At 49.4% G+C, this 57536-nt stretch carries 53 protein-coding genes and 1 pseudogene (2 of these 54 running past the window's edge); 25 read left to right on the top strand and 29 right to left on the bottom strand.

From position 1 onward, the window contains the following. The 4 genes from lpxA to QVE43_RS02310 form a co-directional block, all read right to left on the bottom strand. Positions 1-675: the 5' portion of an acyl-ACP--UDP-N-acetylglucosamine O-acyltransferase gene (gene lpxA / locus QVE43_RS02325; RefSeq protein WP_288004805.1), read on the bottom strand. Its footprint begins 129 nt before the window's first position; only the first 675 of its 804 coding nucleotides appear in the window; its start codon is at positions 673-675; the stop codon falls past the left edge of the window. Then, complete coding sequence (locus tag QVE43_RS02320) at positions 668-2077, bottom strand: bifunctional UDP-3-O-[3-hydroxymyristoyl] N-acetylglucosamine deacetylase/3-hydroxyacyl-ACP dehydratase (RefSeq protein WP_288004102.1); 1410 nt, start codon at positions 2075-2077, stop codon at positions 668-670. Before QVE43_RS02320 ends, lpxA begins: the two co-directional genes overlap by 8 nt. A 62-nt stretch (positions 2078-2139) precedes the next feature. Next, a complete protein-coding gene (gene lpxD, locus QVE43_RS02315; RefSeq protein ID WP_288004101.1) occupies positions 2140-3156 on the bottom strand; it encodes a UDP-3-O-(3-hydroxymyristoyl)glucosamine N-acyltransferase in 1017 nt (338 codons plus the stop codon). A 15-nt stretch (positions 3157-3171) separates the two neighbouring features. Beyond that, a complete protein-coding gene (locus QVE43_RS02310; protein ID WP_038029338.1) occupies positions 3172-4398 on the bottom strand; it encodes an HD domain-containing protein in 1227 nt (408 codons plus the stop codon). Positions 4399-4458: 60 nt separating this feature from the next. Here QVE43_RS02310 and QVE43_RS02305 point away from each other — a divergent pair, with 60 nt between their 5' ends. Together QVE43_RS02305 and QVE43_RS02300 are read left to right on the top strand one after the other, a co-directional pair. Further along, entirely contained in the window at positions 4459-6027 is a 1569-nt protein-coding gene (locus QVE43_RS02305) for a PglZ domain-containing protein (protein ID WP_288004100.1), read from the top strand. Positions 6028-6171: 144 nt separating this feature from the next. Next, positions 6172-6933, top strand: a complete 762-nt coding sequence (locus tag QVE43_RS02300; protein ID WP_288004099.1) for a 1-acyl-sn-glycerol-3-phosphate acyltransferase — start codon at positions 6172-6174, stop codon at positions 6931-6933. A gap of 13 nt (positions 6934-6946) precedes the next feature. Here QVE43_RS02300 and QVE43_RS02295 read toward each other — a convergent pair whose 3' ends face one another. The 6 genes from QVE43_RS02295 to QVE43_RS02270 all read right to left on the bottom strand — a co-directional run bounded on the left by QVE43_RS02295 (position 6947) and on the right by QVE43_RS02270 (position 15666). After that, positions 6947-7336 carry a hypothetical protein gene (locus tag QVE43_RS02295; protein WP_288004098.1) on the bottom strand — a complete coding sequence of 130 codons (390 nt, stop codon included), beginning with the start codon at positions 7334-7336 and terminating at the stop codon, positions 6947-6949. A 72-nt stretch (positions 7337-7408) separates the two neighbouring features. Beyond that, positions 7409-10273 (bottom strand): CHAT domain-containing protein, encoded by a 2865-nt coding sequence (locus QVE43_RS02290; RefSeq protein WP_288004097.1) that lies wholly within the window; start codon positions 10271-10273, stop codon positions 7409-7411. Positions 10274-10389: 116 nt separating this feature from the next. After that, complete coding sequence (locus tag QVE43_RS02285; protein WP_288004096.1) at positions 10390-11985, bottom strand: glycoside hydrolase family 10 protein; 1596 nt, start codon at positions 11983-11985, stop codon at positions 10390-10392. A 117-nt stretch (positions 11986-12102) separates the two neighbouring features. Further along, complete coding sequence (locus QVE43_RS02280; RefSeq protein ID WP_288004095.1) at positions 12103-13314, bottom strand: acyl-CoA dehydrogenase family protein; 1212 nt, start codon at positions 13312-13314, stop codon at positions 12103-12105. Between the two features lie 74 nt (positions 13315-13388). Beyond that, the gene (chrA, locus tag QVE43_RS02275) at positions 13389-14591 is read right to left on the bottom strand and encodes a chromate efflux transporter (protein ID WP_288004094.1); all 1203 of its coding nucleotides are present in this window, start codon (positions 14589-14591) and stop codon (positions 13389-13391) included. An 85-nt stretch (positions 14592-14676) separates the two neighbouring features. Beyond that, positions 14677-15666 (bottom strand): isopenicillin N synthase family oxygenase, encoded by a 990-nt coding sequence (locus QVE43_RS02270; RefSeq protein ID WP_288004093.1) that lies wholly within the window; start codon positions 15664-15666, stop codon positions 14677-14679. Between the two features lie 201 nt (positions 15667-15867). Between QVE43_RS02270 and QVE43_RS02265 the strand changes: the two genes are divergently transcribed. Next, positions 15868-18561, top strand: a complete 2694-nt coding sequence (locus QVE43_RS02265; protein WP_288004092.1) for a T9SS-dependent choice-of-anchor J family protein — start codon at positions 15868-15870, stop codon at positions 18559-18561. Between the two features lie 440 nt (positions 18562-19001). Here the strand turns inward: QVE43_RS02265 and QVE43_RS02260 are convergent, their stop codons facing one another. Beyond that, positions 19002-19439, bottom strand: coding sequence for a thioesterase family protein (locus QVE43_RS02260; RefSeq protein ID WP_288004091.1), 438 nt, complete (start codon positions 19437-19439; stop codon positions 19002-19004). 110 nt (positions 19440-19549) lie between these two features. Between QVE43_RS02260 and tilS the strand changes: the two genes are divergently transcribed. Genes tilS through QVE43_RS02240 form a run of 4 tightly spaced genes read left to right on the top strand, consistent with a single transcriptional unit; the run spans position 19550 to position 23648 of the window. Then, on the top strand, positions 19550-20812 hold the full coding sequence (tilS, locus tag QVE43_RS02255) for a tRNA lysidine(34) synthetase TilS (RefSeq protein ID WP_288004090.1): 1263 nt from the start codon (positions 19550-19552) through the stop codon (positions 20810-20812). A gap of 8 nt (positions 20813-20820) precedes the next feature. Next, positions 20821-21390, top strand: coding sequence for a Crp/Fnr family transcriptional regulator (locus QVE43_RS02250; RefSeq protein ID WP_051633081.1), 570 nt, complete (start codon positions 20821-20823; stop codon positions 21388-21390). Beyond that, positions 21368-22996, top strand: coding sequence for a bacillithiol biosynthesis cysteine-adding enzyme BshC (bshC, locus tag QVE43_RS02245; RefSeq protein WP_288004089.1), 1629 nt, complete (start codon positions 21368-21370; stop codon positions 22994-22996). Before QVE43_RS02250 ends, bshC begins: the two co-directional genes overlap by 23 nt. A gap of 4 nt (positions 22997-23000) precedes the next feature. Next, a complete protein-coding gene (locus QVE43_RS02240; protein WP_288004088.1) occupies positions 23001-23648 on the top strand; it encodes a 5-formyltetrahydrofolate cyclo-ligase in 648 nt (215 codons plus the stop codon). Here QVE43_RS02240 and QVE43_RS02235 read toward each other — a convergent pair. The 9 genes from QVE43_RS02235 to QVE43_RS02195 form a co-directional block, all read right to left on the bottom strand. Further along, positions 23584-24003 (bottom strand): hypothetical protein, encoded by a 420-nt coding sequence (locus tag QVE43_RS02235; RefSeq protein WP_288004087.1) that lies wholly within the window; start codon positions 24001-24003, stop codon positions 23584-23586. The genes QVE43_RS02240 and QVE43_RS02235 overlap by 65 nt on opposite strands. A gap of 103 nt (positions 24004-24106) precedes the next feature. After that, positions 24107-24655 (bottom strand): EF-hand domain-containing protein, encoded by a 549-nt coding sequence (locus QVE43_RS02230; RefSeq protein WP_288004086.1) that lies wholly within the window; start codon positions 24653-24655, stop codon positions 24107-24109. A 166-nt stretch (positions 24656-24821) separates the two neighbouring features. Continuing rightward, positions 24822-25265 carry a 50S ribosomal protein L9 gene (gene rplI, locus QVE43_RS02225; protein WP_038029360.1) on the bottom strand — a complete coding sequence of 148 codons (444 nt, stop codon included), beginning with the start codon at positions 25263-25265 and terminating at the stop codon, positions 24822-24824. A 17-nt stretch (positions 25266-25282) separates the two neighbouring features. Then, entirely contained in the window at positions 25283-25540 is a 258-nt protein-coding gene (gene rpsR / locus QVE43_RS02220; protein WP_038029361.1) for a 30S ribosomal protein S18, read from the bottom strand. 3 nt (positions 25541-25543) lie between these two features. Then, positions 25544-25912 (bottom strand): 30S ribosomal protein S6, encoded by a 369-nt coding sequence (gene rpsF, locus QVE43_RS02215; RefSeq protein ID WP_038029363.1) that lies wholly within the window; start codon positions 25910-25912, stop codon positions 25544-25546. A gap of 117 nt (positions 25913-26029) precedes the next feature. After that, the gene (locus QVE43_RS02210; RefSeq protein WP_288004085.1) at positions 26030-26944 is read right to left on the bottom strand and encodes a hypothetical protein; all 915 of its coding nucleotides are present in this window, start codon (positions 26942-26944) and stop codon (positions 26030-26032) included. Between the two features lie 136 nt (positions 26945-27080). Next, on the bottom strand, positions 27081-27485 hold the full coding sequence (locus tag QVE43_RS02205) for a hypothetical protein (RefSeq protein WP_038029364.1): 405 nt from the start codon (positions 27483-27485) through the stop codon (positions 27081-27083). Between the two features lie 54 nt (positions 27486-27539). Next, entirely contained in the window at positions 27540-28277 is a 738-nt protein-coding gene (gene lipB / locus QVE43_RS02200) for a lipoyl(octanoyl) transferase LipB (protein WP_288004084.1), read from the bottom strand. After that, positions 28258-29265, bottom strand: coding sequence for a bifunctional phosphoglucose/phosphomannose isomerase (locus QVE43_RS02195; RefSeq protein ID WP_288004083.1), 1008 nt, complete (start codon positions 29263-29265; stop codon positions 28258-28260). Before QVE43_RS02195 ends, lipB begins: the two co-directional genes overlap by 20 nt. Before the next feature lie 63 nt (positions 29266-29328). On the opposite strand from QVE43_RS02195, the gene QVE43_RS02190 reads away from it, so the two are divergent. The 13 genes and pseudogenes from QVE43_RS02190 (at position 29329) to QVE43_RS02130 (ending at position 41309) form a co-directional block, all read left to right on the top strand. Beyond that, positions 29329-29688 carry a YraN family protein gene (locus tag QVE43_RS02190; protein ID WP_288004082.1) on the top strand — a complete coding sequence of 120 codons (360 nt, stop codon included), beginning with the start codon at positions 29329-29331 and terminating at the stop codon, positions 29686-29688. Continuing rightward, positions 29689-30273: a phosphatase PAP2 family protein gene (locus QVE43_RS02185; protein ID WP_288004081.1), complete on the top strand. Its 585-nt coding sequence runs from the start codon at positions 29689-29691 to the stop codon at positions 30271-30273. It abuts the gene before it with no gap. After that, entirely contained in the window at positions 30263-31213 is a 951-nt protein-coding gene (locus QVE43_RS02180; protein WP_288004080.1) for a GNAT family N-acetyltransferase, read from the top strand. The genes QVE43_RS02185 and QVE43_RS02180 overlap by 11 nt, the downstream gene beginning before the upstream one ends. Before the next feature lie 353 nt (positions 31214-31566). Continuing rightward, positions 31567-33009, top strand: a complete 1443-nt coding sequence (locus tag QVE43_RS02175; RefSeq protein ID WP_288004079.1) for an anthranilate synthase component I family protein — start codon at positions 31567-31569, stop codon at positions 33007-33009. A gap of 6 nt (positions 33010-33015) precedes the next feature. Beyond that, positions 33016-33639 carry an aminodeoxychorismate/anthranilate synthase component II gene (locus tag QVE43_RS02170; protein ID WP_288004078.1) on the top strand — a complete coding sequence of 208 codons (624 nt, stop codon included), beginning with the start codon at positions 33016-33018 and terminating at the stop codon, positions 33637-33639. A 65-nt stretch (positions 33640-33704) separates the two neighbouring features. Beyond that, positions 33705-34724, top strand: a complete 1020-nt coding sequence (gene trpD, locus QVE43_RS02165; RefSeq protein ID WP_288004077.1) for an anthranilate phosphoribosyltransferase — start codon at positions 33705-33707, stop codon at positions 34722-34724. Further along, a complete protein-coding gene (gene trpC, locus QVE43_RS02160; RefSeq protein ID WP_051633086.1) occupies positions 34721-35536 on the top strand; it encodes an indole-3-glycerol phosphate synthase TrpC in 816 nt (271 codons plus the stop codon). Before trpD ends, trpC begins: the two co-directional genes overlap by 4 nt. Further along, positions 35533-36183, top strand: coding sequence for a phosphoribosylanthranilate isomerase (locus QVE43_RS02155; protein ID WP_288004076.1), 651 nt, complete (start codon positions 35533-35535; stop codon positions 36181-36183). The genes trpC and QVE43_RS02155 overlap by 4 nt, the downstream gene beginning before the upstream one ends. Then, positions 36180-37388, top strand: a pseudogene (gene trpB, locus QVE43_RS02150) (tryptophan synthase subunit beta). Before QVE43_RS02155 ends, trpB begins: the two are co-directional and overlap by 4 nt. A 140-nt stretch (positions 37389-37528) precedes the next feature. Further along, on the top strand, positions 37529-38785 hold the full coding sequence (locus tag QVE43_RS02145; protein WP_288004075.1) for a hypothetical protein: 1257 nt from the start codon (positions 37529-37531) through the stop codon (positions 38783-38785). Positions 38786-39164: 379 nt separating this feature from the next. Further along, positions 39165-39329, top strand: a complete 165-nt coding sequence (locus QVE43_RS02140) for a DUF2256 domain-containing protein (RefSeq protein ID WP_071837427.1) — start codon at positions 39165-39167, stop codon at positions 39327-39329. Then, on the top strand, positions 39275-40591 hold the full coding sequence (locus QVE43_RS02135) for a DASH family cryptochrome (RefSeq protein WP_288004074.1): 1317 nt from the start codon (positions 39275-39277) through the stop codon (positions 40589-40591). The genes QVE43_RS02140 and QVE43_RS02135 overlap by 55 nt, the downstream gene beginning before the upstream one ends. Continuing rightward, positions 40584-41309, top strand: a complete 726-nt coding sequence (locus QVE43_RS02130; protein ID WP_288004073.1) for a DUF429 domain-containing protein — start codon at positions 40584-40586, stop codon at positions 41307-41309. The genes QVE43_RS02135 and QVE43_RS02130 overlap by 8 nt, the downstream gene beginning before the upstream one ends. Here the strand turns inward: QVE43_RS02130 and QVE43_RS02125 are convergent. Then, positions 41306-41743, bottom strand: coding sequence for a BLUF domain-containing protein (locus tag QVE43_RS02125; protein ID WP_288004072.1), 438 nt, complete (start codon positions 41741-41743; stop codon positions 41306-41308). The genes QVE43_RS02130 and QVE43_RS02125 overlap by 4 nt on opposite strands. Positions 41744-41968: 225 nt before the next feature. On the opposite strand from QVE43_RS02125, the gene QVE43_RS02120 reads away from it, so the two are divergent. Together QVE43_RS02120 and QVE43_RS02115 are read left to right on the top strand one after the other, a co-directional pair. After that, positions 41969-42667: an SDR family NAD(P)-dependent oxidoreductase gene (locus QVE43_RS02120; protein WP_288004071.1), complete on the top strand. Its 699-nt coding sequence runs from the start codon at positions 41969-41971 to the stop codon at positions 42665-42667. A gap of 9 nt (positions 42668-42676) precedes the next feature. Further along, positions 42677-44092, top strand: coding sequence for an SDR family oxidoreductase (locus QVE43_RS02115; RefSeq protein ID WP_288004070.1), 1416 nt, complete (start codon positions 42677-42679; stop codon positions 44090-44092). Positions 44093-44188: 96 nt separating this feature from the next. Here the strand turns inward: QVE43_RS02115 and QVE43_RS02110 are convergent, their stop codons facing one another. Genes QVE43_RS02110 through QVE43_RS02095 form a run of 4 tightly spaced genes read right to left on the bottom strand, consistent with a single transcriptional unit; the run spans position 44189 to position 49721 of the window. Beyond that, positions 44189-45370, bottom strand: coding sequence for a hypothetical protein (locus QVE43_RS02110; protein WP_288004069.1), 1182 nt, complete (start codon positions 45368-45370; stop codon positions 44189-44191). A 25-nt stretch (positions 45371-45395) separates the two neighbouring features. Further along, positions 45396-46226 carry an outer membrane beta-barrel protein gene (locus QVE43_RS02105; RefSeq protein WP_288004068.1) on the bottom strand — a complete coding sequence of 277 codons (831 nt, stop codon included), beginning with the start codon at positions 46224-46226 and terminating at the stop codon, positions 45396-45398. Positions 46227-46238: 12 nt separating this feature from the next. Further along, positions 46239-47963, bottom strand: a complete 1725-nt coding sequence (locus QVE43_RS02100) for a DUF1501 domain-containing protein (RefSeq protein ID WP_288004067.1) — start codon at positions 47961-47963, stop codon at positions 46239-46241. Between the two features lie 18 nt (positions 47964-47981). Beyond that, complete coding sequence (locus tag QVE43_RS02095; protein WP_288004066.1) at positions 47982-49721, bottom strand: DUF1800 family protein; 1740 nt, start codon at positions 49719-49721, stop codon at positions 47982-47984. Between the two features lie 95 nt (positions 49722-49816). On the opposite strand from QVE43_RS02095, the gene QVE43_RS02090 reads away from it, so the two are divergent. Beyond that, positions 49817-50620, top strand: coding sequence for an MBL fold metallo-hydrolase (locus tag QVE43_RS02090; protein ID WP_288004803.1), 804 nt, complete (start codon positions 49817-49819; stop codon positions 50618-50620). Here the strand turns inward: QVE43_RS02090 and QVE43_RS02085 are convergent. The 4 genes from QVE43_RS02085 to QVE43_RS02070 form a co-directional block, all read right to left on the bottom strand. After that, entirely contained in the window at positions 50570-51280 is a 711-nt protein-coding gene (locus QVE43_RS02085; RefSeq protein ID WP_288004065.1) for a DUF92 domain-containing protein, read from the bottom strand. The two genes, QVE43_RS02090 and QVE43_RS02085, sit on opposite strands and share 51 nt — an antisense overlap. A 204-nt stretch (positions 51281-51484) precedes the next feature. Next, positions 51485-52297, bottom strand: a complete 813-nt coding sequence (locus QVE43_RS02080) for a crotonase/enoyl-CoA hydratase family protein (RefSeq protein ID WP_038029397.1) — start codon at positions 52295-52297, stop codon at positions 51485-51487. A gap of 113 nt (positions 52298-52410) precedes the next feature. Next, complete coding sequence (locus QVE43_RS02075; protein ID WP_288004064.1) at positions 52411-54675, bottom strand: OmpA family protein; 2265 nt, start codon at positions 54673-54675, stop codon at positions 52411-52413. 71 nt (positions 54676-54746) lie between these two features. Next, complete coding sequence (locus tag QVE43_RS02070; protein WP_288004063.1) at positions 54747-55472, bottom strand: biotin--[acetyl-CoA-carboxylase] ligase; 726 nt, start codon at positions 55470-55472, stop codon at positions 54747-54749. Positions 55473-55570: 98 nt separating this feature from the next. Between QVE43_RS02070 and rsfS the strand changes: the two genes are divergently transcribed. Continuing rightward, positions 55571-55942 carry a ribosome silencing factor gene (rsfS, locus tag QVE43_RS02065; RefSeq protein WP_288004062.1) on the top strand — a complete coding sequence of 124 codons (372 nt, stop codon included), beginning with the start codon at positions 55571-55573 and terminating at the stop codon, positions 55940-55942. A 68-nt stretch (positions 55943-56010) separates the two neighbouring features. Continuing rightward, on the top strand, positions 56011-57536 hold the 5' portion of the coding sequence (ftsH, locus tag QVE43_RS02060) for an ATP-dependent zinc metalloprotease FtsH (protein ID WP_288004061.1). Its footprint extends 544 nt past the window's final position; only the first 1526 of its 2070 coding nucleotides appear in the window; it begins with the start codon at positions 56011-56013; the stop codon falls past the right edge of the window.

Below are 57536 nucleotides of genomic sequence, written 5' to 3'. Positions count from 1 at the left end.
CGCCTCGGTGGTGTTGTAGCCTTTCAGGTAAAGGGTGCGATAAATTTCATGTATTTGGTAAATCTGTTCGTTGGTAAAGCCACGACGGCGCAGGCCCACCCGGTTCACGCCCAGGTAAACGACCGGCTCGCGGCCGGCTTTCACATAGGGTGGTATGTCTTTGCGCACCAGTGACCCACCGGCAATGATGGCATGGGCGCCAATACGCGAAAACTGATGAATGGCAGAAGTGCCCCCTATGATAGCGTAATCACCTACTTCTACATGCCCGGCCATCTGCACGGCATTCACTATCACGCAGTTGTTGCCTACCATGCAATCGTGGGCTATATGGGCATAAGCCATCAGTAAGCAATTGTTGCCTACTACGGTTTTTCCACTGGCCGACGTGCCGCGATTCACCGTGACGCACTCGCGAATGGTGGTATTGTCGCCAATGATGGCGTAGGTCATCTCACCACCGAACTTCAGGTCTTGGGGGATGGCCGAAATAACAGCACCGGGGAATATGCGGCAGTTTTTACCAATGCGGGCACCGTCTAAGATAGTAACATGAGGACCAATCCAGGTATTGTCGCCAATCTCCACGTCGCCATGAATGACCGTGAAGGGCTCAATGGTTACGTTTTTACCTATTTTGGCGTCGGGGTGTATCCAAACTAAGTCTTTATTCATCATTTTTTTCTCCGTCTTTCCTTACAATACTTGCAGTCATATCTGCTTCGCAAACAAGCTCATTGTTTACGTAAGCATCTGAGTGCATTTTAATGATGCCACGCTTGATGGGGGCTGTGATGCGGCAATGATAAATGATGGTATCGCCCGGGTGCACCATTTTCCGGAAACGGCAGTTATCGACTCGCAGCAGGTAAGTCCAGTAGTTCGAAGGGTCGGGTACTGTATTGAGCACCAAAATACCGCCGGTTTGCGCCATTCCTTCTATTTGAAAAACACCGGGCATGACAGGGTTGCCGGGGAAATGGCCTTGAAAGTAAGGCTCACCTATGCTCACGTTTTTTACACCTACTACCTGCTCGTCGTCCAAATAAATGATCTTATCGACGAGGCAGAAGGGATAGCGATGGGGGAGCATCTCGTACATCTGCGTGGCAGTGAGTACGGCAGGCATCCCCGGATGAAATTGCTTAATGTCGTTTGATGGATTTTTTTCCATATATGCTTTTATTTTCTTGGCAAACTGCACGTTGGCATGATGACCGGGGCGGGTTGCTATCACATGGGCTTTGAGTGGGCGCCCAAGCAAAGCCAAATCGCCTATGAGGTCGAGCAATTTGTGGCGTGCCGGCTCGTTGTGGAAGCGCAGCTCCAGGTTGTTCAATATGCCGTTGCTTTGTACGGCTACTTCTTCCTTGTCAAAGAGGGCTGCCAAGCGTTCCAGTTGGGCAGCTTCTACGGGCTTTTCCACAATGACAATGGCATTTTGCAAGCTGCCGCCCTGTATGAGCCCTTTGCTGTAGAGGTATTCTACTTCGTGTAAAAAGCAAAAGGTGCGGCAAGGCGCTATTTGCTTGGGGTAGTCGTTCCAGTCGAAGAGCATGGCGTGCTGACTGCCCATGACCGACGAGTTGTAATCCACCATGACCGTGAGGCGGTACTCATCGGCCGGCAGCGCCACTATTTCTATTTGGCGGTCTTCATCGCGGTAGTAAATGGGCTCATCGATGCAAATATATTGACGGAGCGCATTTTGCTCTTCTTTGCCTGCTTGCTGCAAGAGCTCTACAAAAGGCGCCGAGCTGCCGTCGGCAATGGGGGGCTCAGGTCCGCTCAATTCAATGCGCACATTGTCTATTTGCATACCCATGAGCGCAGAAAGCACATGCTCGACGGTGTGCACCTGTGCGCCGTTTTCTGCTAAGACAGTACCGCGCTCCGTGGCCACTACGTTGTCCACATGGGCACGCACTTCGGGCTTGCCTTCGAGGTCGGTACGTATGAAGCGGATGCCGTAGTGAGGAGGTGCGGGATGAAAGGTCATCACTGCTGTTTTGCCGGTGTGAAGACCTACCCCCTCGAAGCTGATGCTTTGTTTTATGGTATGTTGCTTTAAATTCATGCTGTTGTCTTCTTGAAACCAAAATGGCACTGCCCGCAAATTTACTACTTTTTTCTACTTCTTCAACTTAATTGGTTAAGCTTGCGCCACAATTCGGGCAGTTTTCGCAAGACGGCTTGCACTCTGTAATATTTCGACATGGGCATGGCCGGTGAGCCTTGCCACTTGCCGCCCTCTTCGCTGATGGTGTCCAGAATACCGGACTGCGCCCCAATAATGGTTTTGTCGGCTACTTTGATGTGTCCTACAAATCCTACCTGGCCGCCAATCATACAATGATTGCCTATTTCGGTAGAGCCGGCAATGCCTGTTTGAGCAGCAATGACGGTGTGCTTGCCGATGATTACATTGTGTGCTACCTGTATGAGGTTGTCGAGTTTGGCACCTTGCTTCACCAGGGTTTTGCCGAGGGTGGCACGGTCGATGGTGGTGTTGGCACCTACACGCACGTAGTCTTCCAGTTTCACGATGCCTACCTGCGGAATGGGGCGGTAGCTGCCGTCTTCTTGGGGGGCAAAGCCGAAACCTTCGCTTCCGATGACAGCCCCGGCATGAATCACACAGTGCTTGCCTATGACACAGCCTTCGTAAATCTTTACACCGGCATGAATTACTGTATGGTCATCGATGCTTACGTTGTCGCCAATAAAGGTGTGGGGGTATATCTTTACGTGTTTACCAATGCGCACATTTTTACCTATGTACACGAATGGGGCAACATAAACACCTTCACCTAACCGGCTTCCTTCCTCTATGTGTGCGTTGGCGGCAATGCCCTGTTGGGCGTCTTGTTTCAGCTGTTGGTATTGTTCGAGCAGGCGGGTAAATGCCAGATAAGCATCTTTGACACGGATGAGATTTGTATGAAGCGCCTGCTTGGGCTCGAAGTCCTGATTCACGATGACGGCCGTCGCTTGGGTAGTATAAATGAAGGGCTCATACTTGGGGTTGGCTAAAAAAGCAATGCTTCCTTCCTGCGCTTCTTGTATTTTGGCTATGGTAAATACTTCAGCATGGGGGTTGCCTTCTACAGTACCGCCCAACATTTGGGCAACTTGTTCCAAGGTGAATTTTAGCATGATACGGCTGATTTCTTAGTTGTATTTTGCCCAACAAACATAATACTTTTTTACCATTTTTTTGAGTGCTTTTATATTGGGCAGGTCCGAGGCTTCGGCTATATCAATAAGTTTGCCGTCTTTGCGAAGCACCTGTATAGAGCTGCCTTTGGTCTGATAGGCAGTGTTTTCGGTGGACCCTTGTATGAGGAAATAAGGCAGGTAGCCGGCGGCAGGCAGCTTTGCCAATATTTCTTGCTTCCTTTCTTCTATCCAGGCAGCAGGCAAAGGGGCAGGGCTGAGCCTTACTTTAAATAGCCGGCGCTCGAGCAGCCGGCGGCTGAGTTCCGACAGCACGTAGTCCGGGTGGTCTGTCCATTGTTTGATGGCAGCCCAAATGTCGTAATCGTCCAGCGAGGTGAATGCTTTGAGGGTTTCTTCGCTTTCATGGAAGTTGTTTTGCCGGATACGGTTAAGCAAGAAAAAGCTGAGGGCCGGGGTGGCCGGCAGCGAAACACCTGCCTGTGCCAATTCTTTGGCGCGCCGCATGATTTGAACAATCATTTGCTCGGTGGCGATGGTGGTTTTGTGAAGATATACTTGCCAGTACATGACACGCCGTGCAGTCAGGAAGTTTTCAATGCTGTAAATGCCTTTTTCTTCTATCACCAATTCATCATTGACCACGTCAATCATTTTCAGCAGGCGGGCAGCCCCGATGGTGCCTTCTTGCACACCTGTGAAGTAACAGTCACGTTGGAGGTAATCGAGGCGGTCCATATCCAGCTGGCTACTTACCAGTTGGTGAAAGAAGGGACGTTCGTATTCGTTGCAAAAAATACGAATAGCCAGGTGGAGGGCGTTATTAAATTGCTCGTTGAGTTTTTGCATGATGAGCAAGGACAGTTGCTCGTGATGAACACCTTCCAGAATGGTGTATTCAAGGGCATGCGAAAAGGGACCATGTCCTACGTCGTGCAGGAGTATGGCTATTTGGCAGGCAAGTGCTTCTTCGTCGCTAATGTCAATGCCTTTTGAGCGGAGGGTGTCCAAAGCGATGCCCATCAAATGATAGGCGCCCAAGGCATGATGAAAGCGGGTATGCAATGCGCCCGGATAAACATATTCGGTCAAGCCCAGTTGCTTGATGCGCCTGAGCCGTTGAAAATAAGGGTGTTCTATGATGCTGAAGACCAAGGGGTGGCTGATGCGTATAAAACCATGTACCGGGTCGTTGATAATTTTGTATGACTTTTGTGGCATAAAAACGGTCGTTTTTTGCAGTTGAATGTTAAATTAAGGAAAATAAAACAAGCAAAGCTTATGCAACAATACAGAATTCTATGGGCAGACGATGAAATTGACTTGCTGAAACCACACATATTGTTTTTAAAACAAAAAGGCTATGAGGTAGTAGCCGTGAACAGTGGCACGGATGCGCTGGAACGTATTCGTGAAGAGCCTTTCGACATTGTGTTTTTGGATGAAAACATGCCCGGCTTAACAGGCTTGGAAACCTTGGTAGAGATAAAAGAACATAAGCCTGATTTGCCGGTGGTGATGATTACCAAAGCCGAAGAAGAGTCTATTATGGAAGAAGCCATAGGCGCCAAAATAGCCGATTACTTGATTAAGCCTTTGAATTCCAGCCAAATCCTTTTGTCGGTAAAAAAAATACTCGAAAACCGCCGCATTGTCAGCGAAAAGGTCAACCTGGCATATCAGCAGGATTTCCGGAACATCAGCATGGCATATATGGACCGCTTGAGCCACGATGAATGGGCAGAAATCTACAAAAAACTGGTGTACTGGGAGATAGAAATAGAAAATACCGAGGAGCAAAGCATGGAGGAGGTGCTCGAAAGCCAAAAGTCAGAAGCCAATACCAATTTTGTGAAGTTTATCAAGGAGAATTATGAAGACTGGCTCAACGAGCCCAATATTGACCGCCCCATTCTGTCGCATCAGCTTATGCAGAAAAAAGTATTTCCCCTGCTAAAAAAGATGGGGGAAAACGATACGCTCTTTTTTATATTGATAGACAACCTGCGCTATGACCAATGGCGTGTGCTGGCACAAGAGATTAGCCGCTATTTTTACATAGTGGAGGAAAGTACCTACTATTCCATTTTGCCAACTACTACGGCTTATGCCCGCAATGCCATTTTTTCGGGTATGCTGCCCGATGACATGGCAAAATTTTACACAAAATGGTGGGTAGAAGATACCGAAGAGGAAGGAAAGAACTTGCACGAAGAGGAGTTTTTACGCAACCAGCTGGATAAGTTTGGCTTCCGTCATATACGCATGGCTTACCATAAGATACTGACCAATGCGCAGGGGCGCACGGTGAATGAGCAGTTTGCTCAATTGAAGAACAATCATTTGAATGCTATTGTGTATAATTTCGTGGATATGCTTTCGCATGCACGCACCGATGTGGAGATGATTCGCGAGTTGGCCCCTGATGAAGCGGCTTATCGTGCGCTCACACATACCTGGTTTATCCATTCGCCACTTTTCGACTTGCTCAAAAAAATTGCCGAACATAAGCTGCCTTGCATCATTACTACCGATCATGGCACCATACGGGTGCGGCGCCCTTTCCGTATTGTAGGCGACCGGGAAGTAAATACCAACTTACGGTATAAACACGGAAAAAACCTCAGTTTTAAAGATGACGGAAAGGTATTGGAAGCCCGCAAGCCCGAGCGTTTCCACTTGCCCAAGCAGCACGTATCTACCAGTTATGTGTTTGCTACAGAAGATTACTTCTTCGTTTATCCTAACAACTACAACTATTACGTCAATTTCTTTAAAGATACCTTCCAACACGGCGGTATTTCCTTGGAGGAAATGATTGTGCCTTTTGTGTATTTGGAGCCTAAGTAACAGGAACTTACCTGTAAAAAGGTCCGGCAGGAAAGGTAAAAATATTGTATTGCTAAGGTAAAATATTACTATCTTGAGACAAGGTGCTGTTTGATGACCGTTGAAAAGCGTGTATTTTTGCGGTTCAATCATTTCAAAATATCTATGAAAAAAACACCTTTGAACTTGATTGCCGGCTTGATTTATGCGCCATTGATGGGTTTGATATTGGTGCTTTTTCATCCCATCAATATGCTGGCAACCTACATGGGCTACCGCATGCAGATGCGTGCCATTCATGCCATGATGTGGAGTTTGATGAACTCGTTGCTCATACTGGGCATTCGCTTCAAAGTGGAAGGCAAGGAGCTGCTTGACCGCTTACCTGATGACCGTCCGCTGATTTTGGTGAGCAACCATCAGAGTGTTTTCGATATTCCGGCTATCGGGTGGGTCTTTCGCAAGAAGCACCATCCAAAGTTTATTTCCAAAAAAAGCTTGATGTACAACATACCGAGCGTATCATGGCATTTGCGCCATGGCAAGCATGTGTGCATCGACAGAAAAGACAAAGAGGGCGCACTAAAAGCCATCAAAGCATTTGCGGAAGTCATACGCCGCGAAAAGCTTGCGGCTTGTATTTTTGCAGAAGGTACGCGCGCGCGCGATGGCAAGCTGAAGCCTTTCAAAACGGCCGGATTTGAGCAGTTGGTGACTTGCATGCCCGAAGCCGTGGTGGTGCCTATTGCTTTGGAAAACTTCTGGAGGCTCACGTATCATAAGCTGCTTTACATGCCTATAGGCATTACCGTGCGTTTGCATTCGTTGGGAAAATACGAAATCGGTGATTTTGAATCGCCCCAGGCTTTGCTGCGGCGTTGCGAAGAAGACATCCGGCGTTGCCTGGGGCAGCCGGCAGCCGCATAAGACGCCGTTGCTGCTATTTGATACCGCAATTTTCCAGTTGGGCGATGAGCTGTTTTTCTTGTGCACGCAATAAATGAATCAAAAGCCGCTCGTCGCCCGGCTTGAGTTGGCGTATCCGTTTGGCTTTTGGACAATAGGCTTTGCAATCGGTATTTTCAATTGCCAGAAAGATGCTCCGGTCCCCCTTGGGCAACACCACTTTTACAAAGCTCTTGGTAAACTCTACTCTTATCTTCCGGCTCGCTTGTCCTATTTCATAAGCTTTTCCGCGCATATAGCGGTCCGGTGCCACTTCAATGTTGATATAGCAATCGTTGAATACCTGCGCCCGGGCTGTTTGTGTGCCATTTGCCCCGAGCCATAGACCAAGACCAAGCATGAGAGCTACAGAGATTCGTTTCATATTTCTTCCGGTTTTTATGATTGTGTGTAAATATTGCATTTGTTTTGAAACTGCCGGGTCATCTTTCTGACATCAGCGCCCAATGAGCACAAAAGCAGCCCAGTAATAAGGATGGGGGTGCTGTTTTCGTATGACACCTTGTGCCTTACGGAAGGCAACATGGGGATTTAGCCCTTGCAGCAGGAAATTGTAAAATTGAATAAACAGCTCTTTGGTTGCTTCATCATCCACTTTCCACAGGCTCATGGCAACGCTTTCGGCGCCGGCTTCCCGGAAAGCCCGCTGGAAGCCATACACACCTTCGCCGGCTTGCACTTCGCCCAGCGCTGTTTCGCAGGCGCTGAGTGCCACCAGGCGCGTATTATGCAAAGGAAGCGTGGTTACTTCATAAGCAGTCAAGATGCCATTTTCTTCGCCCCGTGCCGAGAGTGCAAGACTGTCTTGTTCAAAAGCTTGTGCGCAGTGGCTGAGCAGCAGGCCCGCACGCAGCAAGGGGTTGCGTCCTGCCTTTTCGCTCTGTATGCCCAATACCTGCCCACTCGCTTCATCGATATCTTTCAAAAGATAACCATGGGTAGCTATATGAAGGATTTGCGGTTGCTGTTCTTTTAACAGCTGTTTTAATTTGCCTTCGGTGGCGCTTTCTTTGCTAAGCAGGGTCGTTTTTATTCCCTTTTGTTTTAACAATTGATTAAGCGAAAGCACTTCCTGCAGGGTGCCGGGCAGCAGGCTTACGGCTTGGGTGCCATAAATAGGGTAGCCCACCAGCAGGGCTTGGCGTAATGGGGGCGCATTGCCGGCTTCTTTTACTATTATTTCTGTGGGATGAGACAGGTAGGTGAGATCGTACAAGTCTATGAAGTACTTCTCTTTGTCGGCTGCCCAAAGACTTGCCAAGCTAAGTTGATGATATACGCCGTCAGCGCTAATGTATAGCTGCCGGACACCGTGGCTTTGCAAGGTCTTTTCCAGTGGGGCAAAGAAAGTATCGTATGAGCGGACATCCGTACGCTTGAGCCGTATGTTGCTTCGGTAATAGCCGATTCCTCTTCTTTCAAGTAAGCTGCTTTCACCAATGGAAACGAGTACGGGGGCTTGCGATGAAGGCATAACCACAAAAGCGTAGTATTGCGCTTCGTTTGTAAGTTGCCGGGTGAAGCGGGGTAAGCGCACAAACTCAATCAAAGCACTGCCTGCGGGCAGGGCAGCTGCTATTTGCTCATATTGATACTGCTTTTCTTGCACATCATCAAAGGCTTGTGAACGGGCAGATAACTCTCTTTCAATGGTATTTACTTCTTTTTCCAGTGCGTCTAAATCTATTTTCTGCTCTTCCAGTTCGGCTTTGCTGAGCGTATAGTAATAAGCAAGCCGCTCTTTCTTTTGTGTCCACTTGTCAAACAGGCTTAAAAGTGCCGGGTCTTGAGCTTGGGCAATGCGCATGCGTATGTTTTCATCGGTCCGTAGTAGAATACCCTTGGTGGCGATCCATGCTTCGTAGGCTTTGCGTAGCAGGACAGGTGTTTGCTGTTCGAAGGCAAAGTTGAAGAAACGCAAGTAAGCCGGGCGCATTTGCTGCCAATAGTGTTCCCGCTCGTTGGTGCTCATAGAAACAAAGAACGAGCGGATGAATTCGTCGTTTTGTTTTATCACTTCTTCATAGAGGGCGGCGGCATCTGCTACCATGCCATTCTTCCAATAGGCAATTGCCAGCCACTCTTTGGTTTGGTTGTAGGCAGGGTGGCGGGTGCCCTGCGTTTGCGCCCTGATGTCCAACACTTCCTTTAAAGAAGCAATGGCTTGCCGCTTATCGCCGTAAAATAGCCGGAAACGCCCCAGTTGTTCGAGCGCAGAAGCATAGGCAGGGTGTTGCTTGTCGAACTTTTTTTCATAGATTTCAAGTGCTTCTTGAAGCAACGCTTCGACGTTTTCGGTCTTGCCGCTTTGCAGCTGAAGGGCAGCATACAAAGTGAGCAGGTGGGCGTAATCGGGATGGCGCTTCTTGCCTTGCTTCTTTTTTATTTCTATAGCCTTTTGGTAAAGGGCATCTGCTTCATCCAAGCGGTTGTTTTCTTGATAAAGCATTGCCAAATTGATAAGTATTCGTTGATAGTTGGTGTTTTTTTCCCGTATGTTCTCATCGGCTATACGCAACGCCTTTTGGTAAAGCAATTCGGCTTCTTCATAGAGCCCCAAGGTGTAAAGCATGTAAGCATGATTGTTGAGGACAATGGCTTGCGGCATGCCTTGCTTTTGGCTTTGTAATAGTTTGTTTTCTATGTTTTCGATGAGCTGTATCGCTTCGGGGTAATAGGCTTGATGAAAGCGCAAGATGGCATAGTTGTTTTGGGTGGCATAATACAGGTAATGGTCTTCGCCCAGCTCTTGTGATATGACAGTGAGGGCTTTGTCGAAATAGCTTTCGGCAGTCTTATAGTTGCCCAGGGTGGTATAGAGTAAGCCCAGATCATTGTAAAGACGGGCTTTGTTTGCAGGCTTGGCATTCAGTGGCATCTTTTGCTCTGCATAAAGAAACTCATCTTCCGCCCACTTGTATTTATTCGATGCGAAAAGTATTTCTGCCAAGTTTAAGCTTTCTTCAAACTCTTCTCCGGGGGTGTATTCGCCGGAATCGATTTCGTGGCCCAAGAGTGTGCTTACTGCCAGCTTGTCTATGCCTAAGTCGTAAAACAGATTTTTTTCTTCGTAAAAACCTGTTTGGTCGGCAACGGCAATGGCAAAGCTGAAATTGAGTGAATCGTATTGGGCGCGTTTTTTCCCGAACAAACCTTCTGCCAGCGCCCCTTCTATGCCCTTGTCTGTTACCTGCTCTACGCCTTTCTTTACCTTCTCTTTCGCTTTCCGCCAGTCTATTTGGGCAGGCGATAACCAAGGAAGCAACAAAGCAAGGAAGAAGGCAGTTAGTTTGGCTTTCATAACACATGTATGATTTGTTGATATATTGAAAGTTAACAAAAAAGAAAGCAGATGCCAAAGATAGCATCTGCTTCAAGCCACTTTTTGTGTCTTATATGGCTTGCCGGGCACTTAGCTTAATACTTGCGGTAAGGAATGGGCAGCTGTTCGGGGCGAGGGCTGCCATAGATGGTGAGCGGCTCGGCTATTGCCGAAGCATAACGACGGCTTTCGTTGTGCAGGCGGTCACAGGCGGTCACAACATATACGGCAGGCAAATGCCGGGTGTCCGTATCGGTAAAATGTTCTTCTTTCCCTATATATACGATGCGGTCCGGGCGGCTCAGATCAACGGTTTCTGTAAGCGGAAAACGATACAACACATAGTAAGCGGCCGGGTCGCCGTCGGGTGCAAGCGGGGGCGTTTGCCACTGCAGTTTCACACCTTGCGAGGTCATGTGCACATTCAGCTTTGGCGGCGGCAGGGCAGGAATGCTGTCTTTCCAAGGCATGGGAGGAGGCAGAGCGGGATAACGGTAGTAATATTGTGCCAGGGAATCCAAAATATGGAAGGGGTTGCGGTAAAGGTGTTTGGCAGAAAAGAAAATACTGCCTTTGATGGCATCGTAAGCCATTTTTTTGCGCAATTGGCGTGGCAGCTCTTGCGGGTCGTGCCAGGTGCTATCGCCTCCGTCTTCGCCATCTACCTTATAGAGCGCATGCCCTATGTAAACGTGTCTGCCAAAAGAATTTTTGTGCCACCAAGGCACCAATACGTTATAATTGCCGTAGCGCGAACGGGTGCTCCAGTAAAGCTGTGGCGCTATGTAGTCAATCCAGCCTTCGCGAAGCCATTTCCGGCTGTCGGCATAGAGAGCATCATAAGAGGCGTACCATATCTTGGTAGCAGAGCCGAGGCTGTCTTGCGAGGCATTGCGCCACACGCCGATAGGACTGATGCCAAATTTAACATGTGGCTTTTTGCGCTGCAGGCTGTCGTGAATGGCTTGAATCAGCAAATCGACATTGTGGCGGCGCCAGTCGTGAATGCTGTTGAACTGCTTCTTGCCATAGCGCAGATAAGTGGCATAATCATCTATTTTCTCTTTGGGGACCTGATAGGGATAGAAGTAGTCATCGAAATGAACGCCGTCGATATCGTAGTTTTCGACTACTTCCTGAATAAGGCGTACGATGTAGTCGCGCACGGCAGGAATGCCCGGGTTGAAGTATTTCTTTCCGTTGTAGTCGAAAAACCAGGCGGGACGCTTGTTTGATATGTGCTCGTCGTGGACTTGGGCGGCTTGCAGGTTCGACACGGCACGATAGGGATTGAACCAGGCGTGGAACTCTATGTTGCGTTTGTGGGCTTCTTCTACCATGAAGGCCAAAGGATCATAGTAGGGATAAGGGGCTTCGCCTTGGGTGCCTGTCAGGTAAGCAGACCAAGGTTCGTATTGACTCGGATAAAAAGCATCGGCCGTGGGGCGTACTTGCACTATCACCGCATTGAAATGATACTTCTGCAGTGTATCGAGCAAGGCTATAAATTCTTTTCGCTGCTCTTCGGGCGGAAGCCCCCGCCGCGAGGGCCAGTCGATGTTGTTGAGGGTAGCTACCCACACTGCCCGGAACTCGTATTTCTGCGGGAAGTAGTGTTGTGCTTTGCCGGCACTGAAAAAGGCGCCCGTAAACCATAAAAAAAGCCAAAAAGTAAACCTCTCAATAAGCATAGGCAGCAATTGTTTGCATTTTCTTTTTTAAAGAAAAGCATTTTGTCCGAAAAAAAGAAGCACCTGCCAAAAGTATGGACAGGTGCCCCCACAACAATAAAGAAAAGGAAAAGCCTGTTATTTGAAAGCCGGAATACCTGTGATGGCGGCGCCCAGTATCAGCAGGTGGATATCGTGGGTGCCTTCATAGGTTACTACCGATTCGAGGTTCATCATATGGCGCATGATGGGGTATTCGTTGGTAATGCCCATACCGCCCAATATCTGACGTGCTTCGCGGGCTACACGCAGGGCAATTTCAACATTGTTACGCTTGGCAAGCGATATTTGCGCCGAAGTGGCTTTGCCTTCGTTCATCAGCTGTCCGAGACGCAGGCAAACGAGCTGTGCTTTGGTAATTTCGGTAAGCATCTCGGCCAGTTTCTTTTGTGTAAGCTGGAAGGCGGCAATAGGCTTGTCAAATTGAATGCGCTCTTTGGCATAACGCAGGGCGGTGTCGTAGCAGTCCATGGCAGCGCCCAAGGCACCCCAAGAGATACCGTAACGGGCTGAATCGAGGCATTGCAAGGGACCCGACAAGCCATCGGCACCGGGCAACAGGTTCTCTTTGGGTACTTTCACGTTGTCGAAGACCAGTTCGCCGGTGGTGCTGGCACGCAACGACCATTTACCATGGATTTCCGGGGCGCTGAAGCCTTCCATTCCTTTTTCCACAATCAAACCTTTGATGCGTCCGGCTTCGTTCTTAGCCCATACTACCGCCACGTCAGCCATGGGGGCATTCGAAATCCACATCTTTGAACCGTTGAGCAGATAATAATCGCCCATGTCTTTGAAGTGTGACTTCATGCCACCGGGGTTCGAGCCGAAGTCGGGTTCTGTCAAGCCAAAGCAACCGAGCCACTCACCCGATGCCAGCTTGGGCAAGTATTTTCGGCGTTGCTCTTCTGAACCAAACTTATAAATAGGGTACATTACCAATGATCCTTGCACCGAGGCAGTGGAGCGCATACCTGAGTCGCCGCGTTCGATTTCCTGCATCATCAAACCATAGGCGATGTAATCAAGCCCGCCGCCGCCGTATTCCTGCGGAATGGTGGGACCAAACACCCCCAGCTCGCCAAATTTGCGCACGATTTCATAGGGGAAATGCGCCTTTTCATACCAATCTTCGATATAAGGCGAGATTTCCCGCTTTACGAAGTCACGCACCGCCTGGCGTATCATTTTATGCTCTTCGGTGAGCAGGTCGTCTATGTTGTAAAAGTCCGGCGACTCGAAGAGGTCCGCTTTTACCTTTTTTTGAAATTGCATGGTTTCTTGTGCCATAATTTTTGTGTTTATGATTCAAACTGAAAGGGATAGGGCTATGTTTGGGCAAAGGTACAAAAAAAGCGGGCATCTTACACGCCCGAACTCTTGATGATGAAGCCCAAAATAACCCCCAGCACCACAATCAGCGGGGCGGGAATGCGGGTGTATTGCAAGAGCAGAAAAGTGCCTGCCACAAAGAATATATTCCAAAAAAGGCGCAGGTTCGGGCTTTCTATAAGGGGGAAGAAGAGCAGAATGGCCGCTGCAATCACCAATCCGGCACTGGTGGCATTGATACCCTCGAGCGAAGCCCGCACGGGACGGTATTTTTTCAATTCATCCCAAAACTGTATGACAAAAAAGATAAGAAAGGTGCCGGGCAGAAAAACACCGGTTGCCGCCAAGATTCCGCCCCAGATACTGCCCGTAGGTCCGTAGTTGCGCATAGCCAGCGCCCCTACATACGAGGCGAAGGAGAAAGTGGGCCCGGGCATGGCTTGGGCAATGGCATAGCCCGTAAGAAATTCATTGCCGTTAAGCAAGTGTTTGAATTTTACAAACTCACCGTACATCATAGGCACCAGCACCTGCCCACCACCAAAAATGAGCGAGCCCAAGCGATAGAAGTTCGTCAATATGCGCAGGCTGAAAGAGTTGCTGATGTCGGCAGCCAGTGCCAAGCCTGCAAAAAGCCCGGCATAGAGCGTAAAGTAACGCCAGCGGATACGCAGCGGGCGATGCGCTTCTTGGGGTTGTTTTTCGAATTTGAAAGCCGTAACCACCCCTCCGGCAAGGATAATGAGCGGAAAGACCCACGGCTGGTATGCCCAAGTAGAGATGGCTGCCGAAGCCACCATCAAAAAAAGAGCCGTTTTGGTTTTGATAATTTTCTTGCTGATGCGCAAAGCGGCATGAGCTATGAAGCCCACAGCCATGGGCTGAATAAAACGGGTAAAACTCAGGGAAATATTTTGTTCTTGCAGACGATTGAGCAAAAGTGCTGCTGCTATCATCATAGACACGGTGGGCACTGTCCATACAAAAAGCGTAAGCAGTGCCAGAGGCAGTCCCCCAATGCGGTAGCCAATAGCCGTAATGGTTTGCGTGGAAGTAGGGCCGGGCAGTATTTGACACAAGGCGTTCAGCTCTATGAGCTCTTCTTCGCTGATATAGCGGCGTTTGTCAACAAACTGGGTGAAAAAAAGTGAGATATGCGCTTGTGGGCCTCCGAAGGAGGTAAGGGCTATCCATAGGGTGTCGCGTAAAAAGATGAAGTAGCGTAGGTGGCGCATGACTCTTGAACGGGCAAACTAAGCAAGTAGCAAAAAAAGCGGGAGGCGCTTCTGCACGAGAAAACGCCCCCGCGCAAGATGAACACTATTTCTTCAGCAGGCCGATTTCAATCAGACGCTGACGCAAAAACTCACCGGCGGTGATGTCAGGATATTGCTTGGGATTTTGCTCATCGATGCAGCTCTCCAAGCAAGCGAGGCTCATTTCGGAGCGCGGATGCAAGAAGAAAGGTATCGAATAGCGGGGTTCATGCATCTTTTCACGCGGCGGGTTCACCACCTGGTGAATGGTCGATTTCAATTTGTTATTGGTCAGGCGCGAAAGCATGTCGCCTACGTTTATCACCACTTCGTCTTCTTTGGGAATGGCAGGAATCCACTTGCCATCGTGGCGGAGCACCTCCAAGCCTTCGGCACTGGCGCCCATCAACAGGGTAATCAGGTTGATATCGCCATGAGCAGCTGCACGCACCGAGTCGGGGGGCAGGGCATCCGGGTTTTCAATGGGGTAGTAGTGAATGGTACGCAAAATACTGTTGCCCTTTTCCACTTTGTCTTCGAAGTAGTCTTCTTCCAAGCCCAAGTAAAGGGCAATGGCACGCAGCAGTTGGCGCCCGGCTTTCTCGAGCGTACGGAAGGCATGCAAGGTCTCTTCTTTGAATTCCGGCAGCTCTTCGGGCCATATGTTGGGCGGGTAGTCCTCGGCCGGGAGGTTGTCTTCCGGCCGGATGTCTTCTTGCCCGATTTGATAAAACTCTTTTAAGTCCGGCACGGGGTGGTCTTTGGCGTGCTCTTGGTTGCGAGGGGTGTAACCACGTTGCCCGGCCAATTCCGGCTTGTGGTACTTCATTTTCACTTCGTCAGGCAGGGCAAAGAAGCGTTTTACGGCTTCGTAAAGGCGCTCGCGACGGTCGGCAGTAAAGCCATGATTTTTCACCGCCACGAATCCGATATTTTGAAAAGCCTTGCCCAGCTCTTCTACAAACTTGGCTTTTCGGGCGGCATCACCTGAGGTGAAATCTGCCAAGTCCACCACAGGGATTGCATCATAAAGTATGTCAGCTTTGTGTGCCATAGGTTTTTATGGTTTTATGGGTGAATAGCATGGCAATTTACAAAAAGACAACCAAGCAGACAAAGAACGCCCGTCATGTGTATTGCAGTGAAAAAATATTACATTTTAAAGCAGATAATTATCTTGTCCGTAGCACAAAATTTGATTACCTTTTCATAAGAAGACTGTATTTATCGGTAACTAAACTAAAAATGAAAAGTTATGAAACGAACGAAAGCTTTAGGAAACCACGCCTTGCCTCCACTGCTGTGGAGTGTGTTTTTGTGCTTTTTTGTGGCTTGGGGCGCCCGGGCACAAGGAGGGTTTGATTATACCAATGCAGTGGATATTACAGGACCGGGTGTTTATTTCTCCGGCGATTTTACGGATGCCAATTGTCAAACACCACCGGATGATAATGGTACAGGCTATTCGACCAATGGTGCAACTTGTGGCCGCTGGTTCAAATATACGCCTACTTCTACTGTAGAGGTGGAGATATCTGACAAGAAAAAGGATGGGACACCCGTGAATACCAACAATCCCGAATATAGCATATTTTATGTCTATCAGGGCACACCTTCTGCCGGAAATTTTATACAAAATCCGGATGGAGAAGGGTTTACCACCTATGAAAGTTCGAAACCTCGTGCTTACTTAAAGTTCACCGCTCAAGCCGGTAATACTTATTATATTGTATGGACCAATGAATTAGATGAATATAATTCCGCCTCCGGTGTGGGTGTATATTTTCGTGTAACCATCCCCTTCAAAATCTCTGCCTCCAACATCACCCACAACAGCGTGGACATCGCATGGAACGATGCTGCCGGAGCGGCTACTTACAAAGTGTACCGTGCCACTTCCATAAATGACGGCGGCACCCCCGGTGACCCCTCGGATGACCTGCTGGGCAGCGACTCGACAGAAGTGCACAACGCCACGGCTGCCGGCAGCTATACCGACAACAACCTGCAGGAAGCCACCGAATATTACTACCGGGTCATTGCCTATGACGGAAGCAACAACGAAGTGGACAGAAGCGAAATAATACGGGTGTTGACGGATGTATATAACAACGGGCAGCCTTTCGTCTTTCGTGAGAGCTTCGAGGCATATTACAACCAAACCGGGGCATTAAGTATTACAAATTGGGGTAATATAGACAACAATACTACTGACACAGACAATACCCCCTGGGAAGTTTATCGTGGCGTTTATAAGGTTAATACAATAGAAGGTAGTAAAATTAATTGGCGCGATACCATTACTATTGTAGGGGTAACAGAAAGCGGGGCGGCAGTAAGTGATAACTGGCTCATTACACCTCAAATCCCCATTCCTTCTACGGGCGCTGAACTGCTATTCTGGGGAATGCCCGTAGGTATAGGCATTTCAGATAATGATATTAGAGTGTACGTTTCCACTACGGGCAATACGGTGGCAGACTTTAGCTCTGCTCCCTTGCTTGATTCGACAAATATCACCGGTACCGGCAAGTTTCAAAAATTTTCCGTTGACTTGGCAGCTTATGCCGGGCAAAATATTTATATAGCCATCCGGCACGAAGGGGTAGGAGGCGGCTCTAACTTTACCATCGACGATATCGTAGTGCGGGCACTGCCTGAACCACAGTTTGCAGCCGGCTATCCGAACATCTCCAATATTAGCACGACCTCCTTCCGTATCAATGTGAAAGCCGATACCGATGGTACTGCCTATGCCGTGGTAGTGCCTGACGGAGCAGCAGCGCCTACTTCACAAGAAGTGATAAATGGACAAGCAAGCGGGGGCGGAACACCTGCAGCTTCAGGAAATGTCTCGATTACTGCCAATACGGAGGCGTTCATAGACATTACCGGATTGAGCAACTCCACAGCTTATGATGTGTATGTGGTCATACAGGCTACCGGCGGTGGGCTGCAAAGTGCTCCTACCAAGCTGGATGTAACCACCCTGTCGCCTGACACCCCCAACTGGGCAACCGGCTATCCCAAAATGGGAACAATTGGCGATGAAGCAGCTACTTTGTTGGTTAAAATAGATCGTGACGGCAAAGCCTTTGCCGTGGTAGTGCCCGATGGTGCCACTGCCCCGACGGCGGCAGAAGTGAAGTCCGGAAAAGCAGCCGGGGGAGCTGCACCTGTAGCAGCAGGAAGCAACACTTCCTTAACGCAAAATGTAGAAGGGAGCATCGCCTTCAGCGGTCTTAGCAACAGCACTGCCTATGATGTGTATGTGGTGGCAGAGAGCAGCAGTGGTACTTTGCAAGCGTCTCCGGTGAAAGTGGACTTTACCACGCTGGCACCACAACCGCCCGCCTTTGCCAATGGCTATCCCGTCATTACCAATGTGACTTATGAAGCATTTGATGGCGTGGTAAAAGCCGACAAGTCAGGTACTGCTTATTTGGTGGTTTTGGAAGCGGGAGCAACTGCCCCTTCGGCGGCAGAGGTGAAAGCCGGACAAGGGGCCGGAGGAAGTGCAGCCCTGAAAGCAGCTTCCGTAGCCATGACTGCCAACCAGGATGCCGTGATGAGCGTGAGCGGATTGAGCCCCGGCACTACCTACGATGTTTATTTTGTAGCCGAAAGTGATGCCAATGTTCTGCAAGCGTCTCCGGTGAAAAAAAGCTTTACCACCATAGCCGAAGTAACCGCTCTGGAGTCGCCTCTTTCGGCAGAGGTGAAGCTCTACCCGAACCCGTCGCAAGGAGCTTTTATGCTGGATATGACCACGCTCAAAGCCGACGTGTACCGCGTGCGTGTGCTGGATGTAAGTGGCAAGACGCTTACTTCCATTCCGGTGAAAGCCAAAAAGATGAGTATCGACCTGTCTGCCTATGGCAGTGGCTTGTATTGGATTCAGCTGGAAAGCAGTGAGGGTGTTATTCCGCAGCGGGTAGTGATAGAGTAGAGCCAAAAGTGACAATAAAGAAAAAGGGGCTTTAAAGCCCCTTTTTTGCTTGTGTGGTTACTTTGAGAGTGCTACTCATAGATGCCGGGTAAAAATAACATCAATACCGGCTGTTATTTTGGGATTGTTACTCAAAGATAGCTTTCTTGCCCAAATTATATCGATTCTGTTCTTTCAGTTCTCGAGGGAGTGAAAGTTGGCTTGTCATTTTCGAGCGAAGCGTAAGTATAACATGTTTCTTCGAACCTCACGTAGCTTGCCATCTCGAACGAGTAATGCGAGTGAGAAGATCTCATCAAAGCAAGCTGTAAGAAACAAAGCGATTTCTTGCTTGCGCTCGAAATGACATAAAGGGACATTCAAAATGACAAAAGAGCTTAATGGCAGAGAAGAAAAGCCTGCAAGGATAAAGATTGCTCTGTTTTTAGTACGTACGCCCGTTATATTTTATTTCCTATGCCGACTTGGTTTTGAAAATAGGGCAGGAGTAACTCTTGCAGCACAGAGGGGCAACGTACCGGGCGTCCATTTTCTTTTTTGGCAAAGACCAACACCGTATAGCCTTCATTAATCAGTTCGCCCTGCTCGTTGAATACCTCGTAATCGAAACGGAAACGGCTCGCCGGCATTTCTTTGATGTGTGTACGTATGGTCAGCATTTCATCGTAAAAAGCAGGCTTGCGGTAGCGCACATGTGCTTCCAATACCGGCATCATAATGCCCTCTTCTTCTTCCAAATGGCGGTACCGATAGCCCAAGGCACGCAGCGTTTCCACACGTGCTACTTCGTAATATTCAAGATAATTGCCATAGTAGGCGTAGCCCATCCGGTCTGTTTCAGCATAACGAACCCGCAACTTTGTATTGTGAGTGAACATATTTTTTACCTTTGGTGTTAAAAAAACCGTATCCTTTTTATTGCGCTATGCTGCTTGACAATTTTTTGCGCTTCATCGACAAAAATAAACTCTTCACACCAAAGGATAAAATGCTGCTTGCCGTAAGCGGGGGCGTGGATTCGGTTGTGATGAGTCATCTGTTTGCAGAAGCAGGCTTTACCTTTGCCATCGCGCATGTAAACTACCGGCTGCGTGGCGAAGAATCGGACCAAGATGCAGCTTGGGTAGCCCGCTGGGCAGAACAGCTGGCAGTGCCTTTTTTCTTGTATGAAGCAAACGAGGTGGCGGAGGGAAACATACAACTCTGGGCACGCGAGCTGCGCTATGCCTGGTTTGAAAAGCTGTTAAAAGAAGAGGGCTATGATTACATAGCTACTGCCCACCATGCCGGTGACGTGCTGGAGACCGTTTTGTTTCGTTTAAGCCGCGGAGGAGGAATTGCAGCCGTGCACGGTATTCTGCCCAAGCAAGCACCTTTGGTGCGGCCGCTGCTGTTTGCCGGGCGGGCGCAAATCATCGATTATGCCAAACGCCGGGGACTCACTTGGCGGGAAGACAGCTCCAATGCTACAGACAAGTACCGGCGTAATTATATACGTCATCATGTGGTGCCGCACCTGCGGAAGCTGAATCCCAAGGTGGAAGAGGCTGTATGGGCAACTACCTGCCGCATTCAGGAAATAGAAGAAGTGTGGGAGACCTATGTAGCCCGGTGGCGCCGGCAGGCAATTTATGAAAAAGACGATGGCACCATTCGCTTCTGCTATGAAGAGGTACCACGAAAAGTGGCTTTGTGGCAGGCATTGCTGGCGTCTTATGGCGTTTCTTTCGACCTGGTGGAGCAACTGCTTTCCGTTTGCAATGAGGGACAGAGCGGGGCGGTCTTTTACACGGCTACGCATGAACTGCTGCTTAACCGCAAGGAAGTGCTCATACGCCCCCGCAAGGCGCAGGTGCATGCTGACGGCTTGCTTATCGAAGCGCTACGCGGCAGCATCACGGCTGCCTTTGGGGTGCTAAGATGGGAGCCTTTGCCGGCGCTGCCCGCAACCATTCCTCATGACCCACATACTGCCCATGTAGATATGGATGCTTTATCCTTCCCTTTAAAGCTGCGTTTATGGCAGCCGGGCGACCGCTTTTGCCCTTTGGGAATGAAGGGAAAAAAACAAAAAGTAAGCGACTTTTTGATAAATAAAAAACTTTCGCTCTTTGAAAAAGAACGTCAGTATGTGATAGAAGATGCCCAAGGACGCATCGTCTGGTTGGTAGGGCAGCGTCTCGATGAGCGTTTTGCCTTGAAACCATCTACACAAAATGTATTATTTTTAAGCTGGACACCCAAAGCATAAAAGATACTATGAAGCTCCGCAACCCCTTCAAAAAGACTTATTCGCCTGCACAGCGTGCCATGTTTCGTTTTTTAAGCCGCTCGCAGTTGTTCGCCTGCTTGGATGAGCACGAGTTGGCGGAGTTTTATCCTTATTTCTACCCCCGTAGTTTTAAAAAAAATGAAGTGATTTTTTTCCGGGAAGACCCCGCACAAGCCGTGTACCTCATCAGAGAAGGGCGTGTAGAGTTAAATATAGACATACAGGATACTTTTGAAGTATTGGCTTATGCAGAAGAGGGCGTTACGCTGGGCAGTGAGGCTTTCTTACCGGGAAAGCGCCGCCTTTATAATGCCATTGTGTCGTCGGAACAGGCTGATATATTGGTGCTGCCCCAGGTGAATATTATGGATGTGTTTAAAAAAGAAACCGCTATCAAAGCCAAGCTGATGGAGGCGCTCGCTTCCATGTATGCCGATAACACGGCCCATATATTCAAAGCCTACCGCAATGTGTTTGGCTTTTTCGATTTAGGAAAAGCCTATATGTATTCATTTCAGAAAAGAACGCAAAAAGATGACGAAGATTATGGATATTAGTCAAGAAGAGACACAACTTTATGATTGTCAATACTTGCCGGCAAGGCAGGCTGCTTTATATAGCGACTGGGTGTTGCGATATATTGAAAAAGATGCCACTTTGCGGCCCCTCTATGAGCATGAATATTCCATCGAAGGCGTAAAGGCGTTTATAGAAAATAGTCATTTTTCCGACCAACGACGGCAAATCCTTCGCCGGGCTATAGAGCGGCAGTATGGCACCATGCCGCTGCCCGCTAAGGTGAAGCAAAATATAGAAAAATTAAGCCAAGCGAATACTTTCACTGTGACTACCGGGCACCAACCGGGCTTGATGGGTGGTCCTTTGTTTGTGGCATATAAAATTTTATCAGTGGTGCGAATGGCTGAATTCTTGACCACTACTTTGCCGCAATATGAGTTTGTGCCGCTTTTTTGGATGGCCAGCGAGGACCACGATTGGGATGAAGTCAACCATTTTTATTTTCACGCAAAGCGTTACGAATGGCAAACTGACTACAGCGGTGCGGTAGGGCGCTATATACTGCCCGATATGGGACATTTTATAGAGCAACTGCCCCAAGAGTTGCAAAGCTGGGCGCAGGTGTACCGGGCAGGAGACAGTTGGGCAACGGCTACGCGCCGCCTCATACACCGCTTATTTGGCGATTTGGGCGTGGTTGTTGTGGATGGCGACGATCGGGACTTGAAGTCGTTATGGAAAGATATTGTCTGGCAGGAGCTCACGCAGGCGCCTACCAAGGAGGCTGTTGCCCGGCAAAACGAGCTGATTGAGCGCTTAGGGGGAACCATACAAGCCCATGTGCGCGACATCAATTTGTTTTATATGACCGGCCGGGAGCGCTTGCGGGTAAAACGCACCGGCGATGGACATTGGCAAACGGTAGGGGGGCAATATGCTTGGTCGCTCGAAGCGCTGCGGAAGTCCGTGACGCAAGAGCCTGAAGCATGGAGCCCGAATGTGATGCTGCGGCCGGTTTATCAGCAGGCCATATTACCGAATGCAGTTTATATGGGTGGTCCCGGTGAGCTTGCCTATTGGCTTCAATTACGCAAGGTGTTTTCTTATTGGCGCCAAGTGGATGCCCACATACAAATGCCTGTGGTGGGGTTGCGGCACTCTTTGTTTGTACTTACGCCCTCTGATTGGCGTAAAATAGAAAAAAATGCTCTGCAGCCGCAGGATTTCTTCCGGCCGGTAGATGCCCTGATAAAAGAATGGCTGGCAGCACATGTCCATGAAACAGATGTGTTCGACAGCGCCAGAGCCAAAATAACGGAAGCGCATGCTTTGTTGTTGCCGGAAATTGATGCAGTTGATGCCTCGCTTCACAAAAAAGTAAAGGCATATGAAGTGCAAGCCTTGAAGCAAATAGACGACTTGGAGAAACGCTTTTATAAAGCAGTGAAGCAACGTGAAGAAACGGCCGTGCGCCAAATACAGTCGGTGCATGAACGTTTGTTTCCCGGTGGTGTACCACAGGAACGCCATGATTCCTTGTTTACTTTTTTCATTTACCACCGGGAAAAAGAATATTGGAAGCAGTTATTGCAAAAGCTCATTCCTTTCCGGACTGATGTATTGCTTCTCAAAGAAAACAGTTGACAGGATGAATGAAGCACTTTCGAAGCAAGAAGCGCGGGCATGGGCAAAACAGCAGCGGCAAGCATTGCCTGAAGCAGAGTACCGGCGCCTCAATGCAGCCTTGATTGAGCACTTGCAAGCGCTTATCCATTGGCAGGCAGTGCGCTATTTGCATACCTTCCTGCCTATTGAACGGCAACGTGAGCCCGACATGCGGCCGCTCTTGCACTTTTTGGAGCAGACGTTTCCCAATGTGCAAATAGCAGTGCCTAAGGTGAAGGGGGGGCGTTTGGAGCATTACCGTTTGTTGCCTCACGCACAATTGCAGCTGAGCAGTTGGGGGGTGCCGGAACCTCCGGATTCAGCGCCTGCGCTTGCGCCTTCCGACTTTGAAAACATAGACGTTGTACTTGTCCCCCTCTTGGCTTTTGATTTGCGTGGGGGGCGGGTAGGGTATGGCAAAGGCTATTACGATGCCTTTTTGCGCCACCTGCCTCATGCTTTGCGTGTCGGTGTTTCTTTACTGCCACCGCTAAAAGCCATCGCCGACTTGGAGGAGCACGATATGCCTTTGCATTTGGTGGTTACGCCCGCGCGGACATACGACTTTAGATTTCCTGCTGAAAAAGCCATGCACGGGCACTTAATAAAGAAGCAAAGTAACGTTCCTTAGCTATCTTGGTGCCTTGGCTTTGTTCCAGCTTGGCATTGACTCTTTGCAAACCGGCGTCGCTAAATACTTTCGGATTAAGCACATAGGCAACATAATGCCGATGGGGAAGCATCTCGGGAAGCTCTTCTTGCCACCAGTCGGGCAGCCAGTAAAAAAAATCATTGGGTAAGTTTTGGGCATAACGCACATCAACCAGCCACCGGAAAGGGTCGTTGGGCAGATACAAAGTAACTATGGTGCGCATGGCTTTTTTGAGCTCCGGGCTATTGGCTCGTTCCTTGATTTCGATGATAACGGCACCGATGACTTCGTCGTATCTGTGTTTCACGGCAGACTGATTGGCGTCTATAATCATAAAAAAAATACGTTCCGTTATGATACAATGATAAGAAAAAAGAGATAAACATGCCTGCTTAAGCTATGTTTATCTCTTCGGACGGCGTGTAAGCAGAAGCAGTTTAGCTTAGTTTTCCAAAGAAGTGATTACCTATGTCTTCGGCTGACTCACTCAGGTGAAACGCACGGAAGTGAGTGAATACCTCCTCTTGCTGCAAGAGACCGTCACCGTTTAAGTCCATGGCTTCGAAAGCAGCATCGGCCCCTTCGTTGCTTTGCCCGAAGCAGCGGTAGAAGCGGCGAAACTCTTTTTGAGTCCATGCGTTGTCTTTGTCACCGTCAAGTATAGGGAAAAGCTTTTCTATGAAAGGAAAAACGTTTTTTTGATACGCTTCTTCGCTGCTCAGGTTTTGCGTGTAGGCTTGCAAAAATTCTTCGGGGCTTACCTTTTCATCGGCGTTTTCGTCGAAACGAAGCACCAGTTTGCGCCATACTTGACGAAACAGCGAGCGAAACTTTTTGTCTTGTTCTTCACCAATACGCCACCTGAACTCTTCGGCAAAGCGGTTGGCAATTGTGTCGATGTCTTTTGCTTCAATAAATCCGCTTTTGTCTTGGTCGTAAAAGCGGAACAGGTGCTCTATCTTTTGTCTTTGAAATGCGCTTAACATAGTTTTTATGTTGGTGGGACATATGAGTAAAATAGGGAATGGGCAAAAACTATGCAACTACCTTTGCTGTTTTTTCTTTTTATTGTGGCATATAAAGCAATAAAACGAAGGAGGCTATCTGACAACAGATAGCCTCCTCTTTTCAAACAGTAGCCACTATGCTTTTTTATTCGGCTACTACCTTGAAGGTGATTTCGTGTTTTATTTCTCTGTGCAGGTCGATGATGGCTTTGTATTCGCCCAAAGTTTTGGCTTCGCCTACAATTAAGATTTTCTTGCGGTCGATGTCAAATCCTTTTTCTTTGAGCGCTTCGGCTATATGGCCGGTGGTTACAGAACCAAAGATACGACCATTTTCGCCTGCCTTAGCCTTGATTTCAAGCACCAAGTTGCCGATTTTGTCGGCTATAGCTTGGGCATCGGCTTTGATTTTTTCAGCTTTGTGAGCAGCTTGTTTCAGCTCTTCTTCCAGTTGGCGAAGGTTCGATTTGTTGGCAATGACAGCATATCCTTTGGGAATAAGGTAATTGCGGGCATAACCATCTTTTACCTTCACCACGTCGTTTTTATAGCCCAATCCGGCAATATCTTCTTTTAAAATAATTTCCATGACGCTTTACGGTTTTTTTATTTCAAGTTATCTGCTACAAACGGCAACAGAGCCAAGTGACGGGCACGCTTGATGGCTTGTGCCACTTTCTTCTGATATTTAAGGCTGTTGCCGGTGAGGCGACGAGGTAAAATTTTACCTTGTTCGTTCACAAACTTCAGCAAGAAGTCAGGGTCTTTGTAGTCTACATACTTGATGCCGTACTTGCGGAAACGGCAGTACTTCTTTACCTTCTTGCGTTTCTCCTGATGAATAGGTTCGTTTATAAGTGTCATGGCTTATTCTTCGTTTTGGGGTTCTTCTACTCGTTTCAGTTCGCCTTTTCTGCGTTTTTCGTTGTATTCTACACCGTATTTGTCAAGTTTTACGGTCAGATAACGCATTACACGCTCATCGCGGCGATATTCTGTTTCCAGAATATTGACAATTTCAGGACCTGCTTTGAACTCGAACAGCTGATAAAAGCCTGTTTTTTTCTTCTGAATGGGATAAGCCAGCTTGCGCAGCCCCCAATTCTCTTCATGCACTAACTCCGCACCGTTTTCAGTCAGGATTTTTCTGAACTTGTCAACGGCATCCCTCATCTGATCTTCAGACAAGACGGGAGTTAAAATGAATACCGTTTCGTACTGATTTTTGAATTCCATAGATTGAAAATCCTTTTTGGTTTTAACAAGGTGCAAATTTAAGCTTTCTGTTTTATTAAAACAAATAAAAAAGAGGAGCTTTTGCCCCTCTTTATAAGTTTACGGAAAGCAACGGACTTATTTCACTACGAAAGAGCCGCGCCCAATCAAATGCCCTTCGCAGTAGAGTTCAATAACGTGGGTGCCCTCGCGGTACTCGCCCCCTTTGTCATAAATGATGCTTACTTCTTGACTGCTTTGGTCATACATCACCTGCTTCAAGGTGGTGTAGTTCAAGTTTTGGCCTTGCGCATCTTGAAAGCGGCCCCCGTCGGGTCCTACCAGCACCGCCCCGGAAGGCTCTATCAGTCGCAAATAGATTTGGCGGGGTCCGGCTTTGGCAGCTTTGTTCTCTGCCAGGTTGAATACTATCTTTATTTTGTCGATTTGGCGTGCCCGGTAAGCATCGTCTTCGCGTTCGCGCCCACGTGAGTTGAGAGCCAGGATGCGAATGCCTTCAGCTTTCAGTATGGCAGCCTGTGCAAGGGTTTGTTCAAGTTTCTGCTTTTCTTTTTGCACACTGCTGATGGAGTCCACCAGCTTCATTTTTTCTTTTTTCGTTTCTACTACCTCTTCATTGAGTTCATTGGCTATTTCGCGCCATTTTTCCAGCTCTTTGTCTTTGGCAATGAGCAGCTCTTCGTAGGCTTTTATCTTTTCTTCATATTCGCGCAGCATGCGTGCATTGGCATTCTTAAGCTGCTCTTTGTCGCGCTCCAGCTGCTCTTTTACTTTCAGCAGGGCTTCGTAATCTTGATTCAGGGCGCGGGCTTCTTCTATGCGTTTGTCGAGCTCTTGCGAGATGGAATCGAGCTTGGCAGAGGTTTGGTCTATCTCTTCCTGGTATTCTTCGATGGCAACAGCTTGCTGGTTTACCTCCTGATTGCGCTGAATGAACAAATAGAGCAAAATTAAGTTGGTGAGGGTAAGCACAACTATAATGCCGATGAGCCACGCTTGGCGTTTCTCTTGTGATTTGTTATTCTGTTCCATAGTACGGCAATTGATTTTTTTTAGTTGAAAGCGTTTAATTGTTGCTTAGGTCAAAAACACAAAGGTTATACGTAATGCCAACAAAAATGATACAAAAAAATACCGGGAAAGCAAGATAAGTAGTGTGCTTTTTGGTTTATTCGTGTAAAATGCCCGGCATATTCAGCGGTTTGATAAGCGTAAGGTGTGCGTCCTGAATGGAGTCGGGCGGAAAAATATACTTCTTGTCAAATATTTGCTTGTCAACGTAGTAGCTTACCCAGTATTCGCTATAAAGAGAAAAAACATCCGGATGAATGGGCTCTATCATGGCATAACTTTCAGGCGGCAGCTCTTCTATATGATAGCGTAAGGTAGAGGTTTTTCTTTTTTCACCGTCTATTTCGCCATATCCTTTGGCAGTAATCAGTATGGTGTGAATAGGGTAGGGGTTGGTGTTCAGTATATACACATACCACTCGTCTTGTGAGGCAATGTTCTCTTTTTTTACAATGGCAACCTTTACTCCTTCAACATTCGGGAATTCAATGTCTTTTTTCATAGATACTTCTTTTTTATAGAAAACAGGCTGAACCGGTACAAAAGTTTTCTATGCTTAGCGTGTGGCAGTGTGTTTTTCGAACAGCCGGCATTCGAAGACTGCTTCGAAATGGCGCTTGAGCTTTTCTTCCACCTCCTGAATGTTTACCTCATGCCCCAACTCTTTGGCAAGAGAGGTAACTGCTTTGTCGCTGATGCCGCAGGGCACAATGTAGTTGAAGTACTGCAGGTCGGTATTGATGTTGAAAGCAAAGCCGTGCATGGTCACCCACCGGCTGGTGCGCACCCCAATGGCACATATTTTACGCGGCACCTCGCCGGGCTTATAGCCCAGCCATACGCCCGTGAGCCCTTCGATACGCCCGGCGTCCAAGCCATATTCGGCAAGGGTGCGTATGATCACTTCCTCGATGCTGCGGATATAGCGCCCTATGTCCGTGAAAAAGTTATCGAGGTCAAGGATGGGGTAGCCTACAATCTGTCCGGGACCATGGTAGGTGATATCGCCCCCCCGGTTTATTTTATAAAAACTGATGCCTTTTTCCCGCATTTGCTGCTCGTTGAGTAGCAAATGTTGGAGGCTACCCGTTTTGCCCAGCGTAAAGACATGAGGGTGTGAGCAAAAAAGCAAATAGTTGGGACAGAGCCGCTGCTCTTCGGCAGGCAAGGCGTAGTTGGTCCGCTTCTGTTCCACGATGCCTTCGAAGAGGCGGCTTTGATAATCCCAGGCTTCCTGATAGTCTATATTACCCAAATGACGAAACTCTACTTCTCTATTTTGCTTGGTTTTCATAGTTGGCCAAACTGCTTTTCAAGTGATTGATTATATCAACAGGGAAGGCATCCACGCCGTTCAGTTCGGCAAGGTAAAACGATGCCCAATCGAAGAGATGAATGACATACAGCATTTGCTCAAAATAGCTCTTTCCGTGTGTGCTTAGTTCATACACCTGAGCCGCTTTTTCCGCAAACACAGGTTTACATATATCCATGCGTATTTTTACCCGGGGATGGTCGAGGTTGCTGCGCAGCAACAACACGGCTATGTTTTGATAGTGCGTTTTGTCGAGTCCCCAGCCTACCAGCTCATTGTGGTTCATTTCCGGCAATACATTTATATGGCACAGCTGCTTGGCGTTTTCATTGATTTGCTGCTGCAGGCGCAAGATGGCCGGATACCAACGTTCATCGGCATAGACTACGGGCAAGCGCTTATGAAAGAGCTTAGCCAACCGGTGAGCTTCTGCTTGTATTTGCGTGCGGTAGTTTTCCAGCTGCTGGCATACATGAAGCACTTCATGCTCGAGGTCGAAAGCCGGCACAAAGTGTTTAAGCACTGCCATGAGCTGCACCAAAGAATACCCCAAAAAGGCACGCGGGCAGGGCGCTTCCTGTGGTATTTGTATGTAATCAAAGCCCTTGGCTTTGGCTATTTCCAGCAATTGACCACCCGAAGTAATGCAAAGCACTTGCGCCTTGCGCTCAATGGCTTCTTGCAGCGCATGCAGGGTCTCTTCTGTATTGCCCGAAAAAGAGCTGGCAATGACCAACGAGTGCGGTCCTACGAATGCCGGCAGGTTGTAGGTTTTATTGACCAGCACCGGTACGGCAAGCAAATCTTGTGCAAAAAACTGCAACAGGTTGCCGCCAATGCCTGAGCCGCCCAAGCCGGTAACTACAATATGTTGAATGGAGGAAGGGTTAAACGAAAACCGGGCTTCTTTGGCTATGCGCAAGGCATTTTGAAGTTGTCCGGAAAATCCTTCAATCAATGCTTTCATGGAGTTTGTAGCCATCGTTTCATAATTTTAAATTCAACGAATCGTGCCAAATATACGGGAAAAATGAAAAAAACAAGCCGCGGCCGGGGACGCGAGGGCGAACAACTTGCCGCCCGTTTTCTACAGCAAAAAGGCTACCACATCGAAGCGCGCAATTGGCGCTATAAGCGCTACGAAGTGGATTTGATAGCCTGCAAGGAAAATATTTTGGTATTTGTGGAGGTGAAAAGCCGTCGTAGCGAGGCTTTCGGCTTTCCGGAACAGTTTGTGAACAAGGCACAGGCAAGCCGTATCATGGAGGCAGCCGAGGCTTATATTCATGAGCGGGGGTGGCAGGGCAACATACGCTTCGACATTATTGCCATAAAGCTTGTATCTTCGGGGCAGCATTTAATAGAACATTTTGAAGACGCCTTTTCATAAATGAATACTTTTTTGCAACAAATAGAACAGTGGGATATTCACTTTATCCTGTGGGTGCACCGCCATCATACCGCCTGGGCAGATGCTCTTATGACTGCCGCTTCGGAAACGTGGACGTGGTTGCCGCTTTACCTGCTGCTATTGTGGCAGTTATGGAAACGCCGCTCTACCGGCTTGTTGTGGTACCTGGTGGCCATTGCGCTGGTGGTGTTTCTGGCAGATCAATTTACTTCTTCCTTTATGAAGCCCTTCTTCGAACGCCTGCGCCCTTGTCATGATGCGGCCTTGAAGCCTTATTTGTTGCTTCCCGATGGCTGTGGAGGGCGTTTTGGCTTTGCTTCTTCTCATGCTGCCAATACCTTTGGAATAGCTACTTTTTTTGTACTTCTATGGCAAAAGCAGAGCCGCTGGATACATGCATTGTGGGGGTGGGCTTCTCTGGTGGCTTTCAGCCGTGTGTATCTGGGCAAGCACTATTTGAGCGATATCGTGGTGGGGGCTTTGGTGGGGGCTTTGGCAGCTTGTGCCGTATTTTATGGATTATCGGTGTTTTTGAAGAAAAGACATACGACGCATGCAAGTTGAATTCTTGCCGGTGCCGGAAGCCGCTCATTTGCTGAGGGCAATGCCCAAAGCTTTCGTGCCTTCGTTCTTTTGTAAAGAGGCGTATGCACTGGCTTACACCGAGGGCAAGGTGTTTGCAGGCATGGCGCATGACGGAAACAGGCTGCATGCCCTCGTATATTTATATGAAGGTCCCCGGAAATGTTTTTTTAGTCCCCGCTTTTTGACCTTTGGCGGATGGGAGGGAAGCGCCCGGCTCTCTCTTGCGGACTGGCAGCAGCTGTTACAACGAACCTTGATCTTTTTGGAAGGGCAAGGAGCAGCGGTTTGGCAGGTGGCTTGTCCCCCGGACTTTTACCCCTTGTACACGCCCCCCGCCGGGGCATGGCAGGCGCTAAGCAGGCGCGTGCAGATAGTAGAAGACCTTTGCCATTACTTACGCGTGGAAGACCGGCCATTACGGGCACTGATGAGCCGCGGGCAGCGCCGCTACTTGCATATGCCACAACGAAAAGACTGGCAGTTGCATCGACGTGCGGCAGCGCTTACCGATTGGCAGGAGTTTTATGCGCTGTTGTGCCGGAACAGGCAGGCAAGAAATATCCCTCTGAGCATCAGCTATGAGCGGCTGTGTCGTTCGGTGAATATTGCACAAGAGGCATTGCAGGTGTTTGAATTGCGCGATGCCAAAGGTGCATTGCTGGCTGCCACCCTTGCCCTGCGTGTGCATCCGCAGGTTTTATACTACTTCTTGCCGGCTTGTCATCCGCTTTATTATGCATTCAGCCCTATGGTGCCTTTGTTGTCTGCCATGTATGCTTATGCCCGCGAGGCAGGCATTTCCTATGTCGATTTGGGCATTTCTTCGGTACACGGTGTGGTCAATCAAGGTTTAAGCGTCTTCAAAGAGCGAATGGGCGCCATGCGAAGTATTAAAAAAACATTGATAATCAGTATATAAGCGTTCTGTTTTTGAAAAAAATTGAGGTATTTCTTTGCATGTAAGAAGAATATTTATTAGCATTGCATCAAGCAAGCAGAGAAAATATTGTTTCGGTAACAATTAAACAACTCTACTACGGCACTTTTACATTAAAACCTTTACGCTGAAAGTTAGTATGCAAAAGCAGTTGGTTCATATCGTAGCACGTTGGTGGTGGCACAGCAATAAAAAAGCTGTGGGCAACGACGTGCTATGTTTATGGAACAGCTGACGCATAAATGATAATAGTTTAGCGTATAAAAAACGGCTCGTTGCTCACAGCAGCGAGCCGTTTTTGTTTGTTCACTTCCGGAAACCAAAAAACAAAAATCATGATACATCTTTCACCCCCCAATACGAAGAAAAAATATCGCCTGCGCACACGTGTGCATCGCCGCTTGGCAGACACCCACACCCCGGTGAATTTATACATGAAGTTGCGCGATAAGTTTGTAAACACCCTGTTGTTGGAAAGTTCGGACTATCACGGCGGCGAAAACTCTTATTCCTACATATGCGTGGCACCTATTGCCCGCTTTGCCGTACACAATTACGAAATACAAACCACCTATCCTGATGGCAACACCCATCAACAGCCCGTGGAGCAGCGTGAGCAAGTGTTGCAGTCTTTGTTAGATTTTTTAAATAGCTTTGAAGTTGAAAGTCAAAACCTGCCCTTTGTGACCGACGGGCTGTTTGGTTACATGGCTTACGATGCGGTTCAGTTTTTTGAAAACATTCGCTTCGGGCAGGTGCTGGAAGAAGAGCGGCGTATTCCCTTGATGTTGTATCAGAGCTTTCGCTTTATGATTGTGATCAATCACTTTAAAGATGAAATGTATGTGCTTGAGCACTGCCCGGAGGGCGAAGAAAGTGACCTGGAGCGGTTCTTGGATATTATCGAAAACCGTAACGTGCCGCATTATCCTTTTTATACAGTAGGGCAGGAGACTTCGAATTTCACAGATGACGAATTCCGGGCAGCCATACAGGCCGCCAAAGACCACTGCCAAAAAGGCGACGTGTTTCAGCTGGTACTTTCGCGCCGTTTCGAGCAGCCTTTCCGGGGCGATGAGTTCAATGTGTACCGCACCTTACGTTCCATCAACCCTTCGCCCTATCTCTTTTTCTTTGATTATGGTTCTTTCAAGCTGTTCGGCTCTTCGCCGGAAGCACAGATAGTAATTAAGGACGGGCAGGCAAGCATTTACCCGATAGCCGGCACTTTTCGCCGTACGGGCAACGACCAAGCCGACTATGAGCAGGCCAAGCGCTTGTTTGCCGACCCTAAAGAAAATGCCGAGCATGTAATGTTGGTGGATTTGGCACGCAACGACCTGAGCCGGCACGGCACCGGCGTGAAAGTGGAGGTGTTCAAAGAAATACAATACTATTCACATGTCATTCATCTGGTGTCGAAGGTAAGTGCCCGTTTGAAACCCGGCGTGCCTTCTTTGCAGCTGGTGGCCGACACCTTCCCGGCCGGCACCTTGAGTGGTGCCCCCAAATACCGGGCAATGGAGCTGATCGATACTTATGAAAAAGGTGCCCGGGGATATTACGGTGGCTGCATCGGCTATTTGGGCTTCAATGGTGACTTCAATCAAGCCATCATGATTCGCTCATTTCTAAGCAAAAACTATCGCCTTTATTCACAAGCGGGAGCAGGCATTGTGGCGAAGTCATCGGTAGAAAATGAATTGCAGGAAGTAAATAACAAGCTGGCTGCCTTGAAACAGGCCATTCAGTATGCAGAAGATATTTTTAAAAAATAAACAGCTATGAAAATCCTTGTATTGGACAATTATGATTCTTTCACCTACAACCTGGTGCATCTGCTCTATGAGTTGGGCTTGGAAGAAGCCGTGGAGGTGTTTCGCAATGATGAAATTTCATTGAACGCCGTAGAAGCCTACGACAAAATATTGTTGTCGCCGGGTCCGGGCTTGCCTTCCGAAGCAGGCATCATGCCGGCACTCATCCGGCGTTATGCCCCGCATAAGTCCATTTTGGGCGTTTGTCTGGGGCATCAAGCCATTGGCGAAGCCTTCGGCGCGTGCTTGTCGAACCTGCCCGAAGTGTTGCATGGCGTTGCGTCGCCTATGCGCCCTTTGGTGGCAGACCGTCTGTTTGAAGGCCTGCCTCCTTCTTTTCAAGCAGCCCACTATCACTCTTGGATTATTGACCACAAAGGCTTTCCCCATGAAACCCTTGAGGTAATTGCCGAAGACGGGCAGGGGCGCATCATGGCGGTGCGGCACCGTTTCTATGATGTGCGGGGCGTGCAATTTCATCCTGAATCTGTGCTTACGGAATACGGAAAACAAATGCTGCAAAACTGGTTGTCTCTCAATCCTTCACCTACACAAGCTATGAATGAAAATACAAGCAAACTGATGGCTTAAAGCCGCAGTTGTGTAACCGGCTATGACCTTGAATTGAATATCCTTTTGACCAATCTGTGAAAAATATGAAAGAAGTAATTTCTTATTTGCTCGATTATAAGACCCTTACCAAAGCAGAAGCCAAAGAAATACTGAAAAATATAGCGCGGGGGCAATACCAACCGGCACAGGTGGCTGCTTTCATGACCATTTACATGATGCGCAGCATTACGGTAGAAGAGCTGGAAGGCTTCCGGGATGCCATGTTGGAGCTGTGCGTGCCGGTCGATTTGTCGGCATACGATGTCATAGACCTGTGCGGCACAGGTGGTGACGGCAAAAACACTTTTAACATATCCACCTTGGCATCGTTGGTGGTGGCAGCAGCCGGGCAGCCCGTAGCCAAGCACGGCAACTATGGCGTGTCGTCGGTGTGCGGCTCTTCGAACGTGCTGGAGGCTTTGGGCGTTCAGTTTACCAACGACGAGGCTCAGCTGCGCCGCCAGATAGAAGAAGCCGGCATCTGCTTTTTGCATGCCCCCTTGTTTCACCCGGCTATGAAGAATGTGGCGCCTGTAAGGCGCGAACTGGGCGTGAAAACCTTTTTCAACATGCTGGGACCGATGGTAAACCCCGCCTTCCCCGCCAAGCAGATGGTAGGCGTGTTCAGCATGGAGCTGCTGCGACTGTATGCCTACCTGTATCAGCGTAGCGACAAGCGGTTTGCTATCGTGCACAGTCTTGCGGGCTATGACGAGGTGTCTTTGACTTCTGCCTTTAAAATCATGACCCACGAGGCAGAAAGTATCATGGAACCCGAAGAGCTGGGCTTGCCACGTTTGCGAGCCGAAGAGCTGCACGGGGGACAGACCATAGACGAAGCTGCCGCTTTGTTTTTGAAAGTTTTGCAAGGGCAGGGCAGCCAAGCGCAAGAGGCGGCTGTCATTGCCAATGCTGCGGTAGCGCTTTATGTGGCAGGTTTGTATGCCTCGCTCGACGCATGCCGCGAAGCAGCCACCGAAGCCCTCAAAAGCGGAGAAGCTTTGCGCCGCCTTCAAATCATTCAGTCTTTAAGTAAAAGCAATCCTAAAACCGTTCAGCTATGACCTCGACCATCTTGGATTTGATTGTAATGAATAAACGTGCCGAAGTGCAGGCACGCCGTAAAACGCAGACAATAGAGCAGCTTAGCCGTAAGCCTCTTTTTGGGAGAGCCACTCTCTCGTTGAAAAAGAAACTGTTGTCGGCGCCTTTTGGCATTATTGCCGAGTTTAAAAGAAGTTCGCCTTCAAAAGGGGCTTTGCGAGCCCATGCCAAGCCGCAAGAAATAGCCTTTGATTACGAGCGTGCGGGAGCTGCCGGCATTTCTATTTTGACCGACAAGCCTTTCTTTGATGGCGACCTGCTCGATTTGCAGGTGGGCAGAAGTGCTACTGCTTTGCCTGTTTTGCGCAAGGACTTCGTCATAGATGAGTATCAGCTCTATGAAGCCAAAGCTTACGGTGCCGATGTGGTACTGCTGATTGCGCACATTCTGAGTGCCAAAGAAATCCGCTTTTTAACCCAACGGGCACATGATTTGGGGTTGGAGGTGTTGTGTGAAATACACAGTATCGAAGACCTGGACAAAGCCATGGAAGCACCTGTAGATATGATAGGTGTCAACAACCGCAATTTGAAGACTTTTGAAGTGAGCCTTGAACATTCGAAACAGCTGGCAGCATACATTCCCGAAGACACCGTGCGGATTTCGGAAAGTGGCTTGCGCACAGCCGATGACCTGGTGGCTTTGATGCAGCATGGTTATCGTGGTTTCCTGATAGGCGAAACCTTTATGACAAGCCCGGAACCGGGCGAAAGCTGCCGCCGCTTGATAGAAGCTACACGATGCCGGATAAAGGAGGTGAATGCTTTATGAATATAGCCTTGAAAATATGCGGCATGCGCCAAACAGCGCAAATCTTAGAGTGTGAGCGCTTGGGCGTGCCTTACATGGGCTTTATTTACTATCCCGCTTCGGCACGCTTCGTGGGCGAAGATTTTGTTATGCCTGCCCTTGTCAGGGCAAAGAAGGTAGGCGTGATGGTCAATGCCACGCTTGAACAGATAAGCTACTATGTGCGGCGCGATGCCCTGACGGTTGTGCAGTTGCATGGCGACGAAACCCCCAATGATTGTGCGGCTGTGCGCGAGCACTTGCCGGTACAGGTTTGGAAAGTGTTTTCCGTGGGCGATGCCCTGCCATCGGTGCAGCTGCTGAAAGCCTATGCCCCCCATGTAGATGCTTTTCTTTTCGACACAGCCGGCGCAAAGCGTGGGGGCAACGGGCAAGCGTTTCGTTGGCAGCTGCTCGCTTCTTATGAGCTTAGTACCCCCATCTGGTTGAGCGGTGGCTTAGGATTGCACAATGTAGCCGCTCTGCTGTCTTTTTTAGAAAATCATGATTATTTGCCTGTGGCAGGTTTGGATTTTAACAGCCGGCTTGAAATAGCACCGGCAAAAAAAGATTTACAAAAAGTTTCTAAACTATTAAAATACTTTGACTTCAAAAGTGAAAAGATATGATTACGCAAACCAAAAGCCCCTACGCAGTAGATGAACGAGGCTTTTACGGGCGCTTCGGGGGGGCTTATATTCCGGAACTGCTGTATCCGAATGTAGAAGAGCTGCAAAAAAACTACTTGTCAAAATCATAGAACAGCCCCGACTTTCAGAAAGAATGGCGGGCTTTGCTGCGCGACTATGTGGGGCGCCCCACCCCTCTGTATTTTGCCCGTCGCCTGTCGGAGCGCTACGGTGCCAAGATTTATTTGAAGCGTGAAGACCTGAACCATACCGGAGCACACAAAATCAACAACACGGTGGGGCAAATTTTATTGGCACAGCGTTTGGGCAAAAAGCGCATCATTGCCGAGACCGGTGCCGGGCAGCACGGAGTGGCTACTGCCACGGTTTGTGCTTTGATGGGCATGCAGTGTGTGGTATATATGGGCGCGGTGGACATGGAACGCCAAAAGCCCAATGTAGAGCGCATGCGCATGTTGGGCGCGGAGGTGCGTCCGGCATTGAGTGGCAGCCGCACCTTGAAGGATGCCACCAACGAGGCTATTCGCGATTGGATAAACAACCCTGCCGATACCCATTATATCATTGGCTCGGTGGTAGGTCCGCATCCCTATCCCGATATGGTGGCGCGCCTGCAAGCCATCATCAGTGAGGAAATACGCAAACAGCTGAAAGAGAAAGAGGGGCGGGCGTGCCCCGATTACGTTGTGGCGTGCGTAGGGGGTGGAAGCAATGCAGCCGGTGCTTTCTTTCACTTCCTCGACGAGCCGCAAGTGCAACTGGTGGCAGTGGAGGCGGCAGGCAAGGGCATCGATACCGGCAAGACGGCGGCAACCATCGCCCGCGGGCGCATAGGTATCTTACATGGCTGCAAAACACTGCTGATGCAAACCCCCGACGGGCAAGTGGTAGAGCCTTATTCCATCTCGGCGGGCTTGGATTACCCCGGCATTGGTCCGTTGCATGCGCACCTGCACGACACGGGGCGCGCCCGTTTCCTTGCTGTCACAGACGACGAAGCGATGGAAGCTGCCCTGGAGCTCAGCCGGACGGAAGGTATCATTCCGGCCATAGAGTCGGCGCATGCGTTGGCAGCGCTTAAAAAGCAGGCGTTCCGGGGCGATGAGGTGGTAGTCGTGAGCCTCTCGGGACGAGGCGACAAAGACTTGGCGACTTATATCGATTACTTCGGCAGGCGTTCTTGAGTGTGGACGCTTATTGAATACACCGGACGGCAGCGCACAAGGTGCGGCCGGCCGGATTTTTTCTTTGTGCATACTTTTTGCCTTGCTTTCGCTTGTTGTTCTATTTACTTTATATTGGGTAGAAATTTAAAAACCTAATTATGTCACCAAAAAAGAGAAAGGTCAGCCCTTTGGTTATTGCAGGCATGCAAAGGTTGCTGCTGGTAGCGTGGCTTGTGGCGGCGGTGTCTTATCTTACAAGCGAGTCATCGGGCATTCCCTGGCCTTGGCAGCAACGTCATTATTTACGGATAGTTGATTGTGAGAATAATCGTAAGGAAATTGTGCACAGAATAGGTCCCAAGGTATGGCGGCTCTCTAAGTGTGGAATACTCATTGCCAACCCCTTGTCAGCTGATAGTACCATGCTTTTGGACTATTATTCCCCTTTAAGCATAGAAGAGCTGGACCGTGAGTTGTTTTTTTGGTGTTCCAACATTCGCTTTCCTGATACCATGGGGCAAGTGCCAAGCTGGAAGGCATCACCGCCTCCCTCTTGGAATGGTGATTTTATCGTATTGGTGAAAATGGAAGATGGGCATTGTCTGTTTTCTGTGAAAGAGAAGCGTTTTTTTACTCAAATAGATACGCTGCCTTCAGTATATATCAATCGTTTTTTCCGGGAGCCCGGGCGTGAGGGAGAAAGCCGGAAGCCGTTGCGTTATGTGCTCGTGAGTTGGAGGGATGAAGGGGCGGGCATTTTTGATTTAAAGCAAGAAAGGTGGGTAGTGAAGAAACAAGCCGGTGAGGAACAGAAAAAATTATGGACTATCGATGATTGTGTCTATATGACAGAACAACAGGATAGTGTATTGATTGTAAAAGAGGTGTTGCTTGACAAGTTGTTGCTGCGTGTGCCCCACGGCGAGTTTATAGATATAAAAGGCGATACATTGGTGCTGAAAACCGGGCAAAAAACTTACGAACTCTATTCGCTGAAAAAAGAAGAAGCTGTATCGCGTATTATCGCCGATTCTGTATCGGTGGATAAGATGTTTCTATTTACATGGAATCAAGGACAACGGTGGGTGCGCATCTTCACTCACCCGCAGGATGCGCTTCCGGTGGAACCGTCATGGGACATTTCGCTCTTGACAGAGGATTTGTTGCGTATCAATCAAAACGGGTACTTAAAATTGTATTCTTTTAACCAAAAGCGCTATTGGCCCGCTAAGTTCGATTCGGTAGAGGTGTTAAATGAAGGGGTCATCGTGAGCATAAATGGTAAAAAGGGTGTTTATTCGCTACAAGGCGAAGAGATTGTGCCGGTAGAATTTCTTTCCATAAGATGGAATGAATTCCACTGGATGGCAATTAGCGAGGATGGCGAGGGGTTCTTCTATGCTCGAAAAAGATAAAGAGAGAAGAAATAAGGTGTCTTATCCGGACGGTATCAAAAAAAGGGGGCAGCGCAGGCTGCTCCCTTTTCGTTTGTTTCGACACGAGGCGCCGGCTTCGCTTTAAGTAATTAGGGTTGAAGCAGTTGGCGTATGTCTTCTTCGTTCAATTTGAATACACACAGGCGCTCATGCCTGCTTCATAACGTGTGCCGTTGACAACCCCCGTTTGCCCACGCTGCCATTGAGAAAGGTAAGGGCAAGTGTGTAGTTATTGAAGCCGCTCCCGAAGTGGGCGCGCTGGTCTATGCCCAAACTACTATGGAGAAGATATAGGGGGTCTTTCTTTTTTAGCAAACAATGCTGTTGAGTATGTAGTTTTTCCTTCAAAACAGACCACATGCGCAAAACTCACCTGCCCAAAAAAGTCTGCACAGTCTGTGGGCGCCCTTTCAGCTGGCGTAAAAAGTGGGCAAACTGTTGGGCAGAAGTAAAATATTGCAGTGAAAGATGCAGAAGACAAAAAAATACAAAAAAGCCGTCGTTTGGTTCTGGAACAACCTGAGAGTGCACGACAACCAAGCCCTTTACCATGCTCTGAAAGAGAGTGAAGAGGTAATAGGGCTTTATGTTTTTCACCCAAAAGATTGGCAGGAAGACCGCTGGGGCTTCCCAAAAACGGGGCGGTTCCGTGCGCATTTCTTAAAAGAAAGCCTGCTGGACCTGAAACAGCGCCTGATGGAAGCCTTGCGTGTGCCCTTGTATTTTTACGAAGGCAGTGCCGATAAGGCTTTCCGGCATATCCAAGCGCAATATCCTTTCGAAGCTGTATTTTTTCAAAATGAATGGACGCAGGAAGAAGAAGATATTGTCAAGGCGGCGCGCACTGCTTGCCCACAGGCAAGGTGGCAGGGCTTTTATGACCAATTGCTTTATATGCCGGCGCAAATCAATCCTTTGTTTTCTGTCATACCCGATGTATTCACCCGGTTTCGTAAAACCGTAGAACAGAAAGCGCAAGTGATGCCGCCATTGCCTTTGCCCCGGTCACAAGCAACTGTGCCGGCTTTGTCGCTGAGCAGGGAGTTGCCCCACTGGTTGAATGCTTGCCATGTGAAGATTCATCCGCAGGCAGCTTTTTCCCTTCCGGGGGGTGAAACCCATGCTTTGAAGCGCATGCAAAATTATTTGTGGGAGCAACATGGTATTGCGCGATATAAGCAGACACGCAACGGGCTGATTGGCTTGAACTACAGCTCGAAGCTCTCGCCTTTTCTTGCAAACGGTTCTTTGTCGGTGCGCTTGCTGTATGCCGAAATCAAGCGGTATGAAGCAGAGGTGCAAGCCAACGATTCCACCTACTGGCTATTTTTTGAGCTTTTGTGGCGCGAATACTTCAAATACATGGCAATGAAGTACCGTCATTTGCTTTTTCACAGAAAAGGATTTAAACAACGCAACTACACCTGGGCGCAGGATATGGAACGCTTTGAGCGCTGGCGGCAAGGAAAGACGGGGCATCCTTTTATCGATGCCAACATGCGGGAGCTGTTGCATACCGGCTGGATGAGCAACCGCGGGCGTCAAAATGTAGCGTCTTTTCTTGCCAAGCACTGGCATATCGATTGGCGTATGGGTGCCGCCTGGTTCGAGTCGCAGCTTATCGACTACGACGTGCACAGCAACTACGGCAATTGGCAATATGTGGCGGGAGTAGGCAATGACCCGCGCGACCGTTTGTTTAATCCCGGCACCCAAGCACAACGCTACGACCCGCAGGGCGATTTCCAAAGACTATGGCTGCAAGGAGGGCTTTTCTATGCATAAGTTACGCGACGACAGAACGCTTTACGCAGGTGTAGATGGTTGCCGCGGAGGATGGATTGCCGCCTTTTATGTCCCCGCTACCGGCAGGCTTAGTTTAGCGTTCGTGAAACAGTTGGAACAGGCACTGGAAAGCTGGTATGCCGCACAAAGTGTATGGATTGATATCCCCATTGGGTTGAGTGGCGAAGGCATTGAGCGCTATATAGACCACCACATGCGGCAGCAACTCCGCTGGCGTAAGGCTTCCGTATTTGTGCCGCCTTCTTATGAAGCGCTGGGAAAAGATACTTACGAAGAAGCCAACCGCATACATAAAAAGCTGTATGATAAAGGATTGAGCAAACAAGCCTGGAACTTACGCAACAAAATTCAAGAAGTGCATGACCTGTTGCTGCGCTATCCGGCTTTGAAAACACGATTCAGAGAATCACATCCGGAACTAATCTTTCAGTCTTTTTGGCATAAAGAAATGCCCATGGCACCCAAAAGTAGCCATTTGGGCTATGTACAGCGCGTGGAAGTGCTTCAGCAGCTATGTCCGGCAGCAGAAGCCGCAATAGAAGATTTTATGCAGCGGGTGCCCAAAAAGCTCTACAAAAAAGACGATTTAACCGATGCTTCCATTTTAGCATTGAGGGCGGCCATGGGCAACGCACGCAGCATCACCCAAGAGCCACCCTGCGATAAAGACGGCTTGCGTTTTCGCCTAGTTTTTTAGCTGACGGAATCTCTTTGCATAAAGAAGGTCTGAATCAAACGGCTGGCTTGCGAGGCATCGGTGCTTTGTGCATTCAGCACTTTTTGAAACTGGGTTTCTTCTTCGGGGCTCAGGTAGTTCTTGAACTCTACCCCTTGCAGGTTCATGGTCTTACCTGCCATGCTCCAGTTGGGAAACTCACGTTTTTCTATGGGACGCAAGCCTATGAGGAAGGCTTCGTAGTGTCGTGGGTCCTTTTTTATCTTGTCATACAGTTTTTTTACTGTTAAAAAATCACCTTCCAATACCTGTAGAAAGCGGTCTTTCGAATACAGCAGCACGCCGGTTACATCTAATGCGTGGTTGTTGCGTTGACTGGCAACCAATATCTGTTCAATGTCTTTCTCGGTGCAATTCAGGCTCCGCTTGCTTACATAGATAAGTTGTGTTAGCATGGTCATTTTTTTTTGGGTTACAATATCAAAACTCCTTTAATCTTTTTTTGTTTGAAAGACCGGCGCTTTATGCTCAATATTTTTGGCACCTTGTTTAAACATTTGCATTGCACAAGCCCTTTTTAAAGGTTTGCTTGCTGACTGAAAATCATCGTCATTCGGGCAAACAAAAGCAGATGCCGGGCAGTTGTATATTCAACCAACAGAAGACTTAATGTCATTTTTATGAGAAAAAACATTTTAATCATTGGTGCTTCAAGTGGCATAGGAAAAGCTTTGGCGTCTGTGCTCACCGATGAAGGGCACGCCCTATGGGCTACTTACCACCGCCACGAACCAAGCACCCAAGCAAACACGCAATGGGTACGCTGGGATGCCGTAAACGAAGCATTTCCTGACGATTTTTTGCCCGATATCCTGCATGCAGTAGTTTATTGCCCGGGCAGCATTGCTCTGAAGCCTTTTCAGCGCTTTACTCCCCAAGATTTTATAAACGATTATCAGCTGCAAGTAGTAGGTGCTGTCAAGGCGCTGCGGGCAGCTCAGGCGGCTTTGAAAAAAGCGGAAAGTGCAGCGGTGGTGCTGTTTTCTACCGTGGCCGTTCAAACGGGCTTTCCTTTTCATGCCGTAGTGGCTGCTTCGAAGGGAGCCATCGAAGGGCTGACGCGCGCTCTGGCTGCCGAATGGGCACCTACGGTGCGGGTCAATGCCATTGCCCCTTCATTGACCGATACGCCCCTGGCGGCTGCGCTGCTTTCCAATGAAGAAAAGAAAAAAGCCAATGCCCAACGCCATCCGCTCAAACGCTTGGGCAATGCTGAAGAAATAGCACAGGCAGCTGCCTTCTTATTGTCCGATGCGGCTTCCTGGATCACCGGGCAGGTGTTTCATATCGATGGCGGCATGTCATCGTTAAAGATATAGGGGGAACACATGAAAATTTTATTGACAGGAGCCACCGGTTACATAGGACAGCGTTTGTTGCCTTCGCTGGTGGGGCTGGGGCATCAGGTGGTTTGTCTGGTGCGTGACCGGGCCCGCTTTCACCCGGCTGCTTCTTTGCGCCCTTATTTGGAGGTGATAGAGGCCGATTTATTAAATGTCGATTCTCTCAAAGCCATTCCAAAAGACATAGAGGCGGCTTATTATCTGGTGCACTCAATGGCTTCGCACCACGATTATGCGGACGTGGAACAACAGTCGGCACAGAATTTTGTGGAAGCCTTGAGTGGTACGGCAGCCCGGCAGGTGATTTATCTCAGTGGCATTGTCAATGATGAGGACTTGTCGGCGCATTTGAGTTCGCGCCTGCGCGTAGAACAAACGCTGCGGCAAGGAACTTTTGCCCTTACTACCCTGCGGGCAGGCATCATCATCGGTTCAGGCAGCGCTTCCTTTGAAATTATTCGTGACCTGGTAGAAAAGCTGCCGCTGATGGTGGCGCCCAAGTGGGTGAAGACACGCTGCCAACCCATAGCCATTGCCAATGTGTTGGAAATACTGACGGGGGTGCTGGGCAATGAATCCTGTTACGGGCAATCGTTCGATATTGGCGGACCCGATGTGCTTTCTTACAAAGAGATGCTTTTGGGCTATGCGCGCGTGCGTGGGTTGAAGCGTTTGATTTTTACCGTGCCCGTGATGACCCCTCGCTTGTCTTCTTACTGGTTGCACTTTGTTACTTCGGTGCCTTACCGTTTGGCACGTGCCCTGGTTGACAGCATGAGTGTCGAGGTGGTTTGCCGCGATGAGCGCATCAAGGCGCATGTGCCTTTCAAAGCCATTCCTTATGAAGAAGCAATCCGGCGCGCATTGGATAAAATACAAAACAACGAAGTGGCATCGAGTTGGCACGATGCCATGAGTAGTAGCAAGCGCCCTATCAAAATATCGGACTTTATAGAGGTGCCTACTTACGGCTGCTTCAAAGACGTTCGAAAGAAAAAGATACGCGACCGGCAACGAACCATCGAGCGTATATGGCAGATAGGAGGGGATAAAGGGTGGTATTATGCTCAGTGGCTGTGGCGGCTGCGTGGTTTGCTCGACCAAGCCGTAGGCGGTGTGGGGTTGCGCCGTGGGCGCACACACCGGGACCACATCGAAGCAGGCGACAGTGTGGATTTTTGGCGTGTGCTTTATGCCAACAAAGAGGAAGGACGTTTGTTGCTTTTTGCTGAAATGAAGCTGCCCGGTGAAGCTTGGCTGGAGTTTCGTATAAAAGATGGTTATTTGTGGCAAGTGGCTACTTTTCGTCCCAAGGGGTTGTGGGGGCGCTTGTATTGGTACGCTGTGCTGCCCATGCATGAAATTGTTTTTCGAGGTTTGATTCATCGTTTGACACAGTAGTGTGTCTTATCCGGACGGTATCAAAAAAAGGGGGGCAGCGCAGGCTGCTCCCTTTTCGTTTGCTTCGGCACGAGGCGCCGGTTGCGCTTTAAGTGATTAGGGTTGAAGCAGTTGGCGTATGTCTTCTTCGTTCAATTTGAATACACACAGGCGCGCAAAGCGCCCCGCCATCCATACACGCCCCGTAATAAGCAAGCCGCCGTCCGGGGTGCGGCACATGGCTCCGGCTTCAAAACGATTGCCGTGCCCAAAATAGCGGGTGCCCAACAACTGCCCTCCTTCTGCGTCATATGCATACAAAGCGATTTGTCCGTTTTGTGTGCTGCTTAAATATAAAATCACCGCCAAGCCACCTGCTTCGGTATGAAGCAAACGCACCCCCGCCTTGGGGCTTAATTCCTGGATAAGATACCCTTTTAGGTTACTGCTGCTGCTCACGCCATTGGGATCTATGCTGACCGAGGGAGCAAAGTAGGTGCGGCCGTCTTCGCTGAAGCGGGCTATCGAAAAGCGGTTGCTTTGCGGGAGTGCGACACAGGCGCTCATGCCTGCTTCATAACGTGTGCCATTGACAACCCCCGTTTGTGAGCTACCTGCGTCCAAAAAAGTGAGTGCAAGGGTGTAGTTATTGAAACCGTTGAAGAAGATTTGCCCTGAGGGTGTTTGCCCAATAAAGAAGGGGAATTGCTGACCGCGCCGGCTGATGTGCTGAAAGATGAGGGCTTCCACATCTTCGTAAATAGGGAAGGTTTGCCGGGTGTCGTCGCTGAATGCCACCACGCTGTTTCGCCCTACACGGTCATAAGCAAGAAATGCCAGACGCCCATCGTTGAGGCGGCTAAAAGCCAAAGGATATTCTACCGAAGGATAAGCAGCAACGAGTGCAGGTTCGGGGGCTACGGTCAGCACAAGCGGATAAAGCCCTGTTGCATCCATACAAACTACCTGTAGATTGTTGGCACCGTCGCTCAAAAAGCCCAGAGGATGCACATAATCGCTGCTTGCCAGATATTGCCATTCGGGAAACCCTTCCTTGTCTATCTTTAACAAATACAAGCCATAAAAATCACTAAAATCGACTTCGGCGGCGCCCAGCACAATAAAACCACTGTCGGCAGTAGGCGCCACGTCCACGGCATAGTATGCACGCTCATACTCACCGGTATCATAAATGCGGCTGAAGCGCTCACCCGGTTCTATGCGGTTGTCTTGAATGTCACAAGCAGTGAGCCCACACAGGCCGGCGCATAGCAAAAGCCATAGTTTGATTCGTATCATAGCGGAAAAAATGTTTTTGAAAGGTTTAATACTTCACACGACGGTAGCTGCCCGTTTCTAAAAACTTCATGGGGAAGAGGCAGGAAAAAGAAATCTCGATATTTTCGGTGCGCAGGTCATCGAAGGCTTCACCCTGCCCAATCAGGCGGTTGTCGGCATAGCGGTTACGCACGTTGGTAATGTTGTTCATGCCGTACTTATACAAAGCCTGTAATGCCAGGCGCACATTGCCGGCATCGAAACTGACTCCCAGCCCCCCGGTGAAGCCCCAGTTTGAACGAATAAACAAATCCTTCGCTCCGATGACGGGGGCATTGTTTTGCACGCTATTGACCGCTCCGGAAGCGGCATCGTAGCTGTTTACTTCGGCATATTTATCTGCTTGCAACAGCATGCCATAGTAAGCACCCGCCATCACATAGGGACGCAGGCGTGTAGCGATGGGCATGTAGCGAATCAATAAGGGGGTTTCCAGATACCGGAAGTTGACCCGGTGGGTGTAGTCTAACAAAAGCTCCTGTCCGCTTTCCTGCCATGCATATTGCATTTTGTATCCCATATTCATGATAATGAGAGTGGGCTCTATGGCTACCGAAAGTCCACTTTTGTGATTGAACATGACAGGAAGCCCTATTTGAGAGCCATAGCGTTCAAATGATTCATAGCTCTTTTCATAGTTTACCTGCAAGTCGGGTGTGAGTAAAGTATATACGCCGTGGCTTTCGAGCACTTCAAAGCGGCTCAGGTTTACGCCCCCTTTAATGCCCATCCACCATTGCGAGTTAAAAAACGGGTCGCCTTGTGCCGGTAAACACAAGGGCACACAAGACATAAGTAGCAATAAAAAGTATCTCATAGAATATCTGCTTTACAGTTTGATGATTTTTTTGGTGTCGGTCCAGAAAGGTGTACGCAGGCGGCACAGATAAGTGCCGGGGCGCCAGCCGCTCAAATCTACGGTGTAATGGTGGGTGCCGGCAGCCATGGGCTGATGTACCAGCGTGCGCAACCGCTCACCTTGCAGGCTCACTATAGAGAGCTCTACATGTTGCGGCGAGTTGATGTAAAAGGAAATGGTGGTGTGGTCAGTGGCCGGGTTGGGGTAGCAGCTTTCCAGACGGTAACGCACCTTCAGGAAGTTGTCCAAAGAAGTCACGCGGCTGCCTATGAGCGGCAGCTTGTCCGTGGCTTGGTAACCGTCGTCTATCAGCGAAGGGAAGATAAGCGGGATTTTATCGCTGCTTACTTCGAACCAGTCTTGCAGAATGGTGCTAAAGACCAAACGGTAATCCACGATGTCTTCTTTGTCATCGGAAAGGTTACCGCCCTTCTGAGGCACCTTGCTCAAGTCGGGATTCTTGCCTATCATGCCGGGGTTTACCTGCTTGCCAAATACAAACATGGGCGCTACGGTGCCGTGATCACTGCCATAGCTGCCGTTGGACCGGGCACGGCGTCCAAACTCCGAAATGGTGACCGACAGCACGCGGTCTTCCAAGCCACGCGCCCGCAGGTCGTCTTGAAACGCTTTCATTGCCGAGGCCACGTGATAGAGCAGAGCAGCATGAGCCCCCAAAGTATTGTTGTAGCTCTCTACCTGCTGCACGTGGGTGTCGAACCCCCCGATACGCACCAAAAAGACTTTGGTTTTGCAGCCCCCGTGCAGTAGTTTGGCAATGATTTGCAGTTGCAAAGAAAGTGGGTTATGCAGCTTGCCGGCAGGTGCTTGCAGAGGGTAGGTAGTAGGGTACACCACGCCCGACTGAAAGGCATTGCCTATTTGATAGAGTTCCTGCAGGCGTTGGGCATAGTCGTCGGTAGAGTCTTCTATACCTAAAATCCATGCCAGCTCTTTGCCATAGGGCGAGTTTTCCAAGGTAGTGGGCGGGATACCGCGCGGGTCCACGTTGATTTCTTCGTAATAACCTTCCAGGTTATTGACCAAATCGAAAAAGCCGGCAGGATTGGGAATGGCAATGGCGGCGGGTATGGTGTCTTCGGTATGAAAGCCCAGAGATACATCGCTGCCAAACTCCAAGCCCAGCGGGTCAGGCATGCTGCTGTTGGGAAAATCTTCCGGATAGGCGGCGCCGTCCTGCTCATATTCCAGCTCCAAGTAGCGCCCTATCCATCCCGAAGAGATGGGGTCGTCGTAGCCTACACCGCCAAACCATATGTCGCGCCCTTTGAAGTGCGAGCCGTTCATATGCTCGTACCCCACATTCTGAATGATGCTGAGCTTACCTTCGTCATATAAAGCCTTGAGGCCCACCATATCGGGGTGCAGGCCGGCCTGTTGCTCATCGGGTAGCAGCGGGTCCAAGGCGATGAAACGGCGCGAGCCGGTATCCGGAATAGCCAGGTTGGGGCGCAGGTTGTAGTAGTCGCTATATTGATTGACAGGGATGACCGTATTGAGTCCGTCGTTTCCACCATGCAGCTGCACAATGACAAGCACCTTGTCGTTGGTGCTCATGCGTGCCCAACGCTGCAGGCGTGGCAAGCCCATCAATTGGCGAAAGGGAATGCCATTGATAACTATAGGCAGCGCTAGCCCACGGGTCATTTGTTTTAAAAATGTTCTTCTTTTCATTTTCATGGCTTTGCTGTTTTAGTGTAACTGATACTCCGGCGACTGCAAGACGGCATTCAGCAGGTTATTTAAGCGGGCACGCGTATCGCTGCTGATGTCGGGATTGCCGCTGTTGCGGTTGTTCCAATTGAACACCCAGTTGGCAAAAGAGAGCCCGCCCAGGTGGAACACGCCGAAATAGTGAATGCGCTCCGGGGTGAACTCCGTGGCGGTGTCGGTTAAAGGCAGAAAACGATGCACCACGTGGCGCACCAAGTCGAGGGCAAGGTCCATGCCATCCACATTGGTGGGGGTGGTAGCCATGGCATCGGTGATGCCGGCGGCCGGGTCATTTGCCCACGCAAGGCTGTCGAACCAAAAGCCCCAGCCGTTGTTTTCATCCAGCAGTTTTTGAATGAAAGCATAGCGCTGTGCCAGGTTGTTGGTGGTTATCCAGTTGCGGTGATAGCCGGGTGCCTGATGGTAAGGGTCATAGCCTGCCACGTCATAGGGTTCCAGGAAATCGAGCCCCATGCGTTTCACCGCTGCCCATATGGCTTCCATTTGCATGTAATGCGCGGCAGGGTCAGCGCTCATCGGTGTGAGTTGAAAGCCCGGATAGCGCAGTGCCCGCAAGGTACCTATGCTGATTTCCAAGGGGGACTTGATAATGGCACCAAATTTATCATCTTCAACGCCTGCCATCTCTTCAAAGAAGTGTTGACTGCTGAAAAGACGTTCCAGCACGGGGCGCAGACGGTAGCCGTTGCTCATGAGGTCTTGTGCCAATGGGGCTATGATGTTGCTTTCTATGTCGGGAGTGATTTCATGATAAACAAAATAGCGGTAAATCTTGCGGCACAGATAGCGGGCGGCTTCTTCCTTGGCGTAGATGATATCTATGAGCTGACTGATTTCGTCGTAGGCACTGGCGGCAGTAGGCTCACCGCCGGCAGTAAGCAGTGCCGGATTGGGCACTATCTGTGGGGCAGGGTAAGTGGGGCTTGCCAAGGCACTGCTGAAGGTCTTGATGCTGTTGTCGTGTCGTATGGCAACGCCGTTGTATTCTTTGACTATGCCAATGGGTAAGCCGGTATCGGGGTCTATGTTGGAAAAAGTGTCGTCATTGGTCCATCCGGTCAGGGCTTTGGCAGCTGCGCGTATGTCGTCCTCGGTGTAATTGGTATAGTTGCCCGGGGCTATGGTGTCGCCTTTGCCTATGGTGAACAGCTCGAGCAACTCCCGGGCAAAGTTTTCATTCGGATTGCCTTTTTCATTCAGCCGCCCGTCCAAAAACACGAGCATGGCATTGTCTATGCATATTTTTTTGATGAGCTGCGTGTAGCGGTTAAAGTTGGGGTTGACGTTGTTGAAGTCATTATAAAGGTAAGTGCGGAACAACTGCAGCTGGTAATAAATGGCCCGGCTGCTGCGCACGGTTTCGTCTTTGGTGGTAAGTACCGTATGTAAGAAAAAAGTAAGGCGTTCCAAGGCGGTGTCTTCTTCATACATGCGTCCCAACCACCATAATTTTATCAGATGGCGCTGACGGTCTTCGTCTTCGTCATTTTGTGGGGGCTGATTGACCCAAGAGGTGCCGCTTTCGTCAAGCGGGGGCGGGGGTACCGCAAAATTAAACAGCTGATTGAGTGCGGCGGGGGCAGTCATGCCGGCAAAAGCATCAATTTGAGCTTGATTGGCGCCATAGGTCAGGCGACGTAACAAATGGCGTGCCCGCCGTTCGCCTAAATTTCCTGTAATAGGGTCCAAATAAGGCATAGTGAACAATCGTTTTTTTAAAAAAATACGTTATTATCGACCACATGTTTAATGAACCTCACTTAAAACATGTAAGATTATATATAGCTATGGAAATAAAAGTAACATTTCTGGGCACGGGCACTTCCCAAGGGGTCCCGGTCATTGGGTGCGATTGTGCGGTGTGTCGTTCGTTGGATTTCCGGGATAAAAGACTACGTTCGTCGGTGCACCTGCAAGTAGGCGGTCTGAGCTTGGTCATAGATACCGGACCGGATTTCAGACAACAGATGTTGCGCGCCAACGTGCGTCATCTGGATGCCGTTTTGTTTACTCACGAGCACAAAGACCATACGGCCGGCTTAGACGACGTGCGCCCTTTCAATTTCAAACAGGGAAAAGATATGCCTCTGTATGCGCGTCCTCATGTGATTGAGCAGTTGAAAAGAGAGTTTGCCTATGCTTTTGCAGAGCATAAATACCCGGGGGTGCCGCAGCTAAAAGTACACCCCATTGACCACGTCCCTTTCTTCATCGAAGGTGTAAGGATTATACCCGTTGAAGTCATGCATTATAAGCTGCCGGTATTGGGCTACCGCATTGGTAACTTCGCTTACATCACCGATGCCAACTACATAGCACCGGAAGAAAAAGAAAAACTGCGCGGTTTGGATGTGCTGGTGCTGAATGCACTGCGCCGGAAAGAACACATTTCGCATTTCACGCTGGAGGAGGCGTTGGCATTGATAGAGGAGCTGCAGCCACGCCGGGCATATCTGACCCACATCAGCCACCAGTTGGGCTTGCATCGCGAGGTTGAGGCAGAATTGCCCGGGCACGTGCGCTTGGCTTATGATGGTTTGTGTGTGTCAGTAGCCTATGAGCCGGAGCATGAAGAGGAAAGCCAAAGTAGTCAATAAATTGCTGAGAGCGTTCACGCCGTGGTTGTTGAGCAGCCCTTGTTTTTGCCAGGTAGCACCCAGCAATGAGTCCAACAGGTTGCCCGCCCAGCTGACTGCTACAAGCAACAAAAGCAGCCGGTACTGTGAAATGAAGAAAGACATGTAAACAGCCATCAACAAACTGCCGCCTAAGCCGGCAAGCAGGCCGGCACGACTGATGCCGCCGTCTTCGCCCGGTGTTACTCTTCGAAAGCCAAGAATAGAATAGCATTGCTTTCCGTAGAGCTGTCCGAGTTCAGACGACAGCGTGTCGCTCAAGGCAGTTGCTTGCGATACGGCCACAGCTAAAAGTCCCATTTCCGGCGAAAAATGGTTTTCGGGCAGAAGCAGCCTGAGCAGGCTTGCCACCCATACACCGGTGGTGTTGCTCAATACATTGGCTATGCTACGGGTGGCGTGTGGCTGTCGTCCGCTCTTGTGTTTGTCGTGCAGGGCGGTGGCTGCCGTGCCTGCCACAAAGAACAGCGCCATACAGCCAAGTGCAACCCGGCCATTACTATAAAGCAGCATGGATGCCGTAAGCCATCCGGCTATGCTGCCGGCAATGCTTAGTTTTTTCAGCATATAAGCTGCCATGGCAGCTGCTGCCAGCAATAAGTAAATTGCCCATTCGTGCATACACTGTGCGCTTTGGTGAGTGTGGCAATATAAAACGCGAATAGGGGGAATACAACTGAAGCAGACAAAGCCGTGCGCCCTCCTTAGACTTAGAAGAGATAATAAGCGTGCTTTGATTGCGGCAGGCATTCTATACAAGCAAGAAGCCCTACCCAAAAGGGTAAGGCTCCGGTTATTGACTCTTTTAATTCTTGAAACTTGAAATTAGTCTTGGAAAGAGGGCGTTTGTTTTTGGAAGGCAGCCATCATAGCTGCTTCTATGTCTTTGGAAATCAGTTGGGCGGCATTCCACAGTGCCACATACTCCAAACCTTCGGCTACGCTGTGGTCACGGCTGTAATTCATTACTTGTTTGGTGCCACGCACAGCCAAGGGCGACTTGGCGGCAATGGTGCGGGCCATCTCCATGCCGGCTTGCAGCAGGTGTTCGGCATCCGGCTCCACGCGGTTGACCAGCTTGTGTTCATAGGCTTCTTGCGCGGTGATGTTGCGTGCAGTGAATGCCCATTCGCGGGCAATGCCTTCACCCACCAGGTGGCGCAGGCGCTGGAGAGTACCCAAGTCGGCCACAATGCCCAAATCCACCTCTTTGACCGAAAAGTAAGCTTGTGCGCTGCACAGGCGTATGTCGCAGGCTGTGATGATATCGACGCCGCCACCGATGCAGCCTCCTTGTACAAGGGCTATGACCGGCTTGCGGCAGTCTTCAATGGCTTGGATACAGCTCTGTAGTTCTTTGATGAAAGCCAGCAGGCGCTCTCGTGCCCGCCCCGGGCAGTCAATGCCGTCAATTTCTTGTTTGATTTGCATGAGCAGACTCAAGTCTATGCCCGCAGAAAAATGCTTGCCTTCGGCACGCAGCAACACGCAACGCACTTCCGGTGACCGGTCTGCTTCGTGAAAGGCATCGCGCAGGGCGTGCCAGGTAGCCAAATCAAAAGCATTGGCTTTGTCGGCGCGTTGGATGATGATATGGCCGATATGGTCTTCAATAAGCAGGTTTACAGCTTTTTGCATAATTGGATGGTTTATCGGTGGGTTATTTTCTCTTTTAGTTGCAATGATAACAAGCCCGGAAAATAAAAAAATAAGAGAGTGGGGGCGATACCAAAGCGTGGCAAGCTGTTTCTTTACTCATAGCTTTTTAGTTCGTTCAGAGGCACCAGTATCACATCGGCACGGCGCATGAGGCGGCGGGCTACTGTATTGTCTTTGCTTTGGCTGCCCATCCCCTTGTAACGGATGCGTGCAGGCTCCACTCCAAACTCTACAAAGAAGTCATAAACGGCTTTGGCGCGCTCTTCCGACAGAGCTTGGTTCTTTTCGGCTTCGCCTTCCGGCGAGGCATAGCCTTCTATCCATACGCCCACTTCGGGGTGTTTCTTGGCATAGTCAATAAATTTGAGCAACTCGGCTTTAGCCCGGTTATCCAGCTGGGCTTCTCCCACCGGGAAGTAAGCCACATATTTCTTTTTCAACTCTACCTTGCCTTGGTTGCCGGAATAGTCCTCTTCAAGCGAAGCGGCATCGGTGCGTATGCGCGGCAGCGTCTTAATGGTCTCATCGCCCACCTTTAGTTCTTGCATTTGCCCTTTGGCGTCTTCATAAAAAAAGACTACTTCCACGGGCTGTTTGGCAAGCTTTTCATCGCTTACCGGCTCCATCAAAGGCGCATCTTCGTACATAATGGACAACAAATAGTTCATGGCTACGCTGTCTTCCGACGCAATGACGTCTTCCATCAGGTCGTAGAGGTCCAGTTTCTGTTCGCCAAATTCGTCGGGGTTTTGTTTTTCTTCCGGAACGTCTTCAAATACGTTGGTAATAGAGATTTGCTCGGCTACCTCCTTGTCATCTACTACTTTCTTCGAGAGGCGTATCTCTTGATACAACTCGTAAAAATACTTTTGGTTGGGCACACTTATATTGACCAGATAGGGCAAGTAACCCTCTGCTTCAATGACCATGTCATAATCTTTCCCCGGAGGAAACACCATCAGATAGTAGCCCGTGCTGGGGTTGGGGTTGTAAACCCAAGGCAGATACTCATTCTTCTCTTTGTCTATGACTTTGATTTGTGCCTTCACCGGACGGGGCGGGTCGCCTGCCAGAATACGCCCGCGTATCATGGTCAGGGGAATCACCTGTGTGCTTTCATCCGGAATGCCTACTACATACAGGTCGCTTTGCCCGATGCCGCCCGGGCGGTTAGATGAAAAGTAGCCTTTTTTGCCGTCGGCAGACAATACAAAATAACCATCATCAAAAGGTGTGTTGACCGGATAGCCCATGTTTTGCACATTGCCCCACACATTGCCCGAACGTTCGGCACGGAAAATGTCTCTTCCGCCCAGGGTAGGATGCCCGTTGCTGGTAAAATACAAGTTGCGTTTGTCGGGGTGTATGAAGGGGGCTTCCTCATCGAAAGGGGTATTGATGTTGGGACCCAAGTTTTCAGGCTCGCTCCAGCTGCCATCCGGCTTTTTGTAGCATACGTAAATGTCTTTTCCACCGTAGCCATTGGGGCGGTCGCTGGAAAAGAAAAGCCAATTGCCGTCGGCGGTGATGCTCATGCTGCTTTCTTCATAGGGCGAGTTGATGGGCTCGGGCAGGGGAACAGGTGCGGTGAAGGCAGTGCCGTCGAAGCGGCATTCATACAACTCGCCTTTGCGTTCCGGGTCATAGATGTAAAGATAAAGGTACTGCCCATCGGGGGAGAGGGCTGCCGTGCCTGCGCTGCCACTGATGCCGGGAAACGCAAGCGGCATGGACTGCTTCCAGACGTAATCTTCTTTGACGGCCATCCATACTTGCTCTTCCCATATACGCAGGCGGTTATTGAAAACCTGCCGGCTGTAAATGAGGCGGTTGTCATCGGTGGCTACCACAGGTGCCAGGTCATTCTCTTTCGAATTAATGGGCTTGCCCGCATTTTCTATGAAGAGCTCCAGGGGTATTTCGTAATACTTTTTTGCCAACAGCGCCCCTTGCCGTCTTTTTTCCAGCTGCTCACGCAGGCGTGCTTCCCGGGCATGAGCAATGGCTTTTTGGGCTACTTCGGCAGCCTCGTCGAAGCGCCGGTGCTTCATCAGGGCTTCGGCATAGTAGTAAGCTACAGTGGCTTCTTGTGGGTCAAGGCGGTGGGCTTGTTCAAGGTATTCAAGGGCTTTTTGTTGTTTCTCGCCTTCATGTTGCATCAAAAAAGCCTTACCTATACGCAGCAGGAGTTGTACATCATTTTTATTGTTGCCTCTGTGCTGCCGGAAGTAGCTTTTCAGCGCATCATCCGTGAGGCCTTGCGAAAGCAAGCGATCGCCTTCTTCGTATTGTGCCAATGCCTGAAAACCAAAGAAGCAAAGCAGCAGAAGGCTGAGTATAGGGGTGAGTCGGCTCATAGAATGGGTGCTTTTAAATAAAAATAAAACCGCTTTTAACAAATCTAATAAAAAAATGAAATATGCCGCTGTTATAAAAACTCTATCTCTTTGATGTCATATAAGCGGGATTGAGCCTTTTCTTTGTGCTCTACAATCAGTCTGCCGTAAGGGTCAATGCCCCGGATAACCCCCTCGAAAATACCTTGTTTGTCGCGGTAGGGCGCCGGTTGGTGCAAGCGCCATAAACGCCGCAGATAAGACTGCACGAGCTGTTCGCTTTCGCCATTCCGCAATTGCTCGTAGCGGTTGAGCAAGCACCGGCGTAGTTGTGAGTGCAGGTCTTCCAGCCGGTAAAAGCGCCCCGTGATTTGATGCAAAGACACGGCGCGGGGCGTTTCAAAGTGTGCCTGGTTTACATTGAAACCCACACCAACCACGGCCGCCTTAATGCCCTGCTGCAACACGCATTGCACCAAAATGCCACTCAGCTTGCGCTCTCGATACAACAGGTCATTTGCCCATTTGATGGCAAGCGTTTCGGCAGGCAGATAAAGGGCTGCAAAGTCATATACTCCCAGGGCAGCCACTATGCTCAACATAAACTGGCGGGCAGGGGGCAAAAAAGAGGGGTGTAATATCAAAGAGGCCGTAATGTTTAAGCCGGGGGCAGCCTCCCAATGCGTGTTCATCTGTCCCCGCCCGGCGGTCTGACAATCGGTGTAAATGTAAGTCCCTTCTTTAGCTTCCTGCTGTTCAATGAGTCGCAGGGCTTCGCTGTTGGTAGAACGACATTCTGGCAGGTAGATGTATGACATATGGGCGTATGCAGGCTTTATGGCATTAGGTTTGTGAAATGCTTTTTTATACTTTTGTGTTTACAAAAGTAAAGAAGTATTATAAATAGGAAAGGCGCATGAGCATAAAACCTGTGGATGTAAATTCTCAAACACTCTCTCAACTCGTAGTAAAAGCACTTCAGGACAAAAAAGGCGAGGACATTGTGATTTTAGACCTCCGGGGCATTGCGCAAGCAGTAGCCGATTTTTTTGTGATTGCCACAGGCTCTTCCGACACGCACCTGCAGGCGCTGATGGATTCGGTAGAAAAAACAGTAGCACAAGAAGCCGGACAAACCCCTTGGCACATTGAGGGGCGGGAGCGTAAATTATGGGTACTGATGGACTATGTAGATGTGGTTGTGCATCTCTTCCAACGTCAGACCCGTGAGTATTATGCTCTCGAAGAGCTATGGGCCGATGCACCCACTACTTTTGTAGAAGACTAAGCTTTTACCACGGATTTTACAACCATTTCCGTTTATAAGTGGTTTTTTAAGTAAACAATTGAAAATCGATGCAAGACAATCAAAGAAAAAACAAACCCGGTCGTCCGAATGGAGGCATGCAGTTCTGGTGGGTCATGTCCTTCATCCTTGGCATTTTACTCATTACCTATCTGTCGCAAGGACCGGCTACCGTAGAAGTAACCTATTCCAAATTTGAACAAATGCTTCGCGAGGGCGACCTCGTGGAAGTAGTGGTGATATCGAACGAAAAAGTAGTAGAGGCTACATTGAGCAAGGAAGCCATTGAAAGCGGCAAGTATGCCAAATTGCTTAAGCAACGCTCGGCTTTGTCTTATGGTGGCCCGCACATACGCTTACGCGTGGCTTCCATCGACAACTTCCTTGAGCGCTATGAGCAGTTGCAAAATGAGCTCCCCCCGGATAAGCGCATCGACTACCGCGTAGAAGAGCGTTCCGACTGGGTGAGCACGCTGCTCAACTGGCTGTTCCTCTTCCTGATGATTTTTGGCTTCTGGTTCCTGATGCGCCGCATGTCGGGTGGCGTAGGCGGCGGCGGACAAATCTTCAACATCGGGCGCTCGCGTGCCGCACTCTTCGATGCCGATAACCGCGTGAACGTTACTTTCGACGACGTGGCAGGGCTCGATGAAGCCAAAGAAGAGGTAAAAGAAATAGTAGAGTTTTTGAAAAACCCTGCCAAATTCACCCGCTTGGGCGGTAAGATACCCAAAGGCGCCTTGCTGGTAGGCCCTCCCGGCACAGGAAAAACCCTTTTGGCAAAAGCGGTTGCCGGCGAAGCAGGCGTACCTTTCTTCTCGCTGTCCGGATCTGACTTCGTAGAGATGTTCGTAGGGGTAGGGGCTGCCCGTGTGCGCGACCTGTTCAAGCAAGCAAAAGAAAAAGCACCCTGTATCATATTTATAGATGAAATTGACGCCATCGGGCGCTCGCGCAGCCGTACATCCATGCCCGGTGCCAACGACGAGCGCGAAAACACACTCAACTCTCTGTTGGTAGAAATGGACGGCTTCACCACCAACTCGGGGGTAATTATTTTGGCGGCTACCAACCGTCCCGATATTTTGGACCCGGCTTTGCTGCGTCCCGGCCGCTTTGACCGTCAAATAGCCATCGACAAACCCGACATCGTGGGGCGTGAAGCCATTTTTAAAGTACACTTGCGTCCTTTGCGCCTGGCAGAAGACGTGGACCCCAAAAAGTTGGCAGCCCAAACCCCCGGTTTTGCCGGTGCCGAAATTGCCAACGTATGTAACGAGGCTGCTTTGATAGCCGCGCGCAAAAACAAAGACCGCATCGACATGCAAGACTTCCAAGACGCCATCGACCGCGTGATCGGCGGCTTGGAGAAGAAAAACAAAATTATTTCGCCCGAAGAAAAACAAATCGTGGCTTATCACGAAGCGGGGCACGCCATAGCCGGCTGGTTCCTGGAACATGCCGATCCTTTGGTGAAAGTGAGCATTGTGCCACGTGGAGTGGCTGCCTTGGGATATGCGCAGTACCTGCCCAAAGAACAATACCTCTATCAAACAGACCAACTGTTGGATGAAAT

The organism is Thermonema sp., assembly GCF_026003375.1.
In the GTDB taxonomy this organism is placed as follows: domain Bacteria; phylum Bacteroidota; class Bacteroidia; order Cytophagales; family Thermonemataceae; genus Thermonema; species Thermonema rossianum.
The sequence above is the reverse complement of the archived record's forward strand: the minus strand, read 5'-3'. Positions and strand labels throughout refer to the sequence as shown.

Coding starts and splice junctions, on each gene's coding strand:
- QVE43_RS02320 (WP_288004102.1), bottom strand. CDS start 2,077: ATGAATTTAAAGCAACATACCATAAAACAAAGCATCAGCTTCGAGGGG.
- lpxD (WP_288004101.1), bottom strand. CDS start 3,156: ATGCTAAAATTCACCTTGGAACAAGTTGCCCAAATGTTGGGCGGTACT.
- QVE43_RS02310 (WP_038029338.1), bottom strand. CDS start 4,398: ATGCCACAAAAGTCATACAAAATTATCAACGACCCGGTACATGGTTTT.
- QVE43_RS02305 (WP_288004100.1), top strand. CDS start 4,459: ATGCAACAATACAGAATTCTATGGGCAGACGATGAAATTGACTTGCTG.
- QVE43_RS02300 (WP_288004099.1), top strand. CDS start 6,172: ATGAAAAAAACACCTTTGAACTTGATTGCCGGCTTGATTTATGCGCCA.
- QVE43_RS02295 (WP_288004098.1), bottom strand. CDS start 7,336: ATGAAACGAATCTCTGTAGCTCTCATGCTTGGTCTTGGTCTATGGCTC.
- QVE43_RS02290 (WP_288004097.1), bottom strand. CDS start 10,273: ATGAAAGCCAAACTAACTGCCTTCTTCCTTGCTTTGTTGCTTCCTTGG.
- QVE43_RS02285 (WP_288004096.1), bottom strand. CDS start 11,985: ATGCTTATTGAGAGGTTTACTTTTTGGCTTTTTTTATGGTTTACGGGC.
- QVE43_RS02280 (WP_288004095.1), bottom strand. CDS start 13,314: ATGGCACAAGAAACCATGCAATTTCAAAAAAAGGTAAAAGCGGACCTC.
- chrA (WP_288004094.1), bottom strand. CDS start 14,591: ATGCGCCACCTACGCTACTTCATCTTTTTACGCGACACCCTATGGATA.
- QVE43_RS02270 (WP_288004093.1), bottom strand. CDS start 15,666: ATGGCACACAAAGCTGACATACTTTATGATGCAATCCCTGTGGTGGAC.
- QVE43_RS02265 (WP_288004092.1), top strand. CDS start 15,868: ATGAAACGAACGAAAGCTTTAGGAAACCACGCCTTGCCTCCACTGCTG.
- QVE43_RS02260 (WP_288004091.1), bottom strand. CDS start 19,439: ATGTTCACTCACAATACAAAGTTGCGGGTTCGTTATGCTGAAACAGAC.
- tilS (WP_288004090.1), top strand. CDS start 19,550: ATGCTGCTTGCCGTAAGCGGGGGCGTGGATTCGGTTGTGATGAGTCAT.
- QVE43_RS02250 (WP_051633081.1), top strand. CDS start 20,821: ATGAAGCTCCGCAACCCCTTCAAAAAGACTTATTCGCCTGCACAGCGT.
- bshC (WP_288004089.1), top strand. CDS start 21,368: ATGACGAAGATTATGGATATTAGTCAAGAAGAGACACAACTTTATGAT.
- QVE43_RS02240 (WP_288004088.1), top strand. CDS start 23,001: ATGAATGAAGCACTTTCGAAGCAAGAAGCGCGGGCATGGGCAAAACAG.
- QVE43_RS02235 (WP_288004087.1), bottom strand. CDS start 24,003: ATGATTATAGACGCCAATCAGTCTGCCGTGAAACACAGATACGACGAA.
- QVE43_RS02230 (WP_288004086.1), bottom strand. CDS start 24,655: ATGTTAAGCGCATTTCAAAGACAAAAGATAGAGCACCTGTTCCGCTTT.
- rplI (WP_038029360.1), bottom strand. CDS start 25,265: ATGGAAATTATTTTAAAAGAAGATATTGCCGGATTGGGCTATAAAAAC.
- rpsR (WP_038029361.1), bottom strand. CDS start 25,540: ATGACACTTATAAACGAACCTATTCATCAGGAGAAACGCAAGAAGGTA.
- rpsF (WP_038029363.1), bottom strand. CDS start 25,912: ATGGAATTCAAAAATCAGTACGAAACGGTATTCATTTTAACTCCCGTC.
- QVE43_RS02210 (WP_288004085.1), bottom strand. CDS start 26,944: ATGGAACAGAATAACAAATCACAAGAGAAACGCCAAGCGTGGCTCATC.
- QVE43_RS02205 (WP_038029364.1), bottom strand. CDS start 27,485: ATGAAAAAAGACATTGAATTCCCGAATGTTGAAGGAGTAAAGGTTGCC.
- lipB (WP_288004084.1), bottom strand. CDS start 28,277: ATGAAAACCAAGCAAAATAGAGAAGTAGAGTTTCGTCATTTGGGTAAT.
- QVE43_RS02195 (WP_288004083.1), bottom strand. CDS start 29,265: ATGAAAGCATTGATTGAAGGATTTTCCGGACAACTTCAAAATGCCTTG.
- QVE43_RS02190 (WP_288004082.1), top strand. CDS start 29,329: ATGAAAAAAACAAGCCGCGGCCGGGGACGCGAGGGCGAACAACTTGCC.
- QVE43_RS02185 (WP_288004081.1), top strand. CDS start 29,689: ATGAATACTTTTTTGCAACAAATAGAACAGTGGGATATTCACTTTATC.
- QVE43_RS02180 (WP_288004080.1), top strand. CDS start 30,263: ATGCAAGTTGAATTCTTGCCGGTGCCGGAAGCCGCTCATTTGCTGAGG.
- QVE43_RS02175 (WP_288004079.1), top strand. CDS start 31,567: ATGATACATCTTTCACCCCCCAATACGAAGAAAAAATATCGCCTGCGC.
- QVE43_RS02170 (WP_288004078.1), top strand. CDS start 33,016: ATGAAAATCCTTGTATTGGACAATTATGATTCTTTCACCTACAACCTG.
- trpD (WP_288004077.1), top strand. CDS start 33,705: ATGAAAGAAGTAATTTCTTATTTGCTCGATTATAAGACCCTTACCAAA.
- trpC (WP_051633086.1), top strand. CDS start 34,721: ATGACCTCGACCATCTTGGATTTGATTGTAATGAATAAACGTGCCGAA.
- QVE43_RS02155 (WP_288004076.1), top strand. CDS start 35,533: ATGAATATAGCCTTGAAAATATGCGGCATGCGCCAAACAGCGCAAATC.
- QVE43_RS02145 (WP_288004075.1), top strand. CDS start 37,529: ATGTCACCAAAAAAGAGAAAGGTCAGCCCTTTGGTTATTGCAGGCATG.
- QVE43_RS02140 (WP_071837427.1), top strand. CDS start 39,165: ATGCGCAAAACTCACCTGCCCAAAAAAGTCTGCACAGTCTGTGGGCGC.
- QVE43_RS02135 (WP_288004074.1), top strand. CDS start 39,275: ATGCAGAAGACAAAAAAATACAAAAAAGCCGTCGTTTGGTTCTGGAAC.
- QVE43_RS02130 (WP_288004073.1), top strand. CDS start 40,584: ATGCATAAGTTACGCGACGACAGAACGCTTTACGCAGGTGTAGATGGT.
- QVE43_RS02125 (WP_288004072.1), bottom strand. CDS start 41,743: ATGCTAACACAACTTATCTATGTAAGCAAGCGGAGCCTGAATTGCACC.
- QVE43_RS02120 (WP_288004071.1), top strand. CDS start 41,969: ATGAGAAAAAACATTTTAATCATTGGTGCTTCAAGTGGCATAGGAAAA.
- QVE43_RS02115 (WP_288004070.1), top strand. CDS start 42,677: ATGAAAATTTTATTGACAGGAGCCACCGGTTACATAGGACAGCGTTTG.
- QVE43_RS02110 (WP_288004069.1), bottom strand. CDS start 45,370: ATGATACGAATCAAACTATGGCTTTTGCTATGCGCCGGCCTGTGTGGG.
- QVE43_RS02105 (WP_288004068.1), bottom strand. CDS start 46,226: ATGAGATACTTTTTATTGCTACTTATGTCTTGTGTGCCCTTGTGTTTA.
- QVE43_RS02100 (WP_288004067.1), bottom strand. CDS start 47,963: ATGAAAAGAAGAACATTTTTAAAACAAATGACCCGTGGGCTAGCGCTG.
- QVE43_RS02095 (WP_288004066.1), bottom strand. CDS start 49,721: ATGCCTTATTTGGACCCTATTACAGGAAATTTAGGCGAACGGCGGGCA.
- QVE43_RS02085 (WP_288004065.1), bottom strand. CDS start 51,280: ATGCACGAATGGGCAATTTACTTATTGCTGGCAGCAGCTGCCATGGCA.
- QVE43_RS02080 (WP_038029397.1), bottom strand. CDS start 52,297: ATGCAAAAAGCTGTAAACCTGCTTATTGAAGACCATATCGGCCATATC.
- QVE43_RS02075 (WP_288004064.1), bottom strand. CDS start 54,675: ATGAGCCGACTCACCCCTATACTCAGCCTTCTGCTGCTTTGCTTCTTT.
- QVE43_RS02070 (WP_288004063.1), bottom strand. CDS start 55,472: ATGTCATACATCTACCTGCCAGAATGTCGTTCTACCAACAGCGAAGCC.
- rsfS (WP_288004062.1), top strand. CDS start 55,571: ATGAGCATAAAACCTGTGGATGTAAATTCTCAAACACTCTCTCAACTC.